At 69.5% G+C, this 54,880-nt stretch carries 53 protein-coding genes, 2 tRNA genes and 1 pseudogene; 26 read left to right on the forward strand and 30 right to left on the reverse strand.

Annotation, left to right across the window (positions count from 1 at the left end; all coding sequences use genetic code 11):
- The first annotated feature begins 170 nt into the window (after nt 1–170).
- Nucleotides 171–431 carry a fatty acid desaturase family protein gene (locus CJZ98_RS09010; protein WP_232756349.1) on the forward strand — a complete coding sequence of 87 codons (261 nt, stop codon included), beginning with the start codon at nt 171–173 and terminating at the stop codon, nt 429–431.
- 131 nt (nt 432–562) lie between these two features.
- Here CJZ98_RS09010 and CJZ98_RS09015 read toward each other — a convergent pair whose 3' ends face one another.
- Nucleotides 563–1,108, reverse strand: a complete 546-nt coding sequence (locus tag CJZ98_RS09015) for a 1,2-dihydroxy-3-keto-5-methylthiopentene dioxygenase (RefSeq protein ID WP_094590553.1) — start codon at nt 1,106–1,108, stop codon at nt 563–565.
- 167 nt (nt 1,109–1,275) lie between these two features.
- Here CJZ98_RS09015 and CJZ98_RS09020 point away from each other — a divergent pair, with 167 nt between their 5' ends.
- Nucleotides 1,276–2,001: a precorrin-2 C(20)-methyltransferase gene (locus tag CJZ98_RS09020; protein ID WP_094590650.1), complete on the forward strand. Its 726-nt coding sequence runs from the start codon at nt 1,276–1,278 to the stop codon at nt 1,999–2,001.
- 79 nt (nt 2,002–2,080) lie between these two features.
- On the forward strand, nt 2,081–2,746 hold the full coding sequence (locus CJZ98_RS09025; protein ID WP_094590555.1) for a DUF4079 family protein: 666 nt from the start codon (nt 2,081–2,083) through the stop codon (nt 2,744–2,746).
- 19 nt (nt 2,747–2,765) lie between these two features.
- Here CJZ98_RS09025 and dusB read toward each other — a convergent pair whose 3' ends face one another.
- Nucleotides 2,766–3,851, reverse strand: a complete 1,086-nt coding sequence (gene dusB / locus CJZ98_RS09030; RefSeq protein ID WP_094590557.1) for a tRNA dihydrouridine synthase DusB — start codon at nt 3,849–3,851, stop codon at nt 2,766–2,768.
- Between the two features lie 39 nt (nt 3,852–3,890).
- On the opposite strand from dusB, the gene CJZ98_RS09035 reads away from it, so the two are divergent.
- From CJZ98_RS09035 to proC, 7 genes are all read left to right on the forward strand, one after another.
- On the forward strand, nt 3,891–4,361 hold the full coding sequence (locus CJZ98_RS09035) for a DUF1823 family protein (protein WP_094590559.1): 471 nt from the start codon (nt 3,891–3,893) through the stop codon (nt 4,359–4,361).
- A gap of 66 nt (nt 4,362–4,427) precedes the next feature.
- Nucleotides 4,428–5,792 carry a ribosome biogenesis GTPase Der gene (gene der / locus CJZ98_RS09040; RefSeq protein WP_094590561.1) on the forward strand — a complete coding sequence of 455 codons (1,365 nt, stop codon included), beginning with the start codon at nt 4,428–4,430 and terminating at the stop codon, nt 5,790–5,792.
- A gap of 31 nt (nt 5,793–5,823) precedes the next feature.
- Nucleotides 5,824–6,768, forward strand: coding sequence for an energy-coupling factor transporter transmembrane component T family protein (locus tag CJZ98_RS09045; RefSeq protein WP_094590563.1), 945 nt, complete (start codon nt 5,824–5,826; stop codon nt 6,766–6,768).
- Nucleotides 6,769–6,792: 24 nt separating this feature from the next.
- The gene (locus CJZ98_RS09050; protein ID WP_094590565.1) at nt 6,793–7,059 is read left to right on the forward strand and encodes a PipX family protein; all 267 of its coding nucleotides are present in this window, start codon (nt 6,793–6,795) and stop codon (nt 7,057–7,059) included.
- 110 nt (nt 7,060–7,169) lie between these two features.
- The gene (locus CJZ98_RS09055) at nt 7,170–7,811 is read left to right on the forward strand and encodes a YggS family pyridoxal phosphate-dependent enzyme (RefSeq protein WP_261348141.1); all 642 of its coding nucleotides are present in this window, start codon (nt 7,170–7,172) and stop codon (nt 7,809–7,811) included.
- A gap of 42 nt (nt 7,812–7,853) precedes the next feature.
- On the forward strand, nt 7,854–8,423 hold the full coding sequence (locus CJZ98_RS09060) for a cell division protein SepF (protein WP_094590569.1): 570 nt from the start codon (nt 7,854–7,856) through the stop codon (nt 8,421–8,423).
- A gap of 133 nt (nt 8,424–8,556) precedes the next feature.
- Complete coding sequence (proC, locus tag CJZ98_RS09065) at nt 8,557–9,378, forward strand: pyrroline-5-carboxylate reductase (protein WP_094590571.1); 822 nt, start codon at nt 8,557–8,559, stop codon at nt 9,376–9,378.
- A 9-nt stretch (nt 9,379–9,387) separates the two neighbouring features.
- On the opposite strand, the gene plsY is transcribed toward proC, so the two are convergent.
- The 5 genes from plsY to CJZ98_RS09090 all read right to left on the reverse strand — a co-directional run bounded on the left by plsY (nt 9,388) and on the right by CJZ98_RS09090 (nt 13,883).
- Nucleotides 9,388–10,053 carry a glycerol-3-phosphate 1-O-acyltransferase PlsY gene (gene plsY, locus CJZ98_RS09070; protein WP_094590573.1) on the reverse strand — a complete coding sequence of 222 codons (666 nt, stop codon included), beginning with the start codon at nt 10,051–10,053 and terminating at the stop codon, nt 9,388–9,390.
- Nucleotides 10,050–11,066 carry a DUF3086 domain-containing protein gene (locus tag CJZ98_RS09075; protein WP_094590575.1) on the reverse strand — a complete coding sequence of 339 codons (1,017 nt, stop codon included), beginning with the start codon at nt 11,064–11,066 and terminating at the stop codon, nt 10,050–10,052. The genes plsY and CJZ98_RS09075 overlap by 4 nt, the downstream gene beginning before the upstream one ends.
- Nucleotides 11,063–11,458 (reverse strand): DUF3119 family protein, encoded by a 396-nt coding sequence (locus tag CJZ98_RS09080; protein ID WP_094590577.1) that lies wholly within the window; start codon nt 11,456–11,458, stop codon nt 11,063–11,065. The genes CJZ98_RS09075 and CJZ98_RS09080 overlap by 4 nt, the downstream gene beginning before the upstream one ends.
- Nucleotides 11,459–11,616: 158 nt before the next feature.
- On the reverse strand, nt 11,617–12,399 hold the full coding sequence (locus CJZ98_RS09085) for an MlaE family ABC transporter permease (protein ID WP_094590579.1): 783 nt from the start codon (nt 12,397–12,399) through the stop codon (nt 11,617–11,619).
- Nucleotides 12,396–13,883, reverse strand: a complete 1,488-nt coding sequence (locus tag CJZ98_RS09090) for an MFS transporter (RefSeq protein ID WP_390625509.1) — start codon at nt 13,881–13,883, stop codon at nt 12,396–12,398. The genes CJZ98_RS09085 and CJZ98_RS09090 overlap by 4 nt, the downstream gene beginning before the upstream one ends.
- Before the next feature lie 164 nt (nt 13,884–14,047).
- On the opposite strand from CJZ98_RS09090, the gene CJZ98_RS09095 reads away from it, so the two are divergent.
- Nucleotides 14,048–14,118, forward strand: a tRNA-Gly gene (locus tag CJZ98_RS09095).
- An 84-nt stretch (nt 14,119–14,202) separates the two neighbouring features.
- Here CJZ98_RS09095 and CJZ98_RS09100 read toward each other — a convergent pair.
- On the reverse strand, nt 14,203–16,311 hold the full coding sequence (locus CJZ98_RS09100) for a glycogen debranching protein (RefSeq protein ID WP_094590583.1): 2,109 nt from the start codon (nt 16,309–16,311) through the stop codon (nt 14,203–14,205).
- A gap of 79 nt (nt 16,312–16,390) precedes the next feature.
- On the opposite strand from CJZ98_RS09100, the gene CJZ98_RS09105 reads away from it, so the two are divergent.
- The 4 genes from CJZ98_RS09105 to CJZ98_RS09120 all read left to right on the forward strand — a co-directional run bounded on the left by CJZ98_RS09105 (nt 16,391) and on the right by CJZ98_RS09120 (nt 19,612).
- A complete protein-coding gene (locus CJZ98_RS09105; RefSeq protein WP_232756350.1) occupies nt 16,391–17,272 on the forward strand; it encodes an MBL fold metallo-hydrolase in 882 nt (293 codons plus the stop codon).
- Nucleotides 17,273–17,436: 164 nt separating this feature from the next.
- The gene (locus tag CJZ98_RS09110) at nt 17,437–17,718 is read left to right on the forward strand and encodes an HU family DNA-binding protein (protein ID WP_094590587.1); all 282 of its coding nucleotides are present in this window, start codon (nt 17,437–17,439) and stop codon (nt 17,716–17,718) included.
- A 41-nt stretch (nt 17,719–17,759) separates the two neighbouring features.
- Nucleotides 17,760–18,788, forward strand: coding sequence for a tRNA glutamyl-Q(34) synthetase GluQRS (gluQRS, locus tag CJZ98_RS09115; protein WP_390625510.1), 1,029 nt, complete (start codon nt 17,760–17,762; stop codon nt 18,786–18,788).
- Nucleotides 18,789–19,357: 569 nt separating this feature from the next.
- Complete coding sequence (locus CJZ98_RS09120) at nt 19,358–19,612, forward strand: hypothetical protein (protein ID WP_232756351.1); 255 nt, start codon at nt 19,358–19,360, stop codon at nt 19,610–19,612.
- Nucleotides 19,613–19,641: 29 nt separating this feature from the next.
- On the opposite strand, the gene hypE is transcribed toward CJZ98_RS09120, so the two are convergent.
- The 14 genes from hypE to CJZ98_RS09190 form a co-directional block, all read right to left on the reverse strand.
- Complete coding sequence (hypE, locus tag CJZ98_RS09125; RefSeq protein WP_198537634.1) at nt 19,642–20,733, reverse strand: hydrogenase expression/formation protein HypE; 1,092 nt, start codon at nt 20,731–20,733, stop codon at nt 19,642–19,644.
- A gap of 3 nt (nt 20,734–20,736) precedes the next feature.
- Nucleotides 20,737–21,906: a hydrogenase formation protein HypD gene (gene hypD / locus CJZ98_RS09130; RefSeq protein ID WP_094590593.1), complete on the reverse strand. Its 1,170-nt coding sequence runs from the start codon at nt 21,904–21,906 to the stop codon at nt 20,737–20,739.
- A complete protein-coding gene (locus CJZ98_RS09135) occupies nt 21,897–22,925 on the reverse strand; it encodes a dihydroorotate dehydrogenase-like protein (RefSeq protein ID WP_094590595.1) in 1,029 nt (342 codons plus the stop codon). The genes hypD and CJZ98_RS09135 overlap by 10 nt, the downstream gene beginning before the upstream one ends.
- The gene (gene nifJ, locus CJZ98_RS09140; protein ID WP_390625508.1) at nt 22,922–26,605 is read right to left on the reverse strand and encodes a pyruvate:ferredoxin (flavodoxin) oxidoreductase; all 3,684 of its coding nucleotides are present in this window, start codon (nt 26,603–26,605) and stop codon (nt 22,922–22,924) included. Before nifJ ends, CJZ98_RS09135 begins: the two co-directional genes overlap by 4 nt.
- Nucleotides 26,602–26,829 (reverse strand): HypC/HybG/HupF family hydrogenase formation chaperone, encoded by a 228-nt coding sequence (locus tag CJZ98_RS09145; RefSeq protein ID WP_094590597.1) that lies wholly within the window; start codon nt 26,827–26,829, stop codon nt 26,602–26,604. The genes nifJ and CJZ98_RS09145 overlap by 4 nt, the downstream gene beginning before the upstream one ends.
- A gap of 72 nt (nt 26,830–26,901) precedes the next feature.
- Nucleotides 26,902–29,478, reverse strand: a complete 2,577-nt coding sequence (gene hypF / locus CJZ98_RS09150; protein ID WP_094590599.1) for a carbamoyltransferase HypF — start codon at nt 29,476–29,478, stop codon at nt 26,902–26,904.
- Between the two features lie 7 nt (nt 29,479–29,485).
- Complete coding sequence (hypB, locus tag CJZ98_RS09155; protein WP_232756352.1) at nt 29,486–30,208, reverse strand: hydrogenase nickel incorporation protein HypB; 723 nt, start codon at nt 30,206–30,208, stop codon at nt 29,486–29,488.
- A 41-nt stretch (nt 30,209–30,249) separates the two neighbouring features.
- Nucleotides 30,250–30,624, reverse strand: a complete 375-nt coding sequence (locus CJZ98_RS09160) for a hydrogenase maturation nickel metallochaperone HypA/HybF (protein WP_094590603.1) — start codon at nt 30,622–30,624, stop codon at nt 30,250–30,252.
- On the reverse strand, nt 30,617–31,171 hold the full coding sequence (locus tag CJZ98_RS09165) for a hydrogenase maturation protease (RefSeq protein ID WP_094590605.1): 555 nt from the start codon (nt 31,169–31,171) through the stop codon (nt 30,617–30,619). Before CJZ98_RS09165 ends, CJZ98_RS09160 begins: the two co-directional genes overlap by 8 nt.
- 3 nt (nt 31,172–31,174) lie before the next feature.
- Nucleotides 31,175–32,626: a Ni/Fe hydrogenase subunit alpha gene (locus CJZ98_RS09170; protein ID WP_094590607.1), complete on the reverse strand. Its 1,452-nt coding sequence runs from the start codon at nt 32,624–32,626 to the stop codon at nt 31,175–31,177.
- A 23-nt stretch (nt 32,627–32,649) separates the two neighbouring features.
- Nucleotides 32,650–33,237, reverse strand: a complete 588-nt coding sequence (locus CJZ98_RS09175; protein WP_094590609.1) for an NADH-quinone oxidoreductase subunit B family protein — start codon at nt 33,235–33,237, stop codon at nt 32,650–32,652.
- Nucleotides 33,234–33,950, reverse strand: coding sequence for a bidirectional hydrogenase complex protein HoxU (gene hoxU, locus CJZ98_RS09180; RefSeq protein ID WP_094590611.1), 717 nt, complete (start codon nt 33,948–33,950; stop codon nt 33,234–33,236). Before hoxU ends, CJZ98_RS09175 begins: the two co-directional genes overlap by 4 nt.
- On the reverse strand, nt 33,947–35,560 hold the full coding sequence (locus CJZ98_RS09185) for a NuoF family protein (RefSeq protein ID WP_094590613.1): 1,614 nt from the start codon (nt 35,558–35,560) through the stop codon (nt 33,947–33,949). Before CJZ98_RS09185 ends, hoxU begins: the two co-directional genes overlap by 4 nt.
- Complete coding sequence (locus CJZ98_RS09190) at nt 35,557–36,072, reverse strand: NAD(P)H-dependent oxidoreductase subunit E (RefSeq protein ID WP_094590615.1); 516 nt, start codon at nt 36,070–36,072, stop codon at nt 35,557–35,559. Before CJZ98_RS09190 ends, CJZ98_RS09185 begins: the two co-directional genes overlap by 4 nt.
- Before the next feature lie 631 nt (nt 36,073–36,703).
- Between CJZ98_RS09190 and CJZ98_RS09200 the strand changes: the two genes are divergently transcribed.
- Nucleotides 36,704–37,108: a hypothetical protein gene (locus tag CJZ98_RS09200; protein ID WP_232756353.1), complete on the forward strand. Its 405-nt coding sequence runs from the start codon at nt 36,704–36,706 to the stop codon at nt 37,106–37,108.
- Nucleotides 37,109–37,365: 257 nt separating this feature from the next.
- On the opposite strand, the gene CJZ98_RS09205 is transcribed toward CJZ98_RS09200, so the two are convergent.
- Nucleotides 37,366–37,439: transfer RNA gene (locus CJZ98_RS09205), tRNA-Arg, on the reverse strand.
- A gap of 221 nt (nt 37,440–37,660) precedes the next feature.
- On the opposite strand from CJZ98_RS09205, the gene CJZ98_RS09210 reads away from it, so the two are divergent.
- Both CJZ98_RS09210 and CJZ98_RS09215 read left to right on the forward strand, forming a co-directional pair.
- Nucleotides 37,661–38,017, forward strand: coding sequence for a hypothetical protein (locus CJZ98_RS09210; protein ID WP_094590621.1), 357 nt, complete (start codon nt 37,661–37,663; stop codon nt 38,015–38,017).
- Nucleotides 38,018–38,072: 55 nt separating this feature from the next.
- Nucleotides 38,073–38,915, forward strand: coding sequence for a helix-turn-helix domain-containing protein (locus CJZ98_RS09215; protein ID WP_094590623.1), 843 nt, complete (start codon nt 38,073–38,075; stop codon nt 38,913–38,915).
- Here the strand turns inward: CJZ98_RS09215 and CJZ98_RS09220 are convergent.
- The gene (locus tag CJZ98_RS09220) at nt 38,894–39,139 is read right to left on the reverse strand and encodes a hypothetical protein (RefSeq protein WP_094590624.1); all 246 of its coding nucleotides are present in this window, start codon (nt 39,137–39,139) and stop codon (nt 38,894–38,896) included. The two genes, CJZ98_RS09215 and CJZ98_RS09220, sit on opposite strands and share 22 nt — an antisense overlap.
- A complete protein-coding gene (rsmI, locus tag CJZ98_RS09225; RefSeq protein WP_094590626.1) occupies nt 39,139–40,008 on the reverse strand; it encodes a 16S rRNA (cytidine(1402)-2'-O)-methyltransferase in 870 nt (289 codons plus the stop codon). The genes CJZ98_RS09220 and rsmI overlap by 1 nt, the downstream gene beginning before the upstream one ends.
- A 23-nt stretch (nt 40,009–40,031) precedes the next feature.
- On the opposite strand from rsmI, the gene CJZ98_RS09230 reads away from it, so the two are divergent.
- The 3 genes from CJZ98_RS09230 (at nt 40,032) to CJZ98_RS09240 (ending at nt 43,058) form a co-directional block, all read left to right on the forward strand.
- Nucleotides 40,032–41,012, forward strand: coding sequence for a 3'(2'),5'-bisphosphate nucleotidase CysQ (locus CJZ98_RS09230; protein WP_232756354.1), 981 nt, complete (start codon nt 40,032–40,034; stop codon nt 41,010–41,012).
- Between the two features lie 126 nt (nt 41,013–41,138).
- Nucleotides 41,139–42,356 carry a cytochrome P450 gene (locus tag CJZ98_RS09235; protein WP_094590628.1) on the forward strand — a complete coding sequence of 406 codons (1,218 nt, stop codon included), beginning with the start codon at nt 41,139–41,141 and terminating at the stop codon, nt 42,354–42,356.
- Between the two features lie 123 nt (nt 42,357–42,479).
- Nucleotides 42,480–43,058: an EF-hand domain-containing protein gene (locus CJZ98_RS09240; protein ID WP_232756355.1), complete on the forward strand. Its 579-nt coding sequence runs from the start codon at nt 42,480–42,482 to the stop codon at nt 43,056–43,058.
- Nucleotides 43,059–43,186: 128 nt separating this feature from the next.
- Here CJZ98_RS09240 and CJZ98_RS09245 read toward each other — a convergent pair whose 3' ends face one another.
- From CJZ98_RS09245 to rseP, 4 genes are all read right to left on the reverse strand, one after another.
- Complete coding sequence (locus tag CJZ98_RS09245) at nt 43,187–45,313, reverse strand: polyribonucleotide nucleotidyltransferase (protein ID WP_094590632.1); 2,127 nt, start codon at nt 45,311–45,313, stop codon at nt 43,187–43,189.
- A gap of 179 nt (nt 45,314–45,492) precedes the next feature.
- Nucleotides 45,493–45,795 (reverse strand): 30S ribosomal protein S14, encoded by a 303-nt coding sequence (gene rpsN, locus CJZ98_RS09250; RefSeq protein ID WP_094590634.1) that lies wholly within the window; start codon nt 45,793–45,795, stop codon nt 45,493–45,495.
- Nucleotides 45,796–45,829: 34 nt separating this feature from the next.
- Entirely contained in the window at nt 45,830–46,534 is a 705-nt protein-coding gene (gene nth, locus CJZ98_RS09255; protein ID WP_094590636.1) for an endonuclease III, read from the reverse strand.
- A 50-nt stretch (nt 46,535–46,584) separates the two neighbouring features.
- Nucleotides 46,585–47,673: an RIP metalloprotease RseP gene (gene rseP / locus CJZ98_RS09260; RefSeq protein WP_094590638.1), complete on the reverse strand. Its 1,089-nt coding sequence runs from the start codon at nt 47,671–47,673 to the stop codon at nt 46,585–46,587.
- Between the two features lie 161 nt (nt 47,674–47,834).
- Here rseP and CJZ98_RS18275 point away from each other — a divergent pair, with 161 nt between their 5' ends.
- The 5 genes from CJZ98_RS18275 to CJZ98_RS09275 all read left to right on the forward strand — a co-directional run bounded on the left by CJZ98_RS18275 (nt 47,835) and on the right by CJZ98_RS09275 (nt 54,338).
- Nucleotides 47,835–50,846, forward strand: coding sequence for a hypothetical protein (locus tag CJZ98_RS18275; RefSeq protein ID WP_198537636.1), 3,012 nt, complete (start codon nt 47,835–47,837; stop codon nt 50,844–50,846).
- A gap of 91 nt (nt 50,847–50,937) precedes the next feature.
- Nucleotides 50,938–51,471 carry a hypothetical protein gene (locus CJZ98_RS18280; protein WP_198537639.1) on the forward strand — a complete coding sequence of 178 codons (534 nt, stop codon included), beginning with the start codon at nt 50,938–50,940 and terminating at the stop codon, nt 51,469–51,471.
- Nucleotides 51,468–52,034 (forward strand): type II secretion system protein, encoded by a 567-nt coding sequence (locus CJZ98_RS09265; RefSeq protein WP_094590640.1) that lies wholly within the window; start codon nt 51,468–51,470, stop codon nt 52,032–52,034. Before CJZ98_RS18280 ends, CJZ98_RS09265 begins: the two co-directional genes overlap by 4 nt.
- A 44-nt stretch (nt 52,035–52,078) precedes the next feature.
- On the forward strand, nt 52,079–52,687 hold the full coding sequence (locus CJZ98_RS09270) for a hypothetical protein (RefSeq protein ID WP_198537641.1): 609 nt from the start codon (nt 52,079–52,081) through the stop codon (nt 52,685–52,687).
- Nucleotides 52,688–52,772: 85 nt separating this feature from the next.
- Nucleotides 52,773–54,338 (forward strand): class I SAM-dependent methyltransferase, encoded by a 1,566-nt coding sequence (locus CJZ98_RS09275; protein WP_157910939.1) that lies wholly within the window; start codon nt 52,773–52,775, stop codon nt 54,336–54,338.
- Nucleotides 54,339–54,615: 277 nt separating this feature from the next.
- Here CJZ98_RS09275 and CJZ98_RS09280 read toward each other — a convergent pair.
- Nucleotides 54,616–54,837: pseudogene (locus CJZ98_RS09280) on the reverse strand (site-2 protease family protein); the annotation flags it as partial.
- Nucleotides 54,838–54,880 lie beyond the last annotated feature (43 nt).

Genomic DNA, 54,880 nt, shown 5'->3' on the forward strand with positions numbered 1-54,880 from the left:
GCTGTGTGCCTGGTGCGTTTCATGGTCGAGTCCCCGGCCCAGTCTGGCCGGATGAGGACTCTCATTCACCCTGGACCGGTTTCCGGGGTCCACGTCACCAGCACACTGATGCCGACATTCCCCATTTCTCTTCCCGTGAATGGAATTGGGCCAAGGGTGCCCTGCAGACGGTGGATCGCCCCTACGGACCGCTGCTGAACCTGCTCCACCACGGCATCGGCTCAACCCATGTCTGCCATCACATCAACCCGGCAATCCCCCACTACAACGCCTGGCAGGGCACGGCTCTGCTCAGGCAGCGCTATCCAGAGCTGATGCGCTACGACCCCACCCCGATTCATCGGGCTCTGTGGCGGGTGGCCACGCGATGTGCCGTGGTGAGCCAGGTGGCTGAGGGTGGAGGATTCTTCTATCAGCCGCTGTCGAGTTAGCGTCCTGGAGGCCGGGCCGCCAGGTTGATTCCAGTTGATTGTTGATCCCAGTTGATCCTTGAGCCCGGTGGATCCAGGCGGGCTCAAGGACGTCCGGTAACAGCGTTCAACTGGCCTTGGCGCTGTAGCGATCAGTCGAGTAGTGGAAAGCGCTCCGCGATGGGATCGCCCGTGAACTGGGCCACCCAGCCGGCGGGATTGTCAAAGAAGCGGATCGCGGTGAAGTTGGGGGCGCTGCCCATGTCGAACCAGTGCTTGGTCCCGGCTGGCACCTTCAGAAAGTCGTTGCGCTCGCACAGCACCTGCAGCACGTCCTCGCCGATGTGCAGGCAGAACAGGCCGCGGCCCTCCACGAAGAAGCGCACCTCGTCTTCGCTGTGGGTGTGCTCGGAGAGGAACTTCTGGCGCAGGGCCTCCCGGTCCGGGTGCTCGGGCCCCAGGCGGATCGCATCGACGGTGGGGTAGGTGCCGCTGGCCTGCACGCGGGCAATGGCGTCGGCGTAGGCCGCCAGGACCTGCTCGGGGGAGGCCGCGGCGGGGAGCGACTCGGCGGCCGGCCAGCGCTCGAAGCCGATGCCCCGCTCCGCCAGGGCCGCGGCGATGGTGACCGGGTCGCTGCTGGTGAGGCTGGGAACCGCCGGGCTGCCGCCGGCCGGGTAGATCGCCAGATGGCTCAAGGCATCGATGCCGTTGGGGCTCCAGCCTAGAAAGGGCCCCACTGGCTTGACCGCCCCTGGAGGCCTCCGCGTTGCCGCCGCTACAGCCCGCCGCCGCAGCCCCGCCGCTGCCGGGAGTCGATCTGGCGGGGGCCGAGCGGGGATCCGCACAGCCCGGCGTGGTGCTCGTGGGGGTGGGCCCCGGTGATCCGGAGCTGCTCACGGTGGCGGCGGTGCGCGCGATCGCCACCGCCACGTTGGTGGCCTATCCGGTGGCACGCCCCGATGCCGAGGGCATGGCCGCCCGGATCGCCGCCCCCTGGATCCGGCCGCACCAGCGGCGCCTGCCTTTGGTGTTTCCGATGGTGAGCGAGGCGGAGCCCCGCCGCCTGGCCTGGCATGCCGCCGCCGCTGCCCTGGCCGCGGCGGTGGCGGCTGGCGAGGCGGTGGTGCTGCTGTGCGAGGGCGATGCCTCGCTGTATGCCAGTGCCTCCTATGCCCTGCTGGCCCTGGCCGAGCGCCATCCGGCCTGTCCGGTGCGGGTGATTCCTGGGATCACGGCGGTGGCGGCGGCGGCGGCGGCCGCATCCGGTCAGGGCCTGCCCTGGCCCCTGGCCCTCCAGCAGGACGCCCTGCTGATCCGCCCCACACCCGAGGCCCCTGACGAGCTGGAGGCCCTGCTGCAGCGGGCCCGCCGCGAGGCCACCGTGCTGGCCCTGCTCAAGCTCGGCCACCGCTGGAGCTGGGTGCGGCCCCTGCTGGAGGCCGCCGGCCTGCTGGAGGCCGCCCTGTTCGCCCAGCGGGTGGGCTGGCCCGACCAGCTGCTGGCGCCGGCCGCTGCGGTGCCAGCCGAGGAGCAGCCCTACTTTTCGCTGCTGCTGATCCGCCAGGGTTGGCCCCAGGTGCTGCCCTGATCGGCGGCGCCCCAGGCCGCCTGGCCCGCCGCAGCCCGCCCGGGCCTCTCCCCTCCCCGTTTGCCCTGTCGCCGGCCCCATGCCCCTGACCCCGCCCGCCCTCAGTCCGCTCGCCTGGGCCGCCCTGCTGCACCCGGTGCTGGTGATCCTGTTCGTGTATCCGGTGGTGGGCGCCACGATCCGGCTGGGGATCCTGGTGCGCGAGCAGCGCCTGGGCATCACCCAGCAGCCGGCCCTGGTGCCGGTGGAGCACGCCGACCATGGCCGCTCGGTCACCACCGGGGTGGTGGTGGCGGTACTGATCGCCCTGCTCTGGTGCTTTGCGTCGGCCTGGCTCGATCCGCTGCGGGGGCTGGCGGGCGGCCCGCTGCGGCCGTTGCAGCTGGCCCTGGTGGCGGCGGCGGCCCTGGCCAGCTGCCTGCTGCTCTGGCGGGTCAGGCATCCGGCCCTGCGGGCCGGCTTCGGTCTGCTGGCCTGGGCCGCCCTGCTCAGCCTGGGGACGCAACCGGAGATTCCCCGCCTCAGCGACAACCCCTTCCAGGGAGACTTCTGGCGCTCCCACGGCTGGAGCGGTCTGCTGCTGAGCGGCCTGCTGCTGTTCGCCATGGCGGCCAAGCCCGAAATCCAGGCCTCGCCGCGGATGCGCCGTCTGCACGTGGCGCTGGCCTTCCTCGTAGCGCTGTTGCTGGCGGTGCAGGCCATCACGGGCGGCCGCGATCTGCTGGCCCTCGGCCTGGCTGGCTAGGGGCTCGCCCCCGGGCCCCTCAGCCTCGGGCGACGAGCTCCGCCTCGGCCCGCTGCAGCAGCGCCAGCGCCTCAGCCGGGGTGGGGGCCCGCATCAGGGCATGGCGCAGCTGGGGCGCGCCGGTGAAGCCCTGGCAGGTCCAGCCCATGTGCTTGCGGGCGATCAGCAGGCCGTGGTCGCCCTTGGCGGCCACCAGCGCCTGCAACTGCTCGGCCGCCAGCTGCAGGCGCTCCCGGGCGCCGGGGGTGGGGGGCACGGCCCGGCCGCTGAGGGCCGCATCGATCTGGCCCACCAGCCAGGGGGCGCCCATGCTGCCCCGGCCCACCATCACCCCGTCGGCGCCGGTGCGCTCCAGGCAGCGGCGGGCCTGCTCGGGGCTGGTCACATCGCCGTTGGCAATCACGGGGATGGCCAGGCTCCGCTTCACCGCGGCGATGGCCTCCCAGTCTGCTTCGCCCTTGAAGCCCTGTTCGCGGGTGCGGCCGTGCAGGGTGAGGGCCTGGGCGCCGGCGTTCTGCAGGCTGATGGCGAAGGCCGCGGCCGTGGCCCCCAGGTTGATGTCACCGGAGCTGCCGCACCAGCCCAGCCGCGTCTTGACCGTGACCGGAATCGCCACGGCCTCCGCCACCGCCGCCACGATCCGGGCCGCCAGCTCGGGCTCGCGGATCAGGCCGCTGCCGCCGCCCTTTCTGGCGATCTTGCGCACCGGGCAGCCCATGTTGATGTCGATCAGAAAGGCGCCGGCCGCCTCGGCCCGCCGGGCGGCATCCGCCATGGCGGCGGGGCGGTGATCGAACAGCTGCACCCCGATCGGCCCGCGTTCTTCCGTCAGCTCCTCCACCTTCTGGGTGCCGAAGCCCAACTCCAGGCTGGTGGCGTTCACCATCTCGGTGAACAGCAGGGCATCGGGTGCCCAGCGCCGCACCAGGCCCCGGAAGATCCGATCGCTCACCCCCGCCAGCGGCGACTGCAGCACCCGGCAACGCAGCCGACGCGGCGTGCCTCGGCCCGGCAGCAGCAGGGCGTCGGGGAGGGCTGAGGCCGGGGAGGAGTCGTGGTCCGCCGCGGCGGTGGAGGTCGCAGCGGCGCTGGAGATCGTGGGCATTGTGGGGCCATTCTGGTGCACTCCAGGCCGCCCGCCCCCGTGACCGCCGCCGCCACCCCCGCCCCCTATCCCCTGAGCCGGGCGCTGCTGGAGGCGGTGCTGGCCGACCGCGTCAGCGATCGCTTCGTGGCTGAACTGATCTGGCCGCGCCTGGGTTACGCGCCCGATGGCTCCGGCACCTGGAGCGCGGGCCCGGCGACGGAGGCCGCCTGGCGGGAGTCCTTCCCGCTCGCCCCCCAGGTGATCGCCGAGCGGCCCGCCAGCGTGGCCCTCACCCGCTCGATTCCGAAGCCTCACAAGCAGCTGCTCAAAGAGCAGCTCGGCTTTGGCGGCTACCGCATCGGCGAGCTCTACCCGCGCCGCACCCGCCGCGCCACCGCCGTCAACTGGCTGCTGGCCCACCTGGCCGAGCGCGGCGAGTCCCTGCCGGATGTCGGTCCGCTGCCGCCGCTGCTGGAGCCGCCGGTGGATCCGGTGCGCGGCCACCCCGGCGACCTGCCGATCGCCTGAGGTCAGCGGCGCCGCTCTGTAGGGTCAAGTCAGGCAACCGTCGTTGACATAAGGAGATAAGCGGGTTTGGCGCTTCCTGTCGTCGCCATCATCGGGCGACCCAATGTGGGTAAATCCACCCTCGTGAACCGGCTCTGTCGCAGCCGCGAGGCCATCGTCCACGATGAGCCGGGGGTGACGCGCGATCGCACCTACCAGCAGGGCTACTGGCGCGATCGGGCCTTCCGCGTGGTCGATACCGGCGGCCTGGTGTTTGACGACGACAGCGAATTCCTGCCGGAGATCCGCGAGCAGGCCAACCTGGCCCTGGCCGAAGCCGCCGTGGCGGTGGTGATCGCCGATGGCCAGCAGGGCCTCACCGCCGCCGATGAGGCCATCGCCGAGTGGCTGCGGGGCCAGAAGGTGCCGGTGCTGCTGGCGGTCAACAAGTGCGAGTCGCCCGAGGCGGGCCTGGCCATGGCCGCCGAGTTCTGGGGCCTGGGGCTGGGTGAGCCCTATCCCGTGTCGGCGATTCACGGTGCCGGCACCGGCGATCTGCTCGACAAGCTGATCGACTACCTGCCCCCCACCGAGGAGCTGGAGAGCGAAGAGCCGATCCAGATGGCGATCATCGGCCGCCCCAACGTGGGCAAATCCAGCCTGCTCAACGCCGTGTGCGGCGAGAAGCGGGCCATCGTGAGTCCGATCCGCGGCACCACCCGCGACACGATCGACACCACGATCGAGCGGGAGGGCAAGCCCTGGAAGCTGATCGACACCGCCGGCATCCGCCGGCGCCGCTCGGTGAGCTACGGCCCCGAATACTTCGGCATCAACCGCAGCTTCAAGGCGATCGAGCGCAGCGATGTGTGCGTGCTGGTGATCGATGCCCTCGATGGCGTGACGGAGCAGGATCAGCGTCTGGCGGGCCGCATCGAGGAGGACGGCCGCGCCTGCGTGATCGTGGTGAACAAGTGGGACGCCATCGAGAAGGACAGCCACACGATGCCGGCGATGGAGAAGGAGCTGCGCTCCATGCTCTATTTCCTCGACTGGGCGCCGATGCTGTTCACCTCCGCCCTCACGGGTCAGCGGGTGGACAGCATCTTCGCCATCGCCGCGGTGGCCGTGGAGCAGCACCGCCGCCGGGTGAGCACCTCGGTGGTGAATGAGGTGCTGCGCGAGGCCGTGAGCTGGCGCTCGCCGCCCACCAGCCGCGGCGGCCGCCAGGGCCGCATCTACTACGGCACCCAGGTGGCGACCCGCCCCCCCAGCTTCACCCTGTTTGTGAACGATCCCAAGCTGTTCGGCGACACCTACCGCCGCTATGTGGAGCGTCAGATCCGCGAGGGTCTGGGTTTTGAGGGCTCGCCGCTCAAGCTGTTCTGGCGCGGCAAGCAGCAGCGCGACGCTGAGAAGGACCTGGCCCGCCAGCAGGCCAAGGGGCGCTGATCGGCCGCGCCTTCACGCAGGGAGCTCTCGGATGGATTGGCTGCGGCAACTTCCCATCGGCCAGTACGTCGATGGTGGCGAGGCCGGCGGGGCCAGCTGGCTGCGGCGCCTCGATCCGCGCTTGAAGCTGCTCTGGACCCTGGCCTTCCTGCTCACGCCGATCCTGGCCGGCCCCGCCTGGCGCCTGGCCCTGGTAGGCCTGCTGCTGCTGGTGACGGCCGCCAGCGGTCTGCCCTGGCGCCTGTGGCGCCGCAGCCTGCCGCTGCTGCTGGGCCTGGCGTTGCTGGTGGGCGGCCTGGCGGCCCTCTTGCCCGCCGGCGAAGTGGCCGCCGCCAGCCTGAGCCGCCCCCCCACCGAACTGCGGCTGGTGCCTGGGCCCGCTCTGGAGCCCCCGGCGCAACGCAGCGGCACCCCCTGGGAGCTGGTGCGCTGGGGGCCGCTACCGCTCGGGCCGGTGCCCCTGGGGCCCCTGGTGATCACGCGACGCTCGGCCGAGCTCGGCCTCAATGGCGCCACGCTGCTGATCACCGTGATCCACAGCGCCAACCTGCTGCTGCTCACCACCCCGCCGGAGGAGCTGGTCTGGGCCCTGGCCTGGGCGATCGCACCCTTGGGCCGGCTGGGGGCGCCGGTGGAGCGACTCGGCTTCACCCTGCTGCTGGCGCTGCGCTTCCTGCCCCTGGTGCAGGAGGAGTTCCAGAACCTGCTGCGCTCCCTGGCCACCCGGGCGGTCAACCTGCGGCGCCTGGGCTGGAAGCCCTCCCTGGCCCTGGTGCTGGCCCTGGGGGAGCGGCTGCTGGCCAACGTGCTGCTGCGGGCCGAACAGGGGGCCGAATCCCTGCTGGCCCGCGGCGGCCAATGGATTCCGCCGGCCCAGCTGCGCCAGCCGGGGCCCCGCTCCCGCCCGTTGCAGTTGGCCGGTGGGCTCGGGCTGCTGCTGCTGGTGGGACTGCGCTGGAGGTACGGTGCCCTCTGATTGGTGGGCATCCCTACAGACGACGTGAGCACGGAGCGCTACCTCAACCACCCCACCTTCGGGCTGCTGTACCGGGTGGCCGAGGCCGGCACCGGCCGCGACCTGTTCGCCACCCTCTACGCCCAGCGCATCTTCTTCCTGGTGACGATCCAGGAGCGCGGCGCCCAGTTCGAGGTGATCCCGCTGATGGATGCCCGCCACCTGGCCGAGCAGAACCTGGCCCGGGCCCGGCGCGAGGGCCCCGAGGTGCATGCCCGCTGGCGCCAGCTCTTCGACCAGACCTTCATCTGAGCCCCGGGGCCGTGTCCGACGCCACGCCCGACCCCCGGCCCGAGGCCAGGTCCGTCTCTGCCCCTGGGCCCGGCGTTCCCCCGGCAGATCCCGCTGGGGAGGTGGCTGGGCTGGTCGATCGTCTGGCGGAGCTGCGCCGCCGGCTGCCCCCCCAGGCCCGGCTCCTGGCGGTGAGCAAGGGCCATCCCGCCGAGCGGCTGCGGGTCGCGGCGGCCCTGGGCCAGCGCAGCTTCGGCGAGAGCCGGCTCCAGGAGGCGATCCCCAAGCAGGAAGCCCTGGCCGATCTGCCCGACCTCGACTGGCACTTCATCGGCCGCCTCCAGGCCAACAAGGCCCGGGGGGTGCTGCGCCACTTCAGCACGATCCACTCGGTGGACAGCCTGGAGCTGGCGGAGCGCCTGGCCCGCATCGCCGCGGAGGAGGGGCTCCAGCCGGCGATCTTCCTCCAGGTGAAACTGCGCCCCGATCCAGGGAAGACCGGCCTCTCAGTCGAGCAGCTGCGGGCGATCTGGCCCCGGGTTCAGGCCCTGCCGGCCCTGCGGCCCGTGGGCCTGATGACCATCGCCCCCCTGGACCTGGCGCTGGAGCTGCGAGGCGGCCTGTTTGCGGAGTGTGCGGCCCTGGCGGCGGAGCTGGGGCTGGGCGAGCTGTCGATGGGGATGAGCGGCGACTGGCCCGAGGCGGTGGCGGCCGGCAGCACCTGGGTCCGGATCGGTTCTGGCCTGTTCGGGCCAAAAGGTTGCCAGCGCTGACGTGGGACGCTATTCAGGTTGAGAGCCACAGAGGATTCCAAGGTGTCGTTGTTCTCCCGCCTGCGTGCCGTCGTTTCCGGAGACGACTACCTGGATGGTGACTACGACGACGAGCTGGACTACGGCAACGACGAGCTGCCCGACGGCTCGGCTCCGGCCGCCACGAGTCGCAGCAACGCCCTGGCCCTCAGCAGCGACTTCAGCGTCGGTGACGACCCCTTCGCCGGCACCAACGTGATCGGCATGCCCGGCCTCGCCGCCGCCGCCGCCGAGGTGACCCTGATGGAGCCCCGCAGCTTCGATGAGATGCCGCGGGCGATCCAGGCCCTGCGCGAGCGCAAGACCGTGATCCTCAACCTCACGATGATGGAGCCGGATCAAGCCCAGCGCGCCGTGGATTTCGTGGCCGGTGGCACCTTCGCTATCGACGGCCACCAGGAGCGGGTGGGCGAGAGCATCTTCCTGTTCGCCCCCAGCTGTGTGACCGTGACCACGGCTGCCGGCGACGAGGCCTCCTCCCCCACGATCGTGGCCCGCGAGGTCGCCCAGGAGCAGGAAGCGGCCCCCAGCCCCGCCTGGGGTCGTACCGACTTCGGGGCTAGCGTCGGCTGACCCCAGCCCCGCCCCCGATGGGGTGTCTGCCTTGAGCGCGGTTTCCCCTTCCCAGCCAAGCCCCGCAGATCAGCCCATCCCCTGGGAACGCGCAGAGGCAGACCCCCAGCACTCGGCGCCCGAACGCTTCGGGGTGATCGGCCTGGGCCGCATGGCCCAGGCTTTGTTGTGGCCGCTGATCGACGCTGGCCTTGTGCCACTGGTCTCGGTGCGGGCGGCCGTGGGCACGGCCGCCTCGGCGGAGCGGCTGGCGGCGGGGCATCCCGGCCTGGCGGTGGGTACCGACCCCGGCGAGGCCTGGCGGGCGCCGGTGCTGCTGCTGGCGGTGAAGCCCCAGCTCCTGGATACCGTGGCGGCGAGCGTCCCCATGGACGGGCTCCGCGATCCAGGACCCGCCGCCACGGGGGCCACCGCCACTCCGAAACCCCTGCTGATCTCCGTGCTGGCGGGCGTGACCCTGGCGCGGCTCCAGCGCCTGTTCCCTGGTCATCGGGTGGTGAGGGCCGTGCCCAATACCCCCTGCCTGGTGCGTGCCGGCCTGACCGGCCTGGCCTGGGGCGAGGGCATTGAGCCGGCAACCCGCGCCTGGGTGGGCCAGCTGTTTGCCCAGGTGGGGGAGGTGCTGGAGCTGCCCGAGCCCCAGCTCGACGGCTTCCTGGCCCTCACGTCCTCAGGGCCGGCCTTTGTGGCCCTGGTGGCCGAGGCGATGGCCGATGGCGCCGTCGCGGCCGGTCTGCCACGGGCGCTGGCCCATCACCTGGCCCACCGCACCCTGGCGGGCACTGCGGCCCTGCTGCACGGGCAGGAGCTGCATCCAGGCCAGCTCAAGGACATGGTGACCAGCCCCGCCGGCACCACCATCGCCGGGATCCGCCAGCTGGAGAGCAGGGGTGTGCGCTCCGCCCTGATCGAGGCGGTGCTGGCGGCGGCGGAGCGCAGTCGGGAGCTGGCCTGAGACGGCTGCTCAGCCGGGGTCCGTTTCGGCCTTGGGTTGCCCCAGCCTGGGCTCGGTGCCGGCCAGCAGCCGCTCGATGTTGCTGCGGTGGCGCCACACCACCAGCACGGTGGTGAGCAGGGCCAGCGCCAGGTAGGCGGGGCGCAGGCCCGTGCCGGCGCTGGCGAAGGAGCCGAGCATCAGCAGCGGCAGGCTCAGGGCCGCCACCACGCTCGATAGCGACACGATCCGACTGAGGCTCAGGGTCGTGAGGAAGATCCCGAAGCAGGCCAGGCCCACGGCCGGCACCAGGCCCAGCAGCATGCCCAGGCCCGTGGCCACCGCCTTGCCACCCTTGCCGCCCAGCCAGATCGGCCAGCTGTGGCCGGCCAGGGCCGCCAGGCCGGCAGCCACCACGCCCGCGTCCAGGGTCCAGTTGCCCGTGCCGAGGGGCGTCCCGAGCGGCTCCAGCAGCAGCATCGCCAGCCGCACCGCCGCCGTGCCCTTGAGCACGTCCACCAGGAACACCACCAGGGCCGGGCCCTTGCCGAACTGGCGCAACACGTTGGTGGCGCCTGTGGAGCCGGAGCCGAGGCTGCGGATGTCCACGCCGCGCAACCAGCGGCCCGCCAGGTAGCCGCTGGGGATCGAGCCGAGCAGGTAGCCCAAGGCGAGGGCGAGCAGGGTCAGGGTCACAGAAGGTCGTCCTCCAGGGCGAAGTCGTCGGGGCCGGGGGCGAACGCCAGCCAGACGGGGAACTGCAGCACCGCCACATCCACCACCTGCTCGGCCGCGTCCACCACGATGAAGGGCAGCTCGCCCCGCTCCTCCAGCCGGTCGGCCCGCTCGATCAGGGCATCGGCCCGCTCGAACAGCACGATGCCGCTGTTGGGGCCGAAGTCCTCCCGGCTCAGGCCCAGGCAGTCCTGCAAGCCGCGCCGCCATTCCCCCAGCCGCTCGGGCCGCCCCGCCAGCACCAGGGTCTGGAAGCGCTTGCCGTAGAGCTCGCCGAGGATGGCGATGGCCGCGGCTGCCACCAGGGCATTGCGGTTACGGCTGCCGGTGCTGGGCTGGGCGCCGCGGCCCCCTTGGGCCAGGAACCAGCCGTCCAGCAGGGCCGCGGCCGAGGGCTCCAGGCTGCGGCGCAGCTTCCAGGGGTCGGCGTAGAAGTCCGGCGGGCCCTGGAAGGCGGCCAGGCGGTCTTGGATCAGGGCCTCGTCCTGGCTGAACAGGCCCGCGGCGGCCGGTGCGGCCTGGTTCGGATCGGGGGCGGCGGCGGCCTGGTCCAGTGGGGAGGGCTGCACCACCAGGGGCTGCACCACCAGCTCCATCTGTTCGGCCGCGCTGGCCAGATCCTGCAGGGCCCCCACCAGGTAGTCCTGGAAGCCTTTGAGCCGGCGGGCGATGGCGTCGGACTGGCCGAAGAAGCTGCTGCCCAGCTCGCGCTGCAGCTGCTCGCGGCGCCCCTCAAGCTCACTGATCTCCCGCAGCAGGGCGCCCCGGCGGGTCTGCAGCTCGCCCAGGGCCAGCTCCAGCAGCTGCTCCTGGGGCCCTCCGGCCGTGGCGCCAGCCGGGGGCTGCTCGACGCCAGGCTGGGGAGCCGGAGCCGGAGCCGTGGCCCGGTCGGTGTCGCGCTCTGGGGTGGGCTCCGTGACGGGCTCCAGGGCCGGCGTGGCGTCCGGGGGCGTGGCGATCGCGTCGTCGCTCATGGCAGGGCGCTCAGTCGTTGGGTGAGCTGCGCGCGCAAGGTGGTGGCATCAAACAGCACGGGCAACAGGTGGATGCTGCGCTGTTCACGGAAATAGAACAGCACCGGTAGCGGCCCCCAGAACAGCTTCCAGCCCAGCCACTCGACGTAGGGGAAGCGGCGCAGCAGGCTCTGCTGGCGCCACACCAGCAGGGCATCCTCGCTGAACTGCAGCCGCAGCAGCTGGCTCTGCAGGAGCAGGAACAGGCCGAACAGGCTCACCAGCAAAGCCAGCCAGGGCACGCCGCCCGCGCGGGGGCCCACGGGCAGGAGGGCCAGGCCGAGAACTACCACCCCCAGGGGCACCCACACCCTCGGCGCCAGGGTGACGCCCAGCTCCGGGTCGAAGCTCATGTCATCTCCGGTCACAGCGCCGCTCCCCTCTGGTGTTGGCATCGCGTTGTTGTCGGCATCGCAGGGTGGGATCGCAGGGGCTGGAAGCGCAGTACGCGTCAGGCTGCATTCTCAGTGACGGGACGTGCGGCGACGGGGCCCAGCGGCGTGGGTCGTGCTCAGTCGCCGAACAGCAGCTGGGTCAGCACCACGTCCACCAGCGACACGGTCACCAGAATCATCACCACGGCGCCGGTGGTGCTGGTCCCCACCTCCTTGGGACCACCCTTGGTGGTGAGGCCCCAGCCGCAGGAGATCACGGCGATCTGCAGCCCGAAGACCACCGCCTTGATCAGCATCGAGGGCAGGTCGGAGGGATCGAGCCAGGTGCGCACCGAGTTCCAGAACACCGAGGGCGGGATTCCGTAGAGGGCCGTGCTGCTGACCTGTCCCGACCAGACCGCCACCCAGAAGAACAGCAGGCACTGGATCGGTGTCATCAGCACCATCGCCAGCAGCCGCGGCACCACCAGATACTCCACGGGGTCGGTGCGCAGCATCGTGATCGCGTCGATCTGCTCGGTGACCTTCATGGTTCCGAGCTGGGCGGCATAGGCCGTGGCCACCTTGCCGGTGATCAGGGTGGCGGTGAGGATCGGCGCGATCTCCCGGGCCAGGCCGATCGCCAGGATGCCGCCCACGGTAGAGCCTGCGCCCTGCTTGGAGAGCTCGGCCGCCACCTGGATGTTGAACACGGTGCCGGCGGCCAGGGCCGTGATCAGCACGATCAGGACGCTGCCCGGGCCGGCCTCATGCAGCTGCTCGATCAGGTCGTTGAAGCCGATGCGGCCCCGGGCGATCGCGGCCACGGCCTGGCCGCCGATCAGGGCGCTGCTGCCGAGGCGCCGCAGCCAGCGCGGCCGCAGCCAGGCGGGAGTGGGGACGCTGGAGGAGCGGCTCATCCGTCCACTCCGATCGGCTGACCATTCCCCTGGCTGGCATCGCTCCCATCCGGCCCGCTGGTCGCGAGGCTGCGCTGGGGCCAGCGGCGCACCACCAGCAGCCCCAGCAGCACCAGCACCGCCGGGATGATGCCCATGCAGAGCCGAATCGCCACCAGGGCGCTGTCCGGCTGAATGGCGTTGCGGGCGGCCTGGTAGCCGCTCAGGCTCATCAGGTTGCCGAAGAAGAACAGGGCGAAGCTGATGCAGATCTTCTGGCTCAGCACCATCCAGGCGCTGTACTGGCCCGCCGGCTTTTCGGGATCGGCGTCGATCGCATCGGGCAGAAGGGCCCAGGGGATGAGGTAGGCCGTGGAGGCCCCGACCCCCGCCGTGATGATGGTGGCCAGCAGCAGCAGCAGCCGGGCCAGGTTGATCGCCGAGCCGGTGGGGAGGATGGCGGCATCGAGGGCCGGCAGCACCATCGCCAGCAGGCAGGCGGCAATCCAGAGTGCGCCGCCTGTGTGCAGGGCCTGGAGCCGGCCACGGCGGTGGGCGACCCCATTCCAGAGCCACAGTCCACCCAGGGTGCTGACCATGAACGGCAGCAGGATCCAGTTGCTCCAGCCCTCGGGCACGTGCATCACCACCGGCAGGTAGATCAGCGCCGCGGTCTGCATGATCTGCAGGGCGCACCAGAGCAGCAGGTAGAGCCCCAGCACCTTGAGGAAGCGGCGGTTGCGGCTCACTCGCCGCAGCAGCCTGCGCGTGGTTCCCGTCTCACTCACCGGGCGCTGGCAGTGGCGGGCGGCCGGGGCCAGGCCCCAGCCGCAGAGCAGGGTGGAGGCGGAGATGATCAGCCCCGTGGCGATCCCCACCTGGAAGTAGCTGGCGGGGTTGTGATGGTCGCGCAGCAGCAGGCCGCCCAGCACGGTGCCGACCAGGCTGGCGATGATCGAGCCGGTGAAGCGGGCCGTGTTGAGCCGGGTCCGCAGCGACACATCGGTGGTCAGCTCCGCCGCCAGGGCCGCATAGGGCAGGTTGACGCAGGTGTAGAGGCTGTTCGCCACCACGGAGATCAGCACGAACACCGTGAACTTCATCCAGGGCCCGCCCGGTGGCAGCCACCACATGAAGGCCATGGCGACGCCCAGGGGCATGGCGCTCCAGATGATCCAGGGCAGCCGTGGGCCCGAGCGGCTCTGGGTCTTGTCGCTCAGCCAGCCGACGATCGGGTCGTTGATGGCATCCCAGAGTCGCGCCACCATCAGCACCAGACCCGCCATCCAGGCGGGCAGGCCGGCGGCGGCCGTGTAGAAGATGAAGAGATAGAAGCCGATCAGGGCAGCTGCCATCCCCGTGCCGGCATCGCCGAGGCCGTAGGCCCAGAGCAGGCGTCGCCGGGCGCTGCCGCGCAGCTCAGAGGCGTCGCTGACGGGTCTGAGCTGCGCGGCAGCGGGCTCCGTCGGGGTGCCGGACCGGGAGTCGGTGGAGCTCGTCGCCAACGCTGCAACCCGAACGCAGGTCATAATGCTGCAGCCGGCCGCTTCCGCAGGGGCTGGACGTGGTTTCAGGCCACGGGTCCCCAGGTTTCGGTGGCGATCCAAGGGGCGAACCCAGGGTTGCGTTGGCCATTCGGATTCATCCGGATCGTGAACCTCCCCCAATCGCGGGCTTAGTTTAGTGGTAAAACCTCAGCCTTCCAAGCTGATGATGCGGGTTCGATTCCCGCAGCCCGCTTAGATTTTTCAGCTCGATTTTCCATCTTTCGTCTGCGGCTCCATGACGCGAGCTCCGCTGCGTCCTGCAGTCCCGCTGGGCGTGTCAGAGCCTGACACCCTGCAGCAGCGGGCTGGCCACCAGCAGGCCCAGGCTGCGGCCCTCCAGGTGCATCGTCGTGGCGCTCCAGGTGGGGGGGACGGCGGGGAGATCCTCACCATCGCCCAGATCGGTGGCGATCGCCCGCCGCCAGCCGCTCGGGCAGGGCGGCACGCTGAAGTCCATGGCCTGGTGGTAGGCGTTCATCCCGCACCACAGCAGCGGGCCGGCCTGGGGATCCTCCAGGCTCCAGGCCAGGGAGTGCGACCAGCTGGCCCAGTCGGGCTTGCCTAGCTCCACCCCGTGCCAGTGGCGCCACAGCTGACCGGGCAGGTCGCTGCGCCGGTGGGGGACCTCCCCGGGGGCCAGCCCCGTGCTGGGGGCCTCGGCGTGGGGGTGCTCCGGGTTGAGCAGGGGCGCCAGCAGCCGGCGCAGGGCCACCAGCCGCTGCAGGAAGCTGCGCAGGGCCAGGTCGTCGGCGTCGGGGCTCCAGTGCATCCAGCCCAGGGGGTTGTCCTGGCACCAGCTGTTGTTGTTGCCGCCCTGGCTGCGGCGCACCTCATCGCCCATCAGCAGCATCGGCGTGCCGGGGGCCAGCAGCAGGGAGCTGAGCAGGTTGCGCAGCTGGCGGTTGCGCAACCCCTGCACCGCCGGGTCGCTGCAGGGGCCCTCGCGGCCGTGGTTCCAGCTGTTGTTGTGATTGTCGCCGTCGCGGTCCTGCTCGCCGTTGGCCAGGTTGTGCTTGCGGTCGTAGCTCACCAGATCCGCCAGGGTGAAGCCGTCGTGGGCGGTGAGAAACGTGATGCTGCGGCCCAGGCCGGCCGGCTGGCCGCCGTAGAGATCCGGACTGCCCGCCATCCGTTGCCCCATCGGCCAGCAGCTGCGCTCATCGCCCTTCCAGAAGCGGCGCAGGTCGTCGCGGAATCGGCCGTTCCAGGCGCCCATGCGCCGGGCCGGGAAGTCGGCGAGGCGGTAGAGACCGCCGCAGTCCCAGGGTTCGCTCACCAGTTTGAGGTCGGCCAGCTCGGGATCGGCCTCGATCTCCTCGAACAGGGGCGGCAGGTCGAGCGGGGCCAGCTCCTCGCCGCGGCTGAGGGCGATGCCCAGGTCGAAGCGGAAGCCATCCACCCCCAGCTCCAGGGCCCAGCAGCGCATCGATTCGAGGATCAGCCGCCGCACCAGGGCCCGGTTGGCGGCAATGCTGTTGCCGCAGCCGCTCACGTCCAGGTAGTCGCCGCGGGCGTTCTGGTGGTAGTAGAGGCGGTCGTCGAGGCCGCGCCAGCTGAGGGTGGGGCCGGCCTGGTTGCCCTCGCTGGTGTGGTTGTAGACCACATCCACCAGCACCTCGATGCCGGCCTGGTGGCAGGCGCTCACCAGCTGGCGCACCTGCTGGCGGATCTGCAGGGGATCACGGCCGTGCTGGTAGCCGTGGTGGGGCGCCATCCAGCTGATCGGGCTGTAGCCCCAGTAGTTCTGGCGGCCGGCCGGGGCGTCCTGGGGATCGAAGGCCATCACCGGCAGCAGCTCCACCGTGGTGATGCCCAGCTCCTGCAGGTAGGGGATCGCCTCCACTAGGCCCAGGTAGGTGCCCTGCAGCTCGGGCGGCACCGGCGAACCGGCGCCGCGGCTGAAGCCGCCCACGTGCAGCTCGTAGATCACCGTGCGCTGCCAGCTGTGGCGCGGCCGCGGGGCGGCCACGAAGTCGAAGCGCTCCCGCTCGGTGACCACCCCCTTCAGGCAGCTGGCCGTGTTGGGGATCGCGCCCACCGCGTCGGCCCGGCGGTAGACGTCCCAGCCGGCGATGGCCCGGGCGCAGGGGTCGAGCAGCACCTTGGAGGGGTTGAAGCCGTGGCGGCCGGGCTGTAGCGGCCCGAACACCCGATAGCCGTAGCAGCAGCCGATGCCGATCCCCTCCACTTCGCCGTGCCAGTGGTCGCCGGAGCGGTTCGCCACGGGATCGAGGGCGATCACCTGCTGGGGCTCCGGTGCGCTGGCGTGGGAGAACAGCAGCAGCTCCACCCGGGTGGCGAGGGGAGCCACCACGGAGAAGTTGACGCCCCGCGCCGTGGGCGTGGCTCCCAGGGGCCAGGGGTGTCCGGGTCGGAGCGGAGCCACCGGAACGAGCGGACAGTCTCCACAAGCTAGGTGGCGTCACCCGCCGCGACGGTTGCGCACGCTGCTCCAGGCTGGTGCCATGTCCCAGTCCCCCAGCCCCCTCCAGCCCAGCGGCTCCCCGTCCGGAGGTCTCCCCGGGCCCGCCTCCGCCCGATCCGAGGCTGTCGTGCCTGTCCCTGAGGCGCCGGCTGCTGCGTCCTATGCCTGGTCGCCGCCGGCGGAGGCCGGCCGCCCGCCCCAGCCCGTGCTGCCGGGGCTGTGGCTGTTCGCCCCCAGCCGCGACAGCCACGGCGGCAGTGCATGGTGGCTGGAGCATCTCGATGGCGGCCTGCTGATCGATTGCCCCGGCTGGACCGAGGCCAACCTGGCGTTCCTGGCCCGCCAGGCCGGCGGCCGCATTGTGCTCACCAGCCGTGAGGGCCACGGCCGCTGCCGCCGCTTTCAGCAGGCCCTGGGGTGGCCGGTGCTGGTGCAGGAGCAGGAGGCCTATCTGTTGCCGGGGGTGGAGCGGCTGGAGACCTTCGCGGCCGCTCGGCAGCTCTCGCCGCGGCTGCACCTGCTCTGGACCCCGGGGCCCACGCCCGGGTCCTGCGTGCTACTGGCGAGCGGCTGCGGTGCCCCAACCGGCGATGCGGGCGGCCCTGGGGGGGGGCAGCCGGACGACGATCTGGCCGGCCAGCAGGGCGACATCCTCTTCTGCGGTCGGCTGCTCAGCCCCACCGCCCCCGGCCTGGCTGCGCCGCTGCGCACCGCCCGCAGCTTCCACTGGGGCCGCTGGCTGGGCAGCCTGGATGCCCTGCGGCGCCGCCTGCCGCCCGATTCCCCCTGCTGGATTGCCAGTGGGGCCGGGCTTGGAGCCCTGCGCGGCGGCAAGGTGATCAAGGGCGGCCGCGCCCTGTTGGAGGAGCTCGATCTGGAGGCGCTGGCGGCCGCCGCGGCCTCCCCCAACCCAGCGTCCTGAGCCCCGGTCGTGAGCCAAAAGGCCCCAGATCCACACTGCCCCGGACCTTTTCGGTTGCCGGGCTCGCCGGTGCCCCATACGATTGGCGCGCTGAATCCCAGTGGCAGTCGACGTTCCCTCCGACCTGCCCGGCTCCCGCTGACCCAGAAGGCCTCCCCACTCCGATGAACAAAGCTGACCTCGTCAACCTCGTTGCTGCCCGCACCGAGCTGACCAAGACCGACGTCGCCCAGGTGGTCGATGCCCTGATCGACACGATCATCGACTCCGTCGTCGACGGCAAGAAGGTGTCGATCCTCGGCTTCGGATCCTTCGAGCCCCGCGACCGCTCCGCTCGCCAGGGCCTGAACCCCAAGACCGGCGAGAAGATCAAGATCGACGCCAAGCGCGTGCCCGCCTTCACCGCCGGCAAGCTGTTCAAGGACAAGGTCCAGGGCGTCGCCTGAGCCCAGACCAGCACCCTGCAGACCCCCTGAGTCCAGAGCTGCTGCGTCCGGATCTTCCCAGGCTCCTGCTGCCTCGGACGCTGCGGGAGCGGCTGAGGGCGTGGGCTGATCTGCGCCGCACCGGGCGCCGGGGGCGCTATGCCCCCTCTCCCACCGGGCTCCAGCACCGCGGCAACCTGCGCACCGCCCTGCTCTCCTGGCTGGTGACACGCCTCCAGGACGGCGAGTGGCTCCTGCGCCTCGACGACCTGGACACCCCGCGCAACCGGCCCGGTGCCGAGGCCGCGATCCTGGCCGATCTGCGCTGGCTGGGCCTGGTGTGGGATGGGCCGCCGATCCGCCAGAGCGAGCGCACCGGTCTCTACGCGAGCGTGCTCTCCTGCTTCCGCCGTGGCGGACTGCTCTACCCGTGCCGCTGCAGCCGGCGCAGCCTGGCCGATGTGTCGGCTCCCCATGGCGCCTCGCCGGTCTACCCGGGGCACTGCCGCGCCAGGCCGCCCCAGCCCGGGCCGGCCCAGTGGGGAGAACAGCAGGGCCGCCTGCCCAGTTGGCGGCTGGCCCTGGGGCCAGGGCCGTTGCGCTGGTCCGAGCGGCTGGCGGCACAGGGCCAGCTCGACGGACCGAGTCAGGTGGGCGATGTGGTGCTGCGTCGCTCCGATGGCTTCCTCGCCTACCACCTGGCCACGGCGGTGGATGAGCTGTCCCTCGGCATCGCCGATGTGGTGCGCGGCGAAGACCTCTGGAGTTCAACCGGCGCCCAGGTGGCGGTGATGGAGCTCCTTGGCCAGTCGGCTCCGGATTACTGGCACGTGCCCCTCTGGCGCGACGCCAGCGGCCAGCGGCTGGCCAAGCGCAGCGGTTCCGAGGGGCTGGAGGGTCTGCGGGAGCGCGGCCTGGATGCTCCCGGGGTGATCGGCCTGATGGCGGCCAGCCTGGACCTGGCGCCGGCGGGTGCGCGGCTCAGCGTCACCGAACTGCTCGCCGAGCTGCGGGGACGGGGTGGACTTGCCGAGCTGGAACGGCTCCTGGGGGAGCGGGGCAGGCCCCTACGGGGTGGTCAGCAGGCTTAAGGAAGGCTTCGGGATCAAATGCGCAAAACCCAATCACAGTGCTTGCACTGCAGAGCTGGATCCGATGGCGCGAGTCCCCGATGGCCCACGACCAGGCGGATCGCTGGCTATGCCGCGCCTGCGGCTCGTCCCCAGCACCGCCGCAGCCATGGGCGCGGCGCAACTCTGCCCCCGCTGTGGTGGCAGTGGCGTGCTGCGCACCAATGCCTTTGGCTTCCGCACCTGTCTGGACTGCGTCGGTCAGGGGGCGCTGGCTCGCCTGGATCTGGCGAGGGCCCTGGAGCCCCCCCTGCGGTTTCGCCGGCGCTCCACGCCGCTCCCGGAGCCGGTGCAGTTCAGCGCTTGGCTTTCTTCTGGCGCCAGATGAAGAAGGCCGCCGTTCCCACCACCACGGCCAGGGGGGCGGCGGTCAGCAGCAGCAGCGCAACGGCGGTCCAGTCGGTATACATGCATCAGGCCAGCGGTCGCTGACCATCTTCTCAGGCAACTCCATGGCCCCAGGGCGCTGCTGCAGGATTCCGCAAGGTGCATCCCGGCTCTCGAGGCCAGGGCCTGGTCCGTGGGCGCCGGTGGCACCACTCCGGCTCGCGCTGGCCACGGCTGTGGCCCTTCTGGCGGCTGCCCCGGCTCAGGCGGGCGTGCGTTTCGAGAACTGCCAGCCCACCGCCGATGGCGGCCTCAGCTGTGACACCCGCCCCACCGGCAACACCCTGATGAACGACGAGGCGGCCCGCTTCGGTCTGTTCGATGAGGCCAGCCCGGGCTGGAGCGAGTTCAACCCCTACGAGGGCTACGACGACATGTTCGGCGGCAACCAGACGTGAGACGCGGCCCGGTGCCTTCGATCCGAGCCTCAGCAGATCCTGGGCAGATGCTCGCCCCGGCCGGGATCGAGGGGTCTGCTGACCCCCAGGCCATTGCGCAGGCTCACCGGAGGCCTGGACAGGCCGAACAGGCTCCTGCCTGGGCCCGCCTCGGCCCGCAGCTCCCGCCCTGCGGCAGTGTCGGCCGTCAGCTCCCTGGCGATGCCGATCTGGGCAGCGGCCGCATCGAAGCGCCGCAGCACCGCCAGGGCCGCGCCCGCCTGCTCCTGGGGCAGCAGCAGGGTCAGGCGCCCCTCGTTGGCCATGGTGAGGGGATCGAGCCCCAGCAGGTTGCAGGCCGCCTGCACCGCGGGCGCGATCGGAATGGCAGCTTCCTCCAGCTCCAGTCGCACCCCCGCGGCGCCGGCGATCTCCTGCAGGGCGCTGGCCAGGCCGCCGCGGGTCAGGTCCCGCAGGCAGTGCAACTCCAGGCCCGCCCCCAGCAGGGCCCGCACCGGCTCCAGCAGCGGCGCCAGGTCGCTCTCCAGGGGGGTGCGGAAGCCCAGCTCCTCGCGGGCCGCCAGGATCGCCACGCCATGGCGGCCCAGGTCGCCGCTCACCAGCACCGCATCGCCGGGCCGCACCGCCGCCGGACCGATGGTCAGCTCGTGTGACACCTGGCCGATCGCGGCGGTGTTGATGAAGATCCCGTCGCCCTTGCCCCGCTCCACCACCTTGGTGTCGCCGGTGACAACGGCCACCCCGCAGGCGCTGGCCTCGCGGCGGATCGATGCCAGCACCCGCTCCAGGCTGGCGATCGGCAGGCCCTCCTCCAGGATCAGGCCCAGGCTGAGGGCCAGGGGCTCGGCGCCGGCCATGGCCAGGTCGTTGATGCTGCCGATCACCGCCAGCCGGCCGATGTCGCCGCCAGGAAAGATCAGCGGCCGCACCACGTAGGAGTCGGTGGTGAAGGCGAGCCGGCCGCCGGGGCAGGGCAGCAGGGCGGCATCGTGCAGCACCCCATCGGCCGGGCCGAAGGCGGGCACGATCAGCTCGCGGATCAGCTGCTGGCTGAGGCTGCCGCCGCCGCCATGGGCCAGCTGGATGCGGGGCTCACTGGGGGAGCTGCTCGTCATGTGCATGGCTCAACGCTGGTAGCGGTAGTAGGCCGCACAGGCCCCTTCGCCCGACACCATCGGGGCTCCCAGGGGCCGCTCCGGCGTGCAGGTCGTCCCGAAGCTGGGGCAGGCCTGGGGTTTCTTCAGGCCCTGGAGCACCAGGCCGCTGATGCAGGCGGGCGCGGGTGCGTGTGTCGGGCCTTCGCGCCCGTTGGCGCTGCTGAGGACAGGGCCTGCGTCATCGGCCGTGATCTCGACGCGGCTGGCCAGGGTGTCGTAAGGCGGCTTGAGCTCCAGGCCACCAGCAGGGATCGTGCCCAGCCCCCGCCACTCCCGATCGACGGGCAGGAACACCCGCTCCAGCAGGGCGCGGGCACCGGCGTTGCCCTGGGCCCTGGCCGCCCTGGCGTAGGCGTTCTCCACCCGGTGTTCGCCCCGCTCCAGCTGCCGCACCGCGGCCAGCATGCCGCGCAGCAGCTCCTCGGGCTCGAAGCCCGTCACCACGATCGGGCGGCGGTGGCGGCTGGCGATCGCCCCGTACTCCTCCTCGCCCATCACGGTGCAGACATGGCCCGCGGCCAGGATGGCCTGTACCCGGCATTCGGGATCGGCCAGCATCACCTCCAGCACCGGCGGCACCCGCACATGGGCCACCAGCAGCTCCAGGTTGGCCAGCCCCTCGGCCAGGGCCCGCTCGGCCAGCAGGGCCGTGGCCGGTGCCGTGGTCTCGAAGCCCACCGCGAAGAACACCACCCGCCGTTCGGGGTTGCTGCGGGCGATGGCCAGCACGTCTAGGGGGGAGTAGACGACGCGAACGTCACCGCCGGCGCCCCGCTGCTCCAGCAGGTCCCGGCCGGAGCTGCCCGGCACCCGCAGCATGTCACCGAAGGAGCAGAGGATCACCTCGGGCCGACCCGCCAGCGTCAGAGCCTGCTCGATTCGTCCGCTGTCGGTGACGCACACCGGACAGCCGGGGCCGTGGATCAGGGTCAACTGGGGGGGCAGCAGCTGGTCGAGGCCATGGCGCAGGATCGCGTGGGTCTGGCCGCCGCAGACCTCCATCAGGGTCCAGGGCCGGCTGCAGCTGCGGTGGAGCTCGCCGAGCAGGGCCTGGATCCGGCCCACTCCGCTGGTGGCGCCGTTGGCGTTCCCATTGCCGCTCCTCCGCTCCCCAGACCAGTCCCTGCTCAGCTCCATGGGCCGCCGTCACTGAGGTGGCTGTAGCTGCCCACCGCGCGCATGTACTGGGCCCGCTCAAAGGCCTCGGGATCCGGGCAGCGGGCCTGGCTGAGGCAGCCTCGCAGTTCGTCGATCGAGCCGTAGCCGTGCTGCTCCAGCCACTGGCTCAGCTCGTCGCTGATTCGTCGCAGCTGTTCGGGGCCGTGGCGCAGCAGGGTCGCCACCAGCTGGGTGGTGCTGGCCCCCACCATCAGCATCCGCACCACGTCGGCGCCGCTGCCGATGCCGCCGCTGGCCGCCAGATCCAGGCTCAACCGGCCATGCAACAGACCGATCCAGCGCAGCGGCAGGCGCTGGTCGACCTCGCCACTGAGCTGCAGGTGGGAGCGGGTCTCCAGGGTCTCGATGTCGATGTCGGGCTGGTAGAAGCGGTTGAACAGCACCAGGCCCGCCGCTCCGGCGTCCTCCAGCTGGCGGGTGAAGTGGGCCAGGCTCGTGTACCAGGGGCCCAGCTTCACTGCCACGGGCAGTGCCACCGCGGCGCATACCTCCCGCACCACCGCCAGCTGCTCGGCCTCCAGCACGCTGCCGCTGCGGGAGCCGTCGGTGGGCACGGCGTAGAGGTTGAGCTCAATGGCGCTGGCCCCGGCCTCGGCCACGGCGAGGGCGGCCTGGCGCCAGTGGCCGGGGTGCACGCCGTTCAGGCTGGCGATCACGGGAATCGACAGGCACTGGCGAGCGGCGCGGATCTCCGCCAGGTAGCCGTCGAGGCCCAGGTGCACGGGATCGGTACTGGGCAGGTAGCTGAGCGACTCGGCATAGCTCTCGCTGCCGATCTGCTGGTGGTGCTGCCATTCCTGCCAATCGCGTTCGATCTGCTCGAGAAACAGCGAGTGCAGCACCACGGCCGCCGCCCCCTGCTCCTCCAGCTGTGGCAGCAGGGCTGGATCGCCGCTCAGGGGCGCTGCCGCCCCCACCACCAGTGGTGAGTGCAGCGCAAGGCCCAACCAGCTGGTGGCGAGGGGTTCGGGGCTCATGGTGTGGACTCCTCGGTTCCGCCGCTGGCCAGGCGCTGATAGCCCTCCCAGCGCTGCTGCGCCTCCACCTGGGCCTCGCGGGCCAGTTGGCGGGCCTGTTCCGGATGGCTGTAGCGCAACATGCGGAAGCGGTTCTCGCCGGCCATCGCCTCGGCCATCGGCAGGAGGGGGGCGCGGGAATCCAGCACCAGGGCTGGCAGGCCCTGCTCCCTGCGGCGGGGGTCGTGGCGGTAGAGCAGCCAGCGGCCCGAGTCCACCGCCTGCTTCTGGTGCGCCATGCCCTGGGCCATGGCGATGCCGTGGGCGATGCAGTGGGAGTAGGCCAGGATCAGCGAGGGTCCCGGGAACGATTCCGCCTCCAGAAAGACCCGCAGCGTGTGCTCATCGCGGGCCCCCATGGCCACGCTCGCCACGTAGACGTCGCCGTAGGTCATGGCGATCAGGCCCAGATCCTTCTTGGCGGTCTGCTTGCCGCCGCTGGCGAACTTGGCCACGGCGCCCTTGGGCGTTGCCTTCGACATCTGGCCGCCGGTGTTGGAGTACACCTCGGTGTCGAGCACCAGCAGGTTGACGTCCTCGCCGCTGGCCAGCACCTGGTCGATGCCGCCGAAGCCGATGTCGTAGGCCCAGCCGTCGCCGCCGATGATCCAGACGCTGCGCTTCACCAGATCGCCAGTCAGCTCCCGCAGGGCCGCCAGGCGGGGCCGGAGTGCAGCGTCCTGCGTCAGCAGCTGATCGAGCAGCCGCTCCAGCTCCGCCACCCGCTGGCGCTGGTCGTGGATGCCGGCCTCATCGTCCTGCTCCGCATGCAGCAGCGCCTCGGCCAGGGCCGGGGGAATCGTCGAGCCCGCCAGCTCCCGCACCAGGCGCTTCGCCGTGTCGCGTCGCTGGTTGAAGGCCACCCGGAAGCCGAGGCCGAATTCGGCGTTGTCTTCGAACAGGGAATTGCTCCAGGCCGGCCCGCGGCCCTCGCCATTGCTGGTGTAGGGCGTGGTGGGCAGGTTGCCGCCGTAGATCGAGGAGCAGCCCGTGGCGTTGGCGATCACCATGCGATCGCCGAACAGCTGGGTGGCGAGTTTGATGTAAGGCGTCTCGCCGCAGCCGGCGCAGGCGCCGGAGAACTCGAACAGGGGCCGCTGCAGCTGCTGCTGGTTGATGTGGCGCAGGTTCAGGGCGGTGCGCTCGGGGTCGGGCAGCCGCAGGAAGAACTCCCAGTGACTGCGGCTCTGCTGCCGCAGCGGGCGCTGCGGCGCCATGTTGATCGCCTTGCGGCGCGGTTCGCTGCGGTCCCGGGCCGGGCAGACCTCCACACACAGGCTGCAGCCGGTGCAGTCCTCCCCGGCCACCTGGATCGTGAAGCTCTGGCCGTGCCAATGGGGATCGTGGGCGGGGGCGCTGCGGAACCCCTCGGGCGCCGCCGCCAGGGCCTCGGGCGCCACTGCCTTGGCGCGGATCACGGCGTGGGGGCACACCATCACGCACTTGCCGCACTGCACGCACAGGTCCGGCTCCCATACCGGGATCGCCTCGGCGATGTTGCGCTTCTCCCACTGGGCGGTGCCCGTGGGGAAGCTGCCGTCGCAGGGGAGGGCGCCCACGGGCACGGCATCGGCCTGGCGGCGCAGCTGGGGCAGCACCAGCTCGCGCACGAAGGCGGGGGCCGCCGCCAGATGGCTGGGCAGCGGGAGGGGTTCGGGTGCGAAGCCTGTCGGGGGAGGGTGCGGGGCACCGTCCGGGGCGCCCGTGCTGGCCGCGGCTGCCGAGCTGGCCGATGGCGTGATCTCCTTCAGCCCCCCCAGAGCGGCCTGCACCGCCGCCAGGTTGCTCGCCACCACGGCCTCCCCCTTCTTGCCGTAGCTGTGGCGGATGGCCGCCTCGATCGCCGCCAGGGCCTCCGCCATCGGCATGACGCCGGCCAGGGCGAAGAAGCAGGTCTGCATCACCGTGTTGATGGTGCGGCCCAGGCCGTGGCTCTGGGCGATGGCCGAGGCGTCCACCGCAAACACCCGCAGCCCCCTGGCCTGGATGCCCCGCTGTAGCCGCTCGGGGATGAGCGCCCAGCACCTCTCGGGCTCCCAGGGGCTGTTGAGCAGCAAGGTGGCGCCGGGGGCCGCCACCTCCAACAGCTCGAACTGCCCCAGAAAGTCCCAGTGGTGGCAGGCCACCAGCTGGGCCTGGCGGATCAGGTAGGTGGAGCGGATCGGCCGCGGCCCGAAGCGCAGGTGCGACACCGTGACCGAACCCGACTTCTTCGAGTCGTAGACGAAGTAGCCCTGGGTGAACAGGTCCGTGCCCTCGCCGATGATCTTGATGGCGTTCTTGTTGGCCCCCACGGTGCCATCGGAGCCCAGGCCGTAGAACACGGCACGAAACGTCTCCGGCGCTTCGGTGTCGAACGCCCCATCGACGACCAAGGAGCGGTGGGTCACGTCGTCGTCGATGCCCACTGTGAAGTGGTTGAGCGGCGGGGTGGCGCTCAGGTTGTCGAGTACGGCCTTCACCATCGCCGGGGTGAACTCCTTGGAGGCCAGGCCGTAGCGGCCGCCCACCACCCGCGGCAGGGGGCTGGTGGCGCGGGCCGGCCAGTGTTCGGCCAGGGTCGCCACCACGTCGAGGTAAAGCGGGTCGCCGAGGCTGCCGGGCTCCTTGCAGCGATCCAGCACCGCCACGGCCCGGACGGAGGCCGGCAGGGCCGCCACCAGCTGGTCGGCCGGGAAGGGCCGATACAGGCGCAGCTTCAGCACCCCCACCCGCTCGCCCCGCTCCAGCAGCGCCGCCACCGCCTCGGCGGCGGTCTCGCAGCCCGAGCCCATCAGCACCAGCACCCGCTCGGCCTCGGGGTGACCCTCGAACTCCACCAGCCCGTAGCGGCGACCCGTCAGGGCCGCGAAGCGGTCCATCGCTGCCTGCACCAGCAGGGGTGTGGCGTCGTGGAAGCGGTTGGCAGCCTCGCGGGCCTGGAAGCAGAGGTCGGGGTTCTGGCTGGTGCCACGGATCTCTGGATGGTCGGGCGAGAGGCCCCGGGCCCGGTGGGCGGCGATCAGCTCGGCGGGGATCAGCTGGCGCAGCAGGTCGTCGTCCAGCAGGGCCACCTTCTGGATTTCGTGGGAGGTGCGGAAGCCGTCGAAGAAGTGCAGGAAGGGAATGCGGGCCGCCAGGGTGGCGGCGCTGGCGATGGCGGCAAAGTCGCCGCTCTCCTGCACCGACGCCGAACACAGCAGGGCGCAGCCGGTGCCGCGGGCGGCCATGACGTCGGAGTGGTCGCCGAAGATCGAGAGGGCCGAGGTGGCCAGCGCCCGCGAGGCCACGTGAATCACGGCGGCGGTGAGTTCGCCGGCGATCTTGTAGAGGTTGGGCAGCATCAGCAGCAACCCCTGGGACGCCGTGAAGGTCGTCGTCAGGGCACCGCCCTGCAGGGCGCCATGGACGACCCCGGCGGCGCCGGCCTCGCTCTGCATTTCCACCACCGCCGGCACGGTGCCCCAGAGGTTGGGACGCCCCTCGCTGGCCCAGGCATCGGCCCACTCGCCCATCGGTGAGGCGGGGGTGATCGGATAGATCGCCATCACCTCGTTGAGGCGATAGGCCACCCGGGCCACGGCCTCATTGGCATCAAGGCTGGCCAGCTCCGGGGCCATCCGGGGGGGCGCGGCTGGGGCGCGGGAGGCGGCGGCGGTCATGGGTATGGGGTGGCGGCCTGGCGCATCAGCTCGGCGGCGTCGTGGTCGAGCACGGTCAGGGCGATGCCGGCGTGCACGAGTAGCTGGTCACCCACCCGGGCCTCGGGCACGCAGGCCAGGCTCACCTGGCGCAGCACCCCCGCGAAGCTCACGTCCCCCTGGCGCCAGATCGGGTCGGGATGGGGTTCGATGCTCACCAGTTCACCCGGGACCGCCAGGCACATCGCTGTCCGCCGAGGTGTTGCCCTCTCTCTAGCCATGGGTCTGCGGGGGGCCAATGCCGCTCGTTGGTTCCGTTACTGGGTTCCTTCACTGGGTTCCGGCCCCTCCGCCAGCAGCTGGCCAAGGGCGACGGCTCCGTCGTTGCAGGGCAGCCGACGGGGCCAGAGCGGGGTGATGCCGCGCCAGTGCAGTTCGGCGCACGCCAGTTCCAGCAACAGGGCGTTCTGGAAGCAGCCACCTGCCAGCAGCAGCTGCTGGGCCCCCAGGGCGCTGGCCAGCTCGCCGAGGGCCGAGGCCAGGGCGCGGTGGAAGTCCAGGGCGATGGCGCCGCTGTCGCGGCCATTGGCCAGCTCCTGGAGGATGCCCTCCAGCAGGGGGAGCCAATCCAGCTCCCAGGGCTCGTCGGTCTGGTCGCCCCACTCGTCGCGGTGCTGGCCTCCACGCTGGTCGCGGTGCTGGTTGCCACGTTGGATGGGGATGGCGTCCCTGGGTGCCGCGAATCTGCCCCTCCCCCCAGCTCCGGCGTCACCCTCCCGCTCCCAGGCCGCCGTGGCCAGCCCCTCCAGGGCCATGGCGGCCTGACCCTCGTAGCTGCAGCGTTGCACCAGGCCCAGCAGGGAGGCCACCGCATCGAACAGGCGACCCACGCTCGAGCACAGGGGCGCCACGGCCGCGGCCGTGGCGCTCGTGCTCTCCAGCAGGGCGCATACCACGGTGAGCTCCTCGGGCGTGAAGGCTGCCAGGCTGGCCAGGTCCCTGTTCTGCAGCGCCACGAGTCCCGCCGCTCCGAGCCCGGCATGGAGAAGGCCCAGGGCGGCGCGCCGTGGTTCGCGGGCCGCCGCCTCGCCGCCCGGCAGGCGGAAGGGCCGCAGCCGTGCCAGCCGCCGGTACCCCGACGGCGTCACCAGCAGCGCCTCGCCGCCCCAGAGGGTGCCGTCATCGCCATGGCCGGAGCCGTCCCAGGCCACCCCCAGCTGCGGGCCTGCCAGGTCGTGTTCAGCCGCACAGGCCAGCAGGTGGGCGTGGTGGTGCTGCACAGGCCCCAGCGGCAGTCCATCCCGCACCGCCAGCGCCTGGGCCAGCCGGGTGGACACGTAGCCCGGGTGGCCGTCGCAGCGCAGGGCGGCGGGGCGGATGCCATGGCGGTCGAGCCAGGTCAGCAGGGTGTGCTGCAGGTGGGCGGCGCCCGCCTCGCTCTCCAGGTCCCCCAGGGCGGGACTGAGCAGGGCCAGGCTCCTGCCGCCCTCGGCCGGCAGTCCCAGGGCAAAGCTGGCCTTGAGCTGGGCGCCAAGGGCCAGCATCGCGCCCGCTCCGGTGCCAGTCCGGCCAGCCGCGCTGCCCTCCGGCAGATCCAGGGCGATGGGGGCATGGCCCCGCCCCTGGCGCAGCAGCAGCGGCTGGCCGCCCGCGACGCGTGCCACCCCGTCGTCGATCGGGTTGACGATGGCGAGCCCATGGCTGAGCACCCCGTCGGCGAGGGCGGCCAGCACGGCGCCGTCAGCCGTGGCATCCGAGGCCAGGGGCTCGCCGGAGCGGTTGGCGCTGGTGGCCACCACAGGTCCGCCGAAGGACTCCAGCAGCAGGTGGTGCAGGGCGCTGGTGGGGCGCATCACCCCAAGCCAGGCGCTCCCCCGGGTCACGGCGGCGGCGATGGGCGCCGGCGTGCGCTGGCGCAGCAGCACGATCGGGGCGGCCGCCGAGTCCAGCAGGGCCGTCTCCTCCGGGCTGGGTCGGCCGTGGGCCTCGATCCACTGCCGTGGGGCCATCAGCGCCAGGGGCTTGTCGGGCCGGCCCTTGCGGCGGCGCAGCTCCGCCACGGCCACGGCATTGCCCGCATCCACCAGCAGCTGGAAGCCTCCCACACCCTGCAGCGCCACGATCCGCCCGGCGCGCAGGGCGGCCGCGGCAGCGGCGATGGCGGCCCGGTTGGTCGCCGCGGCTCCTGGGCCGGGGTGGATCCCATGGGCCGTTGCAGTCCCGCCGGCACTCGCGCTGCTCCGGCCGAGGTCCAGCCAGGCCAGCCGCGGCCCGCAGGCCGGACAGCTCAGGGTCTGGGCATGGAAGCGGCGGTCGGCGGGGTCGCCGTATTCGTGGCGGCAGGCCGCACACAGCGGGAAGTCCGCCAGGCTGGTGTGCTCCCGCTCGAAGGGCAGGCGCCGCAGCACGCTGTAGCGGGGCCCGCAGTCGGTGCAGCTGATCAGGGGGTAGCCGTGGCGGCGATTGCCGGGATCGCGCAGCTCCGCCAGGCAGGCCGCACAGGTGGCCAGATCGGGCAGCACCAGGGCCCGGGCCGCCGGCGCGGATCCGCCCGCGGCCCCATCGGCGCCCGCTGGGGCCATCGCGGTGGAGGGGGCGATGCGCATCCCCGCCGGTTCCCCCTGGCTGGTCCCCCAGCGGATCGCCACACGGTCGATCCGGCAGTGGGCGGGTTTGGCCTCGGGCAGGGCCGCCAGAAACGCCTCCAGTGCCGGGTGATCCCCCTCCAGGGCCAGGGCGGCGCCATCGGGGCCGTTGGCCACCCAGCCCCGCAGACCCAGCCCCGTGGCCAGCCGGTGCACCCAGGGCCGGAAGCCCACCCCCTGCACCAGCCCCTCCAGCTGGAGCTCCAGCCGCTGTGGCGCTGCCTGCCCCACCCTGCGGACCCCGTCCATGGCGGGCTCAGCCGTGGGCGTGGGCCCGCGCCTGCAGCCCCCGCTGACTCCGCTGCTGTTCCAGCCAGCCGATCAGCTCCACCAGCCCCGTGCCGCTGCGGGCCGACACCTCAAACAGCCGGGCCGCCGGCGCGATCGTCGCCAGGTTTGCCAGCGCCTCATCGCGACGGAAGGCCACCGCCTCGGCCAGGTCGATCTTGTTGAGCAGCACGGCATCGGCGCTGCGGAACAGGGCCGGGTACTTGAGGGGCTTGTCCTCCCCCTCCGTGACCGACAGCACCGCCAGCCGCAGGTGTTCCCCCAGGTCGAAGCCGGTGGGGCACACCAGGTTGCCCACGTTCTCGATCACCAGCAGCTCCATGCCGCGGCTGTCGAGCTGGGCGAAGGCCCGCTCCACCAGGTGGGCCTCCAGGTGGCAGAGGTCGCCGGTGCGGATCTGCACGGCGCGGGCCCCGGCGGCCTGCAGGCGGCGGGCGTCGTTGTCGGTGGCCAGATCACCCACGATCACGCCCACCGGCGGGTGGGGCCAGCGCGCCGCCAGCTGCTCCAGCAGGGCCGTCTTGCCGGAGCCGGGGGCCGAGAGCAGGTTGAGGGCCAGCAGGCCGTGCTGCTCGAAGTGGCTGCGGTTGGCGGCGGCCTGCAGGTCGTTGCGCTCCAGCAGGCGGCGCTGCAGGGTGAGCTGGCGGGTGGCCTCCGGCGCGTCGATCGGGGTTGCCGCTGTCGCCCCCACCTCTGGGGCAGCGCCCCCCCCACAGCCGCACTGGCCGCACATCAGGACACCTCCAGGCCGACCAGCTCCAGCTCCCGGCCCCGCAGGATGCGTGAGGCCAGGGCGCCGCAGCGGGGACAGGCGTGGATCACGTCGGCGGGGTGGAACTCCTGGGCGCAGTCTGGACAGAAGCAGACGGTGGGCACCACATCGAGATCCAGCGCGATGGGGCGACCGCACAGTTCCGCGTCCTCCGGCTGGCCCTGGGGATCGCTCGCCCCCATCACCACCGCAAAGGCCTGGCGCAGGGCCTCGGGATCGACCCCCGCCTGGCTGCCGATCCGTAGCCGTAGCCGGTGGATGCGGCTGGCACCCTGGGCCCGCGCCTCCTGCACGGCGAGGCGGCGCAGCTCCTCCATCAGGGCGAGTTCATGCATGGCGGTGCGCCCAGGCTGTGAGGAGTTCCACGGCTTCCGCCAGGCGGGCGCTGGTGCCGGGGCTGAGCTCTTCGCCGAAGCCGGTGCAGGCCGAAGCGATCGGAATGAGCAGCTGCCAGGCCGATGGACAGGTGCCATGCAGCGCGGTGGTCAGGGACAGCAGTCCGGCGGACGTGGCGTGGTGGGTCAGGGGTGCGCGCGCGGAGGCGCTGGCGGGTCGCAGCGGATCCAGGTGCAGGGGGGGCAAGCCGAGCGAGGCGTCAGCGCCTGGGTTCGGCACCGCCGTGATCACCGCATCCACCAGCACCACGGCGCTGGCCGCGGCGATCGGCTCCACCAGCTCGGGGGTGAGCTGCTGCACCGCCAGCACCTCCAGCTGCGCCAGTGCGCCGGCCTCCACCCGGGCCGCCAGGACCTCGGCCACCCGCCAGCCCACGCCATCGTCCTGGCGCAGGCTGTTGCCGATGCCGATCACCAGCCGGCCTGCCCCGTGGCGCCGGAGTCCGCTGGCACCGTTGCCCCTGCGACCGCCCAGCCCGGTGCCCATCGCTCAGTCCCGCCGCAGCACGTCGCGCAGCTGGCCATCGGCACCCACCAGTTCCACCAGCAGTGGCATCTGGCCGGCGGCGTGGGTGGAGCAGGAGAGGCAGGGATCGAAGCAGCGGATGCCCGCCTCCACCCGGTTCAGCAGCCCTTCCGTCAGTCGCTCGCCGCTGAGGTAGTGGCGGGCGATCTGGGTCACGGTGCGGTTCATGGCGCCGTTGTTCTGGCCCGTGGCGATGATCAGGTTCACCGCCTCGATCAGGCCGTTCTCATCCACCCGGTAGTGGTGGAACAGGGTGCCCCGCGGCGCCTCGCTCACCCCCACCGCCTCGTGGGCGTTCACGCCGGCCCGGGCGCGCACGTGGGTCGCCGTGATCGTGGGATCGTCGAGCAGTTGCTGCATCTGCTCCAGGCAGGCCAGGATCTCGATCAGGCGGGCCAGGTGATACAGAAACGACGCCGTCACCACCCGACCGCCCCGCTGACGCAGCTCCAGCAGTTCACGGTCGGCCTGCTCCGTGCCGATGCGCTCGCACAGGTTGAGCCGGGCCAGGGGCCCCACCCGGTAGCTGCCCGCCTCCGGGCCCAGGGCCCGGACGTAGGGGAACTTCAGGTAGCTCCAGGGCTCCACCGCCTCGGCCAGGAAGGAGGCGTAGTCGTCCTCCCGCAGGCCATCGGCCACGATCTGCCCGTCACTGTCGACGATGCGGATGCCGCAGCCGGCCTCGGCGCCGCGGTGGTGCTCCCACAGGCCGCCCGGGCCCACCAGCCCCAGGAACAGCGAGGGGAAGCTGCCGAACACCTCCAGCTCCTCACCCAGCTGGGTGTCGAGCAGGGTCTTGAACAGGCCCAGGGCCCGCTCCGTGATGGCGAAGGCCTCCGGCAGGCCGGCGCTGATCCGATCGCGCGTCTCCTCGCCCAGGGGCTCGCGCACCCCCCCCGGCACCGACCAGGCGGCATGGATCTTGCGCCCCCCCAGGGCCTCGATCACCCCCTGGCCGAACTGGCGCAGGCGGATGCCGGCGCGGGCCAGGTCGGGGTTGGCGGCGATCAGGCCGAAGACGTTGCGCCGGGCCGGGTCGCTGTCCCAGCCCAGCAGGAAATCGGGGCTGCTGAGGTGAAAGAAGGAGAGGGCGTGGCTCTGGGTGATCTGGGCCAGGTTCATCAGCCGCCGCAGCTTCTCGGCCGTGGGCGGGATCGTCACCGCCAGGATCTTGTCGCCCGTCTTGGCGGCCGCCAACAGGTGACTCACCGGGCAGATGCCGCAGATGCGGGCCGTGATCGCCGCCATCTCGGTGAAGGGCCGGCCCTCGCAGAACTTCTCGAAGCCGCGGTATTCCGTCACGTGGAAGCGGGCCGTCTCCACGGCGCCCGCCGCGTCGAGCTGGATCGTGATCTTGGCGTGGCCCTCGATGCGGGTCACCGGATCGATCGTGATCGTGCGGCGGGGGGGAGCCATGGCGAGGTTGGGGTGGGTAGGGCTCAGCCGAAGCGGATCAGATCCGCCCCGCTCAGCTCGGGCCAGCCGCCTTGCAGCAGCGGCTCCAGGGCGGCGCGGATGCGGGCCGCCGACGGCGGACAGCCCGGTAGGTAGAGCTCCACCGGCACCAGCTCGTGCACCGGCAGCACCCGCTCCAGCAGCTCCGGCACGATGCCGGGGGCGTGGGGCAACTGGCCGCTGCCATCGGCGAGCTCGAGGTAGGCCTTGCGCAGCACCGGATCGGCACCGTGGAGCATGTTGCGCATGCCGGGGATGTTGGCGGTGATGGCGCAGTCGCCGAAGCTGATCAGCACGCGGGTGCGGGTGCGCACCTGATGCAGCAGCTCCAGGTTGTCGGCGTTGGCCACGCCGCCCTCCACCAGGCACACGTCGACGCCCTCGGGGTAGGTCTTCACGTCGGAGCCCACTGGGCTGTAGACGATCTCGGCCAGCTCGGCGAGCTCCAGCAGCCATTCGTCCAGATCGAGGAACGACATGTGGCAGCCGGAGCAGCCCGCCAGCCACACGGTGGCCAGGCGCACCTTGCGGCTGGAGGTGGCGCTGCTGCTGGGGCCGGTGCCGCTGCTCATGGATTCCACTGCTGGTGGTGGCGGGCGTGGACCAGGGCCTGAAGCTGCGCCGGCTCGTCGTGCTTCTCGGCGGTGGTGTCGCCCTTGTGGAACAGGGCGCCGGTGGGGCAGACCTGCACGCACTTGCCGCAGTTGGTGCAGGCGTCCACGGCGCCCCACGGCTCGTCGAGGCCGGCGATGATCCGGCAGTGCTCGCCGCGCCAGCCCACGTCCCACACGTGGGCGCCCTCCACCTCGTCGCAGACGCGCACGCAGCGGGTGCAGAGGATGCAGCGGTTGTGGTCCAGGCCGAAGAACGGGTGGGAGAGGTCGACGCGCCGGGCCGGGAAGCGGTAGGGCAGACGGCTGTGGTCCATGCCCGTGGTCACCGCCAGGTCCTGCAGCTCGCAGTGGCCGTTGGCGACGCAGATGGCGCACACGTGGTTCCCCTCGGTGAACAGCAGCTCCACCACGGTGCGACGGATGTCCTGCAGCCGCGGCGTTGCCGTCTGCACCACCATCCCCTCACTGGCCGGCGTGATGCAGGCGGGTAGGAGTTTGTCGGTCCCCTCGATCTCCACCAGGCAGAGCCGGCAGGCGGCCACGGGTGAGAGGCCCTCCAGGTGGCAGAGGGTGGGGATGGCGATACCGGCCTCCCGGGCCGCCTGCAGCAGCGTCGTGCCCTCGGGCACGGCCAGGTCGCGCCCGTCGATCCGCAGGGTGCGCACGCTCATGGCACTGGCTCCGGGGTGGCTTCGGGCTCGGGTCGCAGCAGGGCCAGGTAGTCGCCGCGGAAGTGGCGCAGGGTGCTGAGTACCGGCTTGGGGGCGCTCTGGCCCAGGCCGCAGAGGCTGGTGTCCTTCACCATGTGGCAGAGGCTCTCCAGCTGGGCCAGGTCCGCGGCATCGGCCTCGCCAGCCAGGTGTTTCTGCAGCAGCAGGTGCAGCTGCACGGTGCCGGAGCGGCAGGGGATGCACTTGCCGCAGGATTCCTCGCGGCAGAAGGCCATGAAGAAGCAGGCCACATCCACCATCGAGGTGGAGTCGTCCATCACCACCATGCCGCCCGAGCCCATGATCGAGCCGAGCTCCTGCAGGCTCTCGTAGTCGACCGGCGTGTCGAGGCGGTTGGCCGGCACGCAGCCGCCCGAGGGGCCGCCGGTCTGCACCGCCTTGATGGCGTGGCCGTCGGGGGCGCCGCCGCCCATCGTCTCCACGATCGTGGCGATCGGGGTTCCCATCGGCACCTCCAGCACGCCGGCCAGGCGCACGTCGCCGGTGAGGGAGAACACCTTGGTGCCGCCGCTGTTGGTGGTGCCGATGGCGGCGTAGGCCTCGGCGCCGATGGCCAGCAGCGGCGGCACGCTGGCAAAGGTCTCAACGTTGTTGATCAGGGTGGGCAGGCCGAACACGCCCACCTCCGCCGGGTAGGGCGGCCGGGGCCGTGGCACGCCGCGTTGGCCTTCGATCGAGTGGATCAGCGCCGTCTCCTCGCCGCACACGAAGGCGCCTGCCCCCACCCGCAGCTCCAGCTGAAAGCCGAAGGCACTGCCGGCGATGGCCGCACCCAGCAGGCCCTGGTCTTCGGCCTGGGCGATGGCGGTGCGCAGGTGGGCGATGGCCATCGGGTATTCGGCCCGCACGTAGATGAAGCCACGGCTGGCCCCCACGGCCCAGGCAGCGATCGCCATCCCTTCCAGCAGCCGGTGCGGATCGCCCTCCAGCACGCTGCGGTCCATGAAGGCGCCGGGGTCGCCCTCGTCGGCGTTGCACACCACCACCTTCTCGGGGCCCGGCATCCGCGCCACCGTGGCCCACTTGAGCCCGGTGGGATAGCCGCCGCCACCCCGACCCCGCAGCCCGCTGCGCCGCACCTGCTCGATCACGGCCTCTGGCCTGTTCTCCTGCAGCACCCGGCGCAGCTGGCCGTAGCTGCCGGCGGCGAGGGCCTCCGCGAGCGACTCGGGATCGATCCGGCCGCAGTGCTCCAGCACCAGCCGCTTCTGCAGCCGGAAGAAGGGCTGCTCCAGGTCGATCGGGCGGGCTGCGGGCGGCGCCCAGGTCCCCAGGTCCGTGCCAGGGCTCAGGTTGGCGAGGCTGGCCGCCACGGCCGCTACACCCTCCGGGGTGATCCCCCCGAACAGCCGGCGCCCCGAGGCGCTTTCCAGCTCCAGCAGGGCGCCTTCGCCGCAGGGGCCCAGGCAGCCCACCCCCTTGAGCGCAAGTCCGCTGGCCGGATCGCCGGTGGTGGCGGCGGCGATCACCGCACCGAGCTGCTCCCGCAGCGCGCTACCGCCGCAGCCGGCGCAACCCGCCGCCGTGCATACCCGCAGGATGCCGCTCATCGCCGCAGCCCCCGCAGGCCCGCCAGCACGCTGGCGGGGGTCTGGTGGTTCCACACCTGCTCGTCAACCACGACCAGCGGCGCGCCGCCGCAGGTGCCCACGCAGCGCACCGTGCCCAGCTCGATGGCTTCGGCACCGGCCGCTTCCGTTGCCCCCCCGGGGGCCAACTCCCGCTCCAGGGCCCGCAGCAGGGCATCGGCCCCCTTGACATGGCAGGCGGTGCCGGTGCAGACCACGCAGCGGTGGGCCGCCGGTGGCTTGAAGCGGAACAGGTGGTAGAAGCTGGCGGTGCCCTGCACCCGGCTGAGGGGCAGGCGCAGGGCCGCGGCCACGTGGCGCAGCAGCGCCGGCGTGAGCTGGCCGTGCAGCTCCTGGGCCCGATTGAGCACTTCGATCAGCCCGTCGGGTCGATGGCCTTGGCGCCGCAGCACAGGCTCCAGCTCAGGGAAAGCGCCACTCCCAGGCTGGCTGCTCGCCTCTCGGCTCGACACGATGCTGTGGTCTGTTGCCATGGGGCCCGGCTGGCCGCTGGCTTCAACGTAGGCAGAGCGGCGCCGAACGCCAGTGTTTTGCCGTGGCGCGCTCTAGCGCCCAGACCCTCTCGTGTTGTAACTGTGTCTACATTTCCGATCTTTCCCAGCCTGCTGCTGTCTAGATTGGGATTGGTCTACCCGTTGTGAGGTAGTCGTGCAGGTTTCAATCGCGCTGGCCCAGCTCCGCAGGACCCAGGATTCCGTGCAGATGCTGCTAGAGAGCGGGCTGGATGAGGCGCAGGGCCAGTTCGCCGCCGAGGCCCAGGAGGCCTTACGGCGGGCCGAATCCTGCGTTGTCGCGGTCTTGGACGCCCAGGCTGCTGGTCTGGGACGGCGCCTGGCTGAGCTGCCATTGGCCAAGTAGCACTTCAGGAACCAGCCCTTGGGCAGGCTGTCACGGTTGCGTCGGTCGTAGAGGTGCACCGAGAGACTTTCGGACGCTGGGATCGCCACCTCCTGGGCCCGAGAGATCAGGCAGAGGCCGCCTCGGCTGATGTCCAAGAGCGTCCCAGCCCAGCAGCTGCAGCCGTCGGCTCTGTCTCCCTGCCACAGGTCCGCCACCTCGCCGGCTCAAACCGCAGCATCCATCTCGCGGACAAACGCGCTCGCCATGCAGATACTGCAGGGGGGGGGGATGGGGGCTCTGATGACCGAATGGCTGCTCTGGCTGCGTGCACCGCTGGGCTGTGGCCCCGGTATCCGGCGGCTCTTTGGGGGCGCCGCGATGGCCGCCCTGATCCTCGGCAGCGCACCTGGCCGCGCCGAACCCTGGAAGGACTGCGCCTACAACGACCGGCCGATTCCCTGCCGCGACAGCCACAGCAACGACGGCACGGTTCGGATCGTCTGGAAGGACGGCAAGGCGATGACCTACCGGCTGGTCAAGGAGGGTTTCCCCCTGTCCACTCTGCGGGACACCCTGGGCGGCCTCTGGGAGCGGGAGATCTATGTGCAGGGCAATGCCGTGTTCGCCAACAAGGCCAATGGCAACCGGGTGTTCGTGCCGCTGCGCTGAGGGGTGACTCCTTGATGGATCACTTCGATGCGTTGCTCAGCTGGAACTCCGGCCATCTGCTGGAGCGCAGCACCTGAGCTTCCTCCTTCGAGTGGCAGCGCTGCCGGGCTCAGGACCTTGATCCCGCCAGCGCAGGCCCCGTGAAGCGGCAGCCCCTGGGGAGTGCCAGGGCCAGGTGGCTCAGAGGACAGGCAATCGAAGCGTGGCCAGGTCTCAACCATGCACGGCCCGCCCTCGGCGCCAACGATGTGCTGAAACGCCCCCTGATGGATTCGAACCATCGACCGGCTGCTTAGAAGGCAGCTGCTCTATCCAGCTGAGCTAAGGGAGCGGGCGGGTCACTCTGGACGCCTAGGCCATTCTGGCAGCCGCCACGGGCGGGACCAGCGATCTCTTCGGCATCGTCGGCATCGTCGGCATCGTCGCAGTTGGTCATGGAGCGGGCTGGGGGCTCGTTTGTGATGTACAACCACTGGGTTGGGTGGTCTGTTGGCCGCAGCCATGGCTGGAGCCAATCCCCCCCTGATCCCGCGGCGAACTGAGCGCTACCCCATGCCGTCCACCCTGGCTGTGGTCACGGCCGTGCTGGAGCTGCCCACGGGACTCGGCCCCAGCAGCCTTACCGGCAAGCTCTGGGATGTCAGCGCCGCAGGCTGCTGCGTGGCCTTCCCCGGCTTCCATCGGCTGGATCTCCCCGGCCTGGGACACCTGCGCATCACGCATCCTTTCCTGGCTGAGAGCCACGTGCTGGGGGTGGAGCTGCGCTGGGCCGATGCCTTCGCCCACATCACCTTTGTGGGGATGCTGTTCAGTCCCGATCTCCTCCCCGAGGGCACCTTCCTCGATGGCTACATGCTGCGCTGCTGGGCCGATGGGGAGGCCACCATGACGCTTGGCCTGGAGGAATAGCCGGCGCGGGCCCACCACGGCTTCTACAGTGGCGGGCTGCAGTTCCGTAGCTTCCATGGCGGCCACCCGGCTCAGCGACAGCCAGAAGGAGCAGATCGTGGTGCGCTACCGCCAGGGCGAGACGGGGCAGGCCCTGGCTGAGGCCTTCGGCTGCAGCCCGAACACTGTGAGCCGGGTGGTGAAGGCGGCCATCGATCCCAGCGAGCTGGCCTCCCTCAAGCGCCAGCGGGGCCGGGCGGCTGCGCCCGAGCCTGTGCCGGCCGCGTCCGTTCCTGTTGCCATGGAGGGCCCGACCGCCGAGGTCCCGGCTGTTGCGGCCCTAGAGGGGGCGGCCCTCGACCTTGACCGTGCCAACCCCTCGGAGGGCTCCGAACCCACGGGGGGCGCTGACGTCATGGAGGTCGCCGCCGGCGTGGTGGATGGTGATGCGGAGAGCGGTTCCCACCTCGCCATCGACGATGCCGACGACTTCGGTGATGAGACTCTCGATGAGGGCGACGACGACGATTGCGACGCTGTCTTCATCCCGGTGGCTGTTGTCCCTGGGCCCGTGCGGGATGGCGCCGCCCAGCGGTCGCTGACCTCGGTGCAGCCTCTGGCGTCCGCGGCTCTGCCGGCTCGCCTCTACCTGCTGGTGGACAAGACCGTGGAACTCCAGGCCCAGCCCCTGGCCGACTTCCCCGAACTCGGCAGCCTGCCCGAGGGGGAGGCGGAGCGCCAGGCCCTCATGCTGTTCACCAACCCGCGCGAAGCCAAGCGCCAGTGCGGCCGCACCCAGCGGGTGATCCCAGTGCCCGAGCCGCGCCTTCTGGAGCGCACGGCACCGTATCTGGTGTCGCAGGGGATCACCAGGCTGGTGCTGGAGGGCGGCGCCCTCTACTCCCTGCCGGGGGCCTGATCGCCGCCGCGGGGCAGCAGGAGTGCGGTGGCGGTGCCACCCGAGATCACGCCCAGCACCAGCGCCACGCCCACCAGGAAGCCTGTGGGCAACGCGATCGTGCGGCCAAAGCCCAGGTTGAGGCTGGCCCGCTGATCCAGGTTCTGGGCCCCCAGGCAGAGCAGCAGCAGCAGCAGGGCTCCACCGCCGAGGCTGCCCAGCAGTAGGCGCAGGCGCAGCAGCATCAGGGGGCCTCCAGGGGGGTCGTCGGTGCTTGGTGCAGCAGAGCGTAGAGCTCACGGCGCGGCAGGCCCGTTTCCGTCGCCAGCTGGCGGGCGGCGTCGCTGTTGCTGACGCCGGCGGCCACCCGGCGCTGCAGCTCGGCCCGCAGCTCGGCGTCGCTGGGGCGCACGGTCTCCTGGGGCGGCGCCCCGCCGAGCACCAGCGTGAATTCCCCCTGGGGCGGCGTGCGTTGAAGGTGCTCCAGCACGGCGCTCACGCTGGGCCCCAGCTGTTGCTCATGGCGCTTGGTGAGTTCACGGCAGGCGGCCAGGGGCCGATCGCCCAGTTCGGCCAGCAGGTCGTTCAGCAGATCCAGCAGCCGGTGCGGTGCCTCGAATAGCACCAGGGTGCGGGGTTCCCCCGCCAGCTCCCGCAGCCGTGCCCGGCGCTGCTGCCCCTTGGCCGGCAGGAACCCCTCAAAGCAGAAGCGCCCGCTGGGCAGGCCACTGCTCACCAGGGCGGTGGTCACGGCGCAGGGTCCCGGCACGCAGATCACGCTGCGGCCGCAGGCCCGGGCGGCGGCCACCAGGGCCTCGCCGGGATCGGAGATGCCGGGCAGGCCGGCATCGCTGATCACCGCCACCGCCTCGCCGGCCTCCAGGGCCTGCAGCAGTTCCGGGATGCGGGCGTTTTGGTTGTGCTCGTGGAAGCTCACCAACCGGTTCTTGATGCCGAGGTTGTGCAGCAGCAGGCCACTGCGGCGTGTGTCCTCGCAGGCGATGCGGCCGGCCCCCTGGAGCACGTGGCGGGCGCGGGGGGAGAGGTCGCCGGTGTTGCCGATGGGGGTGCCCACCAGGTACAGCACGCCGGCGGCCGGCTCCTCCCCCTGCATCACAATGCCCCTTTGGCCCCTCCATGATGCAGCCCGCCAGCCAAGGCATCGCCGCTGCACCCCCTGCGGCTGGCCGGCCCGCCGTCTGCCTGCCGCAGGGCGTGGCGCTGGAGCCCCTGCTGGCCGAGCTTCGCCGCCTCAGCTGGGGTGCGGCGGACATCCTGCGGGCCTACGGCCGTGGCGTGCAGCCCCCCTACGGCTTCCCGCTGGCCCTGAGCGTGGATGACGGCGGCGAAGGCCCGGTGAGCGCGGCGGATCTTGCCGTCAACCAGTGGCTGCTCGACGGTGTGGCCGCCGCCTTCCCCAGCGCCGCCTGGACCCTGCTCAGCGAGGAGACCGCCAAGGAGCAGATCCGTGCCGGTGTGCCCCTGGACGCCGAGTGGCTGTGGATCCTCGATCCGCTCGATGGCACCAAGGACTTCCTGCAGGGCACGGGCGAGTACGCCGTGCATCTGGCCCTGCTGCAGCGGGGTGAGCCGGTGCTGGGGGTAGTGCTGCTGCCGGAGCTGGAGGAGCTCTGGTTCGGGCTCGTGGGGGCCGGAGCCGAGGCCCCAGGCCTGGCCTGGCGCGAAAACCGCGCCGGTGAGCGGTTCGCGCCAGCCCTCAGCCCCCGTCGTGCCCTCGGTGAGCTGGTGTTGGTGGCCAGCCGCAACCACCGCGACCAGCGCCTGGAGCAGCTGCTGCAGGCGCTGGCGCTGGGTGACACGCGGGCGGTCGGCAGTGTGGGCGGCAAGGTGGCCACGATCCTGCGGGGCGACGCGGATCTCTACATCTCCCTTTCAGGCAAGAGCGCTCCCAAGGACTGGGACATGGCGGCCCCCGAGGCGGTGCTGCGGGCGGCCGGCGGGGCCTTCAGCCACGCCGACGGCCGGCCCCTCTCGTACAACGACGGGGACGTGCGCCAGGCGGGCTGCCTGATCGCCAGCCATGGCCCCAGCCACCGGCTGCTGTGCGAGGCGGCCGCGGTGGCGCTGGCGACGATCGATCCGGGGTTTGTCGTCTGATTCCAGGTGTCCGGATCCGTCGTCGGGGGGATCCAACGGCAGTGCCATCCCCGCTGCGGCAGCGCAACCCCGCCAAGGCGGCGACACTGGGCTCAGCGCTCCACCCCACGCCAGGCTGGTCTCGCCATGCCCCTGAACGCCGACGACCGCAGGGCCTTCCAGTCCGACCCCTGTCTGCCCGGCCATCCGGACCCCTATCCCATCTATGCGGCCCTGCGCCAGGAGTCCCCTGTGCAGTGGTGTGAGGGGCCGGGGATGTGGGTGGTGCTGGGCTACAGCGAAGCGGAGGCCTGCATGCGTGATCCGCGCCTGCACAGGCAGGAGCATCTCGACAAGTTGATCCGGCGCTTCGGGGCCGACCGCATCTATCAGCGCCAGAAGGTCGATATCCCCTACATGGATGGAGAGGCCCATACGCTGGCGCGTCAGCACGTGCTCGCCGCGTACCACGCCATCGACCTGGAGCAGCTGCGGCGGTTCTGTGACGACGTTCTGGCGGATCGGCTCAGCCGGATCCCGCAAGGCCAGTGGCTGGATCTGATGCCCAGCCTGGCCCACCCGCTGCCGCTGCTGGTGAACAGCATGCTGATGGGCGTCCCGCCGGAGCGACAGCAGCAGGTGCTTGAACAGGTGGGCCCATTCGTGCGTGCCCGCGGCCTCACCCAGACCGAGGAGAGTGCCAGTGGTGGCGACGAGGCGATGGAGGTGTATCGGCACTTCTTCCTGCCGCTGATCCACGAACGTCGCCAGCGGCCCCGCCAGGATCTGCTCGGGCGCCTGATCGCCGATCCACGGACGGGGCTCGAGATGGGTGATGAGCAACTGCTGCTGATCATCGCCAGCAACTTCTATTCGGCCAGTCTGTACACCGTGCCGCTGCTGATCAGCCATCTGGCGCTGATCCTCGCCCGGCAGCCAGGGCTCTACGCGCGCCTGCGTCAGGAGCCGTTCCTGGTGGATAGCGCCGTCGAGGAGGCGCTGCGTTTCGATCCACCGGCGCAGGCGCTCAACGCCAGTGTCGCCGCGGAGGCGCTGGAGATTGCCGGCCGGAGGATCGCCGCCGGGGATTCGCTCACGGCCCTGGTGGGTGCCGCCAACCGGGATCCGCGGTTATTCGACGAGCCGGATCGCTTCCTCGTGGATCGCCGGCCCAATCCCCACCTGAGCTTCGCCCCAGGTCTGCACCAGTGCCTCGGTCTGCAGCTGGCGCGTCTGGAGGTGCGGGCGATGCTGCGGGCCTGGCTGGAGCGCTATGAGCGGATCGAGGTGGACGAAGCCGCCTCCCAGCGGCTGGTGGCCGACCGCTTCCGCGGCTTCGAGCGGTTGATGGTGCGCTTCGGCTGAACCCACGCGGCTCTGCTGCCATGGCGCCCCGCATGCAGCAACCTGGAATCCGATGGCCCCCAGCGCTCAGCTCGCCGACAGCGGCCTCCCGATCGCCCTGCCACCTCCCCGCCGATGCCTGTCATGCGTGTCCCCCAGGTCCTGATCGATCGCTATCGACGCCTGTTCCGCTTCTATGACCGCGACGGCGATGGGGTTCACTCCCTGGCGCAGGACTTTGCCCCCGTGGCCCGCAGCATCGATGCCCGCTGGCAGGGCCGGCGGCCTCCCTTCGCCAATCTGCTGCAGCTGCTGCTCGACACCTATGCCCACGAGCAGCAGCGCCGCGACAGCGATGGCAACGGCGTGGTGACACTCCGGGAATTCGTGGATTCCCACCAGCGCGTGCTGGCGGCCTACCAGGCCAACCCGGAGCAGGCCCGGGTCTTCATCGAACGTGCCGCCGGCGGCTTCTTCGATGTGCTGGATCTCGATGGCGACGGGGTGCTGGAGCTGGCCGATCTGCAGGCCTTCGCGGCGGCCTATGGACACCCGGTGGAGGGCATCGCCGCCAATCTCGCCGCGATGCTCGGCGAACTGGGGCTGCCACCGGAGCGGCTGCCCCGCGCGGTGTTCCTGACGCTGTTGGAGCAGTACTGGTTCGATCCCTCCCCCACGGCGCCGGGCCGCCTGCTGTTCGGCGGCCTGCCCCTGGAGGACTGATACCTTGACGGCCCTCCCACCGCTTCAGCGGCCGCTGCCCTCGCTGAGTCTGGCGATGGCCCGCGGCGGGGCCAACATTGAGGACTGCCAGGCCCTGCTGCTGGGGTGCGGCGCTTCGGCAGGGGGCCTCACTCCACGGGAGCCGGCTCCGACTGGGGCACGCCCCGAAGGGTGAGGTTGATGCGGCCGCGGTTGTCGATCTCGCGCACGCGCACGGTCACCTGATCGCCCACCTTCACCACGTCCTCCACCTTCTCGACGCGGGCCTCGCTCAGCTGCGAGATGTGGATCATCCCCTCCTTGCCGGGCAGGATCTCCACGAACGCGCCGATCGGGATCACCCGGGTGACGGTGCCCTGGAACTGCTCGCCCTCGGACACGCGACGGGTCAGCCCCTCGATGATCCGCTGGGCCTCCTCGGCGGCGGCACCGTCGTGGCTGGCGATCGTCACGATGCCGCCGTCCTCGATGTCGATCTTGGTGTTGGTGCGCTCGGTGATGCCCTTGATCGTGCGGCCGCCGGGGCCGATCACGGTGCCGATCAGTTCCGGATCGATGCGGAAGCTGAGCAGGCGCGGCGCATGGGGGCTGAGGGTGTCGCGGGGCTTCTCGATTGCCGAGAGCATCTTCTCGAGGATGTGCAGGCGCGCCGGACGGGCCTGGTTCACGGCGTCGGCCACGGTCTTCACCGCCAGGCCGGTGATCTTCATGTCCATCTGCAGGGCGGTGATGCCCTTCTCGGTGCCGGCCACCTTGAAGTCCATGTCGCCGAGGAAGTCCTCGATGCCCTGGATGTCGGTGAGGATGCGCACCTCATCGCCCTCCTTGATCAGGCCCATGGCGGCGCCGCTCACGGGCGCCTTGAGGGGCACGCCGGCATCCATCAGGGCCAGGGTGCTGCCGCACACCGAGCCCATGGAGGTGGAGCCGTTGGAGCTCAGGCACTCCGATACCACCCGCAGCACGTAGGGGAAGCTCTCCTTGCTGGGCAGCACGGGAATCAGGGCCCGCTCGGCCAGGGCGCCGTGGCCGATCTCACGGCGGCCGGGGCTGCGCATCGGCCGGGTCTCACCCACCGAATAGGGCGGGAAGTTGTAGTGGTGCAGGTAGGTCTTCTCGGTGGACGGGTTGAGGTCGTCCATTTCCTGGGCGTCGCTCGGGGTGCCGAGGGTGGCGCAGGAGAGCACCTGGGTGAGCCCGCGCTGGAACAGGGCGGAGCCGTGCACGCGCTTGGGCAGCACGCCGGCGGCGGCACTGATCGGGCGCACCTGATCCAGGCTGCGGCCGTCGACGCGCTTGCCCTCCTTGAGGATCTGACCGCGCATCAGCTTTTTGGTGAGGCCCTTGTAGCTGTTGCCCAGGGCCTTGCCGCTGGCGGCGGCTCGGATCGGGTCGTCCTCGGCCAGGGCGGCGATCTTGCCCACCACCTCGGCCTTGATGGCGTCGAGCTTCTCGTCGCGCTCGGCCTTGGTCTGCTCGAAGTGCTGCAGCACTTCGCCAATGGCGGCGGAGCACTCCTGCTCGAGGAAGGCGGGCAGGGTGGGATCCTCGACCTTGGCCTCGGGGATCACCTGCTCGATGCCCAGCTCCTTGAGCAGGGCCTGCTGGGCCTTGATCAGCTCGCTCACGGCCTCGTAGCCGAAGTCGATCGCCTCGATCACGTCCTGTTCGGGCAGCTGGTTGGCGCCCGCCTCCACCATGATCACGCCCTCGGGGGTGCCGGCCACCACCAGATCGAGCTCGGAGCGCTCGATCTCCCGGTAGCTGGGGTTGAGCACGAAGTCGTCGCCCAGCAGGCCCACCCGCACGGCGGCCATGGGGCCGTGGAAGGGGATCTTGGCCAGCAGGGTGGCGAGCGAGGCGCCGGTCACGGCGAGCACATCGGGCGGCACCCGCTCATCGAGCGAGAGGCAGGTGGCCACGATCTGCAGGTCGTCCCGCATCCAGCTGGGGAACAGGGGCCGCATCGGCCGGTCGATCAGCCGGGCAATCAGGGTGGCCCGCTCGGGGGGGCGGCTCTCGCGGCGCATGAAGCTGCCGGGGATGCGACCGGCGGCGTAGAGCCGCTCCTCGTAGTCGCAGATGAGGGGGAGGAAATCGATGCCTTCGCGGCCGCCGGAGCGGGTGGCCGTCACCAGAACGGCGGTATCACCACATTCGACCAACACCGAGCCCCCGGCCTGGGGGGCGAACCGACCGGTGGTCAGCCGGATCTCCCGACCATCGAAGGAGATCGACTGCGTCTGACCTTGCACTTGCGCTTATGTCCGTTTTGTTGTCAAGGGGGATTCTCGCATCCGGGCCTGAACTGTCGTGGGGGCGACGCCGGCGCGCGCAACAAAAAAGGCGCCCGAAGGCGCCGGAACGGGGTGGTGGTGGGCCAAGAGGCGTAGGCCCGGCCGGAGCGTTCGGGGCCCGCAGGCCCCGGCGGCACTCACCAGGACGACTTGACCACGCCGGGCAGTTCGCCCTTGTGGGCGCGCTCGCGCAGCTGGTTGCGGCACAGGCCGAAATCGCGGTAGTAGCCACGGGGCTTGCCGGTGGCCCAGCAGCGGTTGCGCAGGCGGGTGGGGGCGCTGTTGCGGGGCAGGCTCTGGATCTTGCGGTGGATCTCCAGGCGCTCCATCGGGTCGGCCGCCGACTCGAAAGCCTCCTTGAGGGCAGCGCGCTTGGCCGCGTAGCGGTCGACCAGTTTCTGGCGCTTCGCGTCGCGCGCAATCATCGACTTCTTCGCCATGCGGCTGGTGCTCAGGATCCAATGAGGATTGAGCCTACCGCGCCGTGGTTCCCGGCTTGGTCGAGCGCACTGCTGCGCGCACCGGCGTGGTGGTGAGGGTGTCGCCGCTGGGGCAGAGGTCGGCGATCGGGCAGGCGCCGCAGCGGGGGCTGCGGGCGGTGCAGATGGCCCGGCCGTGGAAGATCAGCCGGATTGAGAGGTTCTGCCAGTCGGCCTGGGGCACCAGCCGCATCAGGTCGGGCTCGATCCGGCGTGGTTCGCCGTGCTTGGTGAGCTTCAGCCGCTGGCTCAGCCGGGCCACGTGGGTGTCCACCGTGACGCCGGCGTTGATGCCGTAGCACCAGGCCAGCACCACCGAGGCCGTCTTGCGGGCCACGCCGGGGAGCACCAGCAGCTCTTCCATCGTGCGCGGCACCGCGCCGCCGTGGCGCTCGATCAGCAGCCGCGAGCTGGCCACGATGTTTTTGGCCTTGTTGCGGAAAAAGCCCGCCGACTTCACATAGGGCTCCACCTCCTCCGGCTCCACGGCGGCGGTAGCCGCCGCATCGGGGAAGCGCTCGAACAGGGCCGGGGTGATCTGGTTCACCCGCTCGTCGGTGCACTGGGCCGAGAGCATGGTGGCCACCAGCAGCTCGTAGGGCGTGCGCCAGTCGAGCGAGCAGGTGGCGTGGGGGTAGAGATCGCCGAGGCGCTCCAGCAGCTCGGGGGCGCGGCGCTTGGCGCTGGGGAAGCGGGGCATCGGGGGAAGGCTCAGCCGGGTGGCTCAGCGGCTGTGCGCAAGGGTTCGGCTCAGCGGCCCAGCAGCTGCTGCACCGCCGCCAGCTGGCTGGTGTCCTTCACGATCAGCACCAGGCTCAGGCCCACCAGGAACACAAAGCCCGACTGCATGAAGGCCATCTGGAACTTCTCGGGCAGGGGCCGGCCCCGCAGGCCCTCGAGCAGCAGCAGCACGAACTGGCCGCCATCCAGGAGCGGTAGGGGCAGGGCGTTGAGCACCGCCAGGTTGATCGAGATCAGGGCGGTGTAGAGGAACAGGCTGCTGCCGCCCTGCTTGGCCAGGGTGGCCCCCATCTCCACGATCTTCACCGGACCGGACACCTGGCTGGCGGTCTGGCCGAAGTGGGTGGCCAGGGTCACGAAGCCATCCACCGTGCGCTTGGTGAGCACCACGAAGTCGCGGCTGGCGCGGCCCAGGATTTCGCCGGGACCCTTGGCGGGCCGGAAGGCCTCCGTGCCGAAGGGCTGGAGCTGGGCGCCGATGCGGCCGATGCCATCGGCGTCAGCCGGGGTGAGGCGCAGGCGGCGCAGCTGGCCGCTGCGCTCGGTCTCCAGGGTCAGGGTCTGGTCCGGGGCTCCCTTGATGCGGGCCACCAGGTCCACCACGGCCTGCTGGCCGCCGGCCAGCTTCTGGCCATCGACGCCCACGATCCGGTCGCCGGCCGCCAGGCCTGAGGCGGCGGCGGCCTGGCCCGCCTGCACGCCGCTCACCAGCACACCCGGCGTGGCGCTGAAACCGGCGGGGATGCCCACGATGGCGCCCTGGGCCACCAGCACCGCCCAGGCCAGCAGCAGGTTGGCCAGCACCCCGGCGGCGATCACCAGGGCCCGCTGGGGCAGGGGGCGGTTCCTGAGCAGGTCGGGGTCATCGGCGGGGATGGCGCTGTCCTCGTCGTCGTCGGGGAAGCCCACGAAGCCGCCCAGGGGAATGGCCCGCAGCGCGAACTGCACGCCGCGCCGCTGCCGCTCCAGCAGCACCGGCCCAAAGCCCACCGAGAAGCTGCTGACCCGGATGCCCTGCCAGGTGGCCGCGAAGAAGTGCCCCGCCTCATGCACCACGATCAGGCCCGCCAGGATCGCCAGGGCCGTGAGAACACCCATGCGGGCCAAACGCTCAGAGGACTCTCATTCTGCCGGGGCTTGAGCGGGCCTGAGGAGCTTCAGCAGAGCTAAGATGTGGTATGGCCAGCAACGGATGGATGCTGTGCCCACACTGGCCCATCCGAAGAAATCCTGACGAAGTCCAAGTTGCCCTCCCATCGATGAGGTCCAAGCTTCTCCTCCATCTGCTCACAGCGCGTCCCCGTAGCGGCCGCGAAGGCGGCTTCACGATGATTGCGGGAATTTTGGTGATCTTGGCCCTAGTGGTGGGCACTTTGGGGGTGGTGGCGATCGTCAACGGTGCCAACCTCGGCATCTTTGGCAGCGGTGAGGCCCGAGATTCCCAGCAGGTGGCGGAGGCGGGGGCCGATCAGATCATCGCCACCTTCAACCAACCGGAGAATCGTCAGCTGCTGGTGGCGGGAAGCACGCCTCCAAATAAATGGTCAACCACCAACACGGACTTGCAAAGCCCGTGTATCTCCTCGGCTGGGGTGAGACCCGGAACCAACGGGTTCCCCTCAACGCGGGCTGTTGGATTCGCAGATGGGCAATTTCGTGATTTAACCGATGTAGACAAAACCAACCAAGGAGATCGTCGATTCAGGTTGGTGTCCGTGCGGTATTCAGCGGGTGCCAATGGGAGCACGGATCGCAGGAGCATCTATCGAACCTTCTCAGCCAACGGCACCGCCCTCAGCCAAGCCGGAACCATCCCAACGGATACCACCTTCAATGCCCTGCTCAATCTCGATGACCCCGATGGCAGCGGGGCACTCACGGCCGGTACCAACACAGGTTTCATTGCGGTAACGGTTGAGGGCCGTCTGTATCGAGCCGATGGCACATTCTCCACCTCAACCATCACCAAGGAATATGAGGTTCTGCCCAAATGCTGCGGCGGTTCCTTTGGAAGCAATGCCTCCGGTGGCTCTACCACGGGCACGCCCCCAGCCAACAGCTTGGGCGCAGATAGCCGCTTCTGCGGCATCGAGTTTGGGATGATCACGGGTCTCAACGGAGGGCGTTTTCTCTCCCAGGCAGCGAACGATCGCTACACCAGAAGAAACGCGAACAATCAAGTGGTCAATATCGGTTCGATCCTAGGCGTCATTGCTGACCCTGATTACAAATGGGATCGCGGCACCAATCAGGTGGTCAACAACATCCAGGTGGGGTGCCGCACCGTTCCATGCCCTCTAAACACGAGCGCAGAAATTATTCCCGGTGACACCAGTGGCAACACGATGGTCACCTATTACAACCCGCTTACCACAGCAACTCCCACTAACTGTCCGGCAAGTTATGGAAATGCTGCATCTATCGCGGGCCGCGCAGCCTCCTGCATCCCTATCGTTCCGCTCTATTTGTCGTCGGGCCTGCCGAGCATCGCGAGCAAATACACCTATGCATGGACATCAGGCAGTAACCCCGACACCGTCAGCAAGCAGACGGTGAGTTCCGCAAGCCCCGGCGGGTACCCCCAGATCTCGGGGGTTGCGGCCGATAAGACGGGAACAAACACCACCGGAGTCGGAACCTGGATCCGAGCCAATAGCGCTACCGGGGTCAATCAGGTGACGCCTGGCAAGTTCCTGGAGTACTGCAACACAAGGTACTTACCTAGCAATGACTGCGCCTCAGCCTTCAATGGATCACAGATTCACACGTGGGCAGTCATTTCCAAGCCAGGAGATGTAACTGGAGGGATAGGAGATGATTTGAGTAGTTATGCAACCTTCGCTCAATTCACAACGAAAGGTGGAGTGACACCCGGTAGCACCCCCCGTTGGCCATCACGTTGGACGACAGCAGGAACTGCGGGCACCCTTGATCGCCCAGCGGCAAGCAGCATCAGATTTTTCCATCCTGGCGCAGCGAACACCACCGCAAACTGGGGCACAGGCTTCGCCAATGCCCCTGCCATTGCCAGGGCTGTCAATCTCCATGCCCTGAGAGAGCCCGTCCTGGAGTTTCGGTTCACCAGAAATCTCAGAACCGGCGCCACAGCAGGGAACAGCTCAGCCTTCGATCTGGATTACAGCTTCTCTTCTCCCGTCACCACGGACGAAGCCGTCGCCACCAATGCCGGTACCTGGACACAGATGGCCACCGTCACAGCCAATGGAGTTGTGGCAGTTTCCAGCGGTGCCACAGGAGCAAATTGCACTGTTTCGGCAGGTCTGTATACATGTCGAATCGGGTTCCCCCCCGCCTCCTACAGCTTCGCCAATCGCTTCAACCACTACGTTAAGTTTCGACTAAGAGCCAACAGCAACTTCAGCAATGTTGCCAACGCGAACGCCATTCAAGACGTAACTTTTCGCGGGATCTCTATCCTGTCTGGTCAAACAACCCCACCCACCAATGCATCGACAGCGGCAGCGGTAGCTCCGCAGTATTTGAACTGGTGTGAATACAGTTCCACCTTCCCGGACACGGCAACGTTCCAGGGCGGTTTCCATTGCCTCGGGCCCACCATTGATCTGCGGGCAGTGGGCAACATCCTCAGGCTTGACACCACCGATGAGTCAATAACCTTCTACTACAACCGCTCCACGGACTCCAGAGGTATTACACCAATCAACCCCTTGATCAATCTCTTTCAGGGGGGGACGATGGCCAACGTCTCCTGCCCAAGAGCCAATCCATTGAGTTCGGCTCCTACGGAAAACTGTAAAACGCTGGTCTCCGAAAACGTTTTTAATCCTGTTGCCGAATATGATCGGTTCAATATCTTTGGACGCGACACAAGCCCCGCCAGCACCTGTATTGACGCAGGCCAGACCAACCAACCCTGCAACCAGATCATCATTATCGCAGCCGATTCCTCTGCCAGCGCCACCAACCGATCCCGGATTGCAGGCGCTTGGTTTTACTTGCCCTGGGGGCTGGTTTCCTTCTGCGTCAACGGCTGTGGGCCGCTGCCCCAGCTTACGGCTGCTGAGCTTGCCCAGGATGACAGCTGGAACTTTGGCGGGCGGATTTGGGTTCGGACCATTTTGGCTGGCGGCCAAAACCATTTTCGCGTTCCTCCATCGGCTTCTTCAGATCTGACTCAACTTGTAGGCGCTGCAGCCAATTCGGCTGATGTAACTTATATCGGATGGGAAGGAGTTGATTGGGTAGCAAGAGCGCCAACTGCTTCTCGAAAGGGTTTTTCATTGAATTAAACATATGCCTGCAACTCTACGAAAGCGGCTCCAGTCGGGTTTGAGATTCGAGCGAGGCATTGGTCTCGTAGAACCGCTTGTGCTCACGGTTATGTTGTTGATTGTGATCGGTTCCACGGCAACGATCTTTAACGGCATCAATCGCAGAACTATCTCCACCCGGCAGCAAGTGGAGATGCAAGCGTCGATTGACAACAACCTTCGCCAGATCAAGACGTTGGCCCGCGATTATACCTGTTGCACAGGAGAGTGCACAACCACCATTCCAACCAACGTAGGCGTCATAGCTGGCGTAACGCAACCCTGTGCAACCGATAATTCACTGGACGACCGTTACTACTTTCCCCAGGTTGATTTAGCCTCAACCACCACTAACTTTCCCAACACCACAACAGCTTCGGAGCCTCTGGCGGTTGGCCAGCTGTGCGCACCCGGCAACAACACTGCCTTCATGACCCCCTTCCGGAACACTGTCGAAGCCTTGGCACAACCTACCAACGCGACCCGCGCAACAGCCATACAGACAGATCATATCTTGAGAATTACTTTTACAGATAACAATAATAATAACAGGGTTGTGCGAGTTGAGAATATCATTCCTCGGATGGCCTACTTCTGCACATGAAGATCAAGCCCTCAGTCCTCCAGCGTAAAGGGCGCCCAAAAGCCTTCACGATGGCTGAGCTGATGGTGACCGTTGCCGTTCTTGGCATCGTTGGCTCCGTCGTGTTTGCCTCATCGCAGGTATTTCTTCGCCGTGATCAAGCCAACGCCGCAGCGGCGGAGTTGGCTGGTTGGCTGGAAGCAATTTCCGGACGATCGGGTGCCTTTGGGCCCTGCACCGTGCAATTCACGACGGCCAATGGGTTGGCGCCGGGTGCCACATTTGCCTCCTTGCAAGCGGGCGATGCCCGATGCATTCCGAATTCCAACCTTGCCCTGCCCTCAACGGGTGGCAACTCAACCTACAATGTTGCTGTGGCATTTACACCGAACGGTGCCACCTCGGCGGTCTTCACGAACCGCAGTGGTGTTGTTGCCAGTGGTGTTGAAGCGATCGTCAAGATTTCCGTGAACAATCAATTACCCTTGCGCTGTGTGAGAATTTCCTTCGGAACTATTAGTACCGGAATAAATAACGCCACCGGTGATGTAAGCCAGACTTGCACGGTATGGGAGCGGACTTGATGAGATCTTTTTTGCGGTATAATCGAATCAATCAGGGCTTTACCTTGGTAGAGTTGCTGATTGGTGGCGTTGTTTCGGCTGTTGTTCTGGGTTCTGTTGCTGTCCTGGCGGTCCATCAGATTCGCATCGCTGATCGCGTTTATGAATCAACAACCATTGACCGTAACTTCAAGCGTCTATCCGATCTGTTGAAAATAGAAGTGGGTGAAGCCTGTTTGCTTCGGCGTGGCGTGGACCCAGGAACATCAAGGACAATTACTCCGCCGGATACACGTTGCAAGCCTGCTCCACCATCCGCCCTCGGTCAGCGCAACAATGCTGAATGCGCCACGCCATCTGCTACCGCAGACTTACGACTTCTGATCCCAGTGGCGGCTGCCAACAACACGATTCAATATAACGTTATTAGATATTATCTCAGCGGTACTGAGTTGCTCCGTGATGGCCCCCAAGTGGGGACGGATGGTCTATTGACTACCACGGCAGCCACGGGCAGCAGGGTACTTTCCAATGTCTCCACGTTCACTCCCACCGTCTCAGCAGATTGCACCTGGGTCAGCTTGGATGTGGGCCTGACCTTGCCGGGAACGGCCACTGTTGTGCCCCCCAGAACGCTCACTCTCTATTCAGGAGCCTCAGAGAGCGTCAACTGATGTGAGCAAGCCTTTCTGGGATCATGGATACCACTCTGGGTCCACCTACGCGAGTGGCTTTTACCGGGAGCTGACGCCAAGTTGGTTGGATTTCGGTGCCCTGCTCAAGGGTCACAAGCCACCGCGCGAATCGGAAGGCGAACCCTTTGTTTTCTTGGATCTGGGCTGTGGCACCGGTTTTGGTCTGGTGCTCTTGGCCGCGCTCTATCCCGAAGGCCGCTTCTTTGGGGTGGATTTCCATCCTGATCATGTGGCCCATGGCCTTGATTTGGCACGGCGTGCTGGAGTCAAGAATGTCGAGATCATTGAGGCTGATTTTCTTGAGTTGGCCGCTTCCGATGCGGTCATGGCTTGGCGGGCCGGTGGATGCCACTACGTTGTAGCCCATGGCATTGCCACCTGGGTGACCGAACCCGTTCAGAATGCACTGCTCGCCGTGGCGACAAGATCCCTGTCGCCAGGCGGGGTGATGTATTGCTCCTACAACACCTATCCAGGCTGGCTGGCCCGTAGCGGCTTTCAGAAACTTCTGGCATTTGAACTCGCCACGGCAAAGAAGGGAGAACTCACTCATAGCTTCCAAGAAACCGCGCGCTTATTGAATCAATTACTGGGCGAGGAATCCCAACCCTCACCACTGGGTGCCACGTTCCCAGGCTTGCGGAGGGAGTTGCAATCGATCGAGTTTGCCCCTCTCGACTATCTCTGTGGTGAGTATGACAACGTCGGATGGGCACCGCTCTACTTCACCGAAATGAATGCTCGGTGTCAGGCCCACAAACTTTCCTTCCTTGGAACAGCCACCTTCTCCGAATCGTTTGTTGAGCTCCTCCCTCCCCCCCTCCGGAATGTTGTCCTCAACGAGGCAAGAACGGACGCGCGCGAATTGTTAACGGATTTGGGCACCAACAAATCCTTCCGTCGAGACATTCTCGCGAAGGGACATGTCCAGCTGACACAAAAAGAATGGGGCGAACGTCTCGATTCCATCTCGTTTCGTCTGTTGCAACCCCAGGAAGATTGGATTCCAATGCCAACGCAGACACTTAATTTTCGCTCCAGCTTTGGAGAAATCCAGGGGGACCCCCTGGCCTACGGACCCTTAATCACTGCCATATCAGCAAAGCCCACCTCCATTCAATCGCTCTTGAGCAACAACCAGCACCCCCAGGGTGAGTTGGTTGTGATGCTATCTCTGCTGCTGGAGGCGGGATGCATCGGCTTTGACCGTGGCCCTGCCGGCGGCAAATCGGCTCCGGTGGTTCAACAGCTCAACCAATTGCTCCTTGATCGCATGCAAGAGGGGCGCAATTACACCCAATTGGGCTTGCCCGCCGTTGGCACCGCTGTGCCCTTTTCCGTTCTTGAAGCCCTGATCTACAAAGCATACCGCGACCAGTTGGAAGAACCTATGTTGAGCAGTTGTGTGTTGCTCTGGCTCAAGGAGTTGGAGGTGCAACTCCTTGACCAGGACAACCAGGTGATCACGGAGCCGCAAGCCCAGGTTGATCGAATCAAAGCCATTGCAGCAGCCTTGAAGAGCGGCAAAGAGCCCCTGCTGCAACGGATGGATGGCGCACCTAGTCTTCGCCTCCATCAGCCCCGATCCGATCGGAGTCGACGCAAGGCACCAGCACGCAAGGGCGTTTGATGTTGCCTTCACCTTCAGAATGGTTTCCAGTGGGGCGGCCACGGTGAGGCCAATGGCCAGATCGCTGCCGTTGAAGGTGTGAATCCTCCTCGTACATAGCTCGACATTGGTCGTTAGGTGTCGGCCTCCCTCAGCCACACCTCCAGGCGGAATGTGCGCGCGTCGCTTGACGCATCGGCATGGTTGAACCAGTACAGCTCCACTTTGTTCGCCTGGTGCAACCGGATCGGGGCGCCCCCCAGCGCACCACCCAGCAGACGGAGGGGGCTGCGTGGTTGGTGCTGCTCTCGGCGTCGCCCTGAAACGACACGAATTCGCTGCGCGAAATGGCCAGCAGGAAGAACTGCTCGCCGCGGCGCTGGCGCTGCAGCAGCACCGGCCCGAAGCCCACCGAGAAGCCGCTGACGCGGATGCCCTGCCAGGTGGCCGCGAAGAAGTGACCCGCCTCGTGCACCACGATCAGGCCCGCCAGGATCGCCAGGGCCGTGAGAACACCCATGCGGGCCATTTGACAAGTGAGTCCATTGTGTTGGCCAGCCGCT

The sequence above is a fragment of the Vulcanococcus limneticus LL genome, assembly GCF_002252705.1.
In the GTDB taxonomy this organism is placed as follows: Bacteria; Cyanobacteriota; Cyanobacteriia; order PCC-6307; family Cyanobiaceae; genus Vulcanococcus; species Vulcanococcus limneticus.

What these genes read in the sequence shown, in the direction of transcription:
- CJZ98_RS09025 (WP_094590555.1), top strand. Translation starts at nt 2,081, where the DNA reads ATGCCCCTGACCCCGCCCGCCCTCAGTCCGCTCGCCTGGGCCGCCCTG.
- dusB (WP_094590557.1), bottom strand. Translation starts at nt 3,851, where the DNA reads ATGCCCACGATCTCCAGCGCCGCTGCGACCTCCACCGCCGCGGCGGAC.
- CJZ98_RS09045 (WP_094590563.1), top strand. Translation starts at nt 5,824, where the DNA reads ATGGATTGGCTGCGGCAACTTCCCATCGGCCAGTACGTCGATGGTGGC.
- CJZ98_RS09075 (WP_094590575.1), bottom strand. Translation starts at nt 11,066, where the DNA reads ATGAGCGACGACGCGATCGCCACGCCCCCGGACGCCACGCCGGCCCTG.
- CJZ98_RS09080 (WP_094590577.1), bottom strand. Translation starts at nt 11,458, where the DNA reads ATGAGCTTCGACCCGGAGCTGGGCGTCACCCTGGCGCCGAGGGTGTGG.
- CJZ98_RS09085 (WP_094590579.1), bottom strand. Translation starts at nt 12,399, where the DNA reads ATGAGCCGCTCCTCCAGCGTCCCCACTCCCGCCTGGCTGCGGCCGCGC.
- CJZ98_RS09105 (WP_232756350.1), top strand. Translation starts at nt 16,391, where the DNA reads ATGTCCCAGTCCCCCAGCCCCCTCCAGCCCAGCGGCTCCCCGTCCGGA.
- CJZ98_RS09110 (WP_094590587.1), top strand. Translation starts at nt 17,437, where the DNA reads ATGAACAAAGCTGACCTCGTCAACCTCGTTGCTGCCCGCACCGAGCTG.
- hypE (WP_198537634.1), bottom strand. Translation starts at nt 20,733, where the DNA reads ATGCACATGACGAGCAGCTCCCCCAGTGAGCCCCGCATCCAGCTGGCC.
- hypD (WP_094590593.1), bottom strand. Translation starts at nt 21,906, where the DNA reads ATGGAGCTGAGCAGGGACTGGTCTGGGGAGCGGAGGAGCGGCAATGGG.
- CJZ98_RS09135 (WP_094590595.1), bottom strand. Translation starts at nt 22,925, where the DNA reads ATGAGCCCCGAACCCCTCGCCACCAGCTGGTTGGGCCTTGCGCTGCAC.
- nifJ (WP_390625508.1), bottom strand. Translation starts at nt 26,605, where the DNA reads ATGACCGCCGCCGCCTCCCGCGCCCCAGCCGCGCCCCCCCGGATGGCC.
- CJZ98_RS09145 (WP_094590597.1), bottom strand. Translation starts at nt 26,829, where the DNA reads ATGTGCCTGGCGGTCCCGGGTGAACTGGTGAGCATCGAACCCCATCCC.
- hypF (WP_094590599.1), bottom strand. Translation starts at nt 29,478, where the DNA reads ATGGACGGGGTCCGCAGGGTGGGGCAGGCAGCGCCACAGCGGCTGGAG.
- CJZ98_RS09160 (WP_094590603.1), bottom strand. Translation starts at nt 30,624, where the DNA reads ATGCATGAACTCGCCCTGATGGAGGAGCTGCGCCGCCTCGCCGTGCAG.
- CJZ98_RS09165 (WP_094590605.1), bottom strand. Translation starts at nt 31,171, where the DNA reads ATGGGCACCGGGCTGGGCGGTCGCAGGGGCAACGGTGCCAGCGGACTC.
- CJZ98_RS09170 (WP_094590607.1), bottom strand. Translation starts at nt 32,626, where the DNA reads ATGGCTCCCCCCCGCCGCACGATCACGATCGATCCGGTGACCCGCATC.
- CJZ98_RS09175 (WP_094590609.1), bottom strand. Translation starts at nt 33,237, where the DNA reads ATGAGCAGCGGCACCGGCCCCAGCAGCAGCGCCACCTCCAGCCGCAAG.
- hoxU (WP_094590611.1), bottom strand. Translation starts at nt 33,950, where the DNA reads ATGAGCGTGCGCACCCTGCGGATCGACGGGCGCGACCTGGCCGTGCCC.
- CJZ98_RS09185 (WP_094590613.1), bottom strand. Translation starts at nt 35,560, where the DNA reads ATGAGCGGCATCCTGCGGGTATGCACGGCGGCGGGTTGCGCCGGCTGC.
- CJZ98_RS09190 (WP_094590615.1), bottom strand. Translation starts at nt 36,072, where the DNA reads ATGGCAACAGACCACAGCATCGTGTCGAGCCGAGAGGCGAGCAGCCAG.
- CJZ98_RS09200 (WP_232756353.1), top strand. Translation starts at nt 36,704, where the DNA reads ATGCAGATACTGCAGGGGGGGGGGATGGGGGCTCTGATGACCGAATGG.
- CJZ98_RS09210 (WP_094590621.1), top strand. Translation starts at nt 37,661, where the DNA reads ATGCCGTCCACCCTGGCTGTGGTCACGGCCGTGCTGGAGCTGCCCACG.
- CJZ98_RS09215 (WP_094590623.1), top strand. Translation starts at nt 38,073, where the DNA reads ATGGCGGCCACCCGGCTCAGCGACAGCCAGAAGGAGCAGATCGTGGTG.
- CJZ98_RS09220 (WP_094590624.1), bottom strand. Translation starts at nt 39,139, where the DNA reads ATGCTGCTGCGCCTGCGCCTACTGCTGGGCAGCCTCGGCGGTGGAGCC.
- rsmI (WP_094590626.1), bottom strand. Translation starts at nt 40,008, where the DNA reads ATGCAGGGGGAGGAGCCGGCCGCCGGCGTGCTGTACCTGGTGGGCACC.
- CJZ98_RS09230 (WP_232756354.1), top strand. Translation starts at nt 40,032, where the DNA reads ATGATGCAGCCCGCCAGCCAAGGCATCGCCGCTGCACCCCCTGCGGCT.
- CJZ98_RS09235 (WP_094590628.1), top strand. Translation starts at nt 41,139, where the DNA reads ATGCCCCTGAACGCCGACGACCGCAGGGCCTTCCAGTCCGACCCCTGT.
- CJZ98_RS09240 (WP_232756355.1), top strand. Translation starts at nt 42,480, where the DNA reads ATGCGTGTCCCCCAGGTCCTGATCGATCGCTATCGACGCCTGTTCCGC.
- rpsN (WP_094590634.1), bottom strand. Translation starts at nt 45,795, where the DNA reads ATGGCGAAGAAGTCGATGATTGCGCGCGACGCGAAGCGCCAGAAACTG.
- nth (WP_094590636.1), bottom strand. Translation starts at nt 46,534, where the DNA reads ATGCCCCGCTTCCCCAGCGCCAAGCGCCGCGCCCCCGAGCTGCTGGAG.
- rseP (WP_094590638.1), bottom strand. Translation starts at nt 47,673, where the DNA reads ATGGGTGTTCTCACGGCCCTGGCGATCCTGGCGGGCCTGATCGTGGTG.
- CJZ98_RS18275 (WP_198537636.1), top strand. Translation starts at nt 47,835, where the DNA reads ATGAGGTCCAAGCTTCTCCTCCATCTGCTCACAGCGCGTCCCCGTAGC.
- CJZ98_RS18280 (WP_198537639.1), top strand. Translation starts at nt 50,938, where the DNA reads ATGTTGTTGATTGTGATCGGTTCCACGGCAACGATCTTTAACGGCATC.
- CJZ98_RS09265 (WP_094590640.1), top strand. Translation starts at nt 51,468, where the DNA reads ATGAAGATCAAGCCCTCAGTCCTCCAGCGTAAAGGGCGCCCAAAAGCC.